57 protein-coding genes, 1 tRNA gene and 1 riboswitch (1 of these 59 only partly in view) are annotated in these 57671 nt (G+C 30.4%); of the genes, 14 read left to right on the plus strand and 44 right to left on the minus strand.

The window, feature by feature from the left end; all coding sequences use genetic code 11:
- Together OCU55_RS11715 and OCU55_RS11720 are read right to left on the minus strand one after the other, a co-directional pair.
- On the minus strand, positions 1–289 hold a 289-nt coding region (locus OCU55_RS11715; RefSeq protein WP_261852495.1), incomplete at its 3' end, for a hypothetical protein.
- 256 nt (positions 290–545) lie between these two features.
- A complete protein-coding gene (locus OCU55_RS11720; protein ID WP_261852496.1) occupies positions 546–938 on the minus strand; it encodes an Hsp20 family protein in 393 nt (130 codons plus the stop codon).
- Between the two features lie 721 nt (positions 939–1659).
- Between OCU55_RS11720 and OCU55_RS11725 the strand changes: the two genes are divergently transcribed.
- Positions 1660–4803: an Ig-like domain-containing protein gene (locus OCU55_RS11725; protein ID WP_261852497.1), complete on the plus strand. Its 3144-nt coding sequence runs from the start codon at positions 1660–1662 to the stop codon at positions 4801–4803.
- 192 nt (positions 4804–4995) lie between these two features.
- Here the strand turns inward: OCU55_RS11725 and OCU55_RS11730 are convergent, their stop codons facing one another.
- The 3 genes from OCU55_RS11730 to OCU55_RS11740 form a co-directional block, all read right to left on the minus strand.
- Positions 4996–5685, minus strand: coding sequence for an ABC transporter ATP-binding protein (locus OCU55_RS11730; protein WP_261852498.1), 690 nt, complete (start codon positions 5683–5685; stop codon positions 4996–4998).
- 21 nt (positions 5686–5706) lie between these two features.
- Entirely contained in the window at positions 5707–8190 is a 2484-nt protein-coding gene (locus tag OCU55_RS11735) for an ABC transporter permease (protein ID WP_261852499.1), read from the minus strand.
- Between the two features lie 454 nt (positions 8191–8644).
- On the minus strand, positions 8645–9448 hold the full coding sequence (locus OCU55_RS11740; protein WP_261852500.1) for a hypothetical protein: 804 nt from the start codon (positions 9446–9448) through the stop codon (positions 8645–8647).
- Between the two features lie 259 nt (positions 9449–9707).
- Between OCU55_RS11740 and OCU55_RS11745 the strand changes: the two genes are divergently transcribed.
- A complete protein-coding gene (locus tag OCU55_RS11745) occupies positions 9708–10373 on the plus strand; it encodes a DUF3794 domain-containing protein (RefSeq protein ID WP_261852501.1) in 666 nt (221 codons plus the stop codon).
- A gap of 118 nt (positions 10374–10491) precedes the next feature.
- Here OCU55_RS11745 and OCU55_RS11750 read toward each other — a convergent pair whose 3' ends face one another.
- Positions 10492–11067 (minus strand): hypothetical protein, encoded by a 576-nt coding sequence (locus tag OCU55_RS11750; RefSeq protein WP_261852502.1) that lies wholly within the window; start codon positions 11065–11067, stop codon positions 10492–10494.
- 508 nt (positions 11068–11575) lie between these two features.
- On the opposite strand from OCU55_RS11750, the gene OCU55_RS11755 reads away from it, so the two are divergent.
- The 5 genes from OCU55_RS11755 to OCU55_RS11775 all read left to right on the plus strand — a co-directional run bounded on the left by OCU55_RS11755 (position 11576) and on the right by OCU55_RS11775 (position 16814).
- Complete coding sequence (locus tag OCU55_RS11755) at positions 11576–12151, plus strand: GNAT family N-acetyltransferase (protein WP_261852503.1); 576 nt, start codon at positions 11576–11578, stop codon at positions 12149–12151.
- A gap of 172 nt (positions 12152–12323) precedes the next feature.
- Positions 12324–12950, plus strand: coding sequence for a flavodoxin family protein (locus OCU55_RS11760; protein ID WP_261852504.1), 627 nt, complete (start codon positions 12324–12326; stop codon positions 12948–12950).
- Between the two features lie 145 nt (positions 12951–13095).
- Positions 13096–13395 (plus strand): 2'-5' RNA ligase family protein, encoded by a 300-nt coding sequence (locus OCU55_RS11765; protein WP_261852505.1) that lies wholly within the window; start codon positions 13096–13098, stop codon positions 13393–13395.
- 229 nt (positions 13396–13624) lie between these two features.
- On the plus strand, positions 13625–15001 hold the full coding sequence (locus OCU55_RS11770; RefSeq protein ID WP_261852506.1) for a DUF2334 domain-containing protein: 1377 nt from the start codon (positions 13625–13627) through the stop codon (positions 14999–15001).
- A 130-nt stretch (positions 15002–15131) separates the two neighbouring features.
- Positions 15132–16814 (plus strand): GH3 auxin-responsive promoter family protein, encoded by a 1683-nt coding sequence (locus OCU55_RS11775; RefSeq protein WP_261852507.1) that lies wholly within the window; start codon positions 15132–15134, stop codon positions 16812–16814.
- Between the two features lie 241 nt (positions 16815–17055).
- On the opposite strand, the gene OCU55_RS11780 is transcribed toward OCU55_RS11775, so the two are convergent.
- Complete coding sequence (locus tag OCU55_RS11780) at positions 17056–18057, minus strand: GGGtGRT protein (protein WP_261852508.1); 1002 nt, start codon at positions 18055–18057, stop codon at positions 17056–17058.
- A 26-nt stretch (positions 18058–18083) separates the two neighbouring features.
- Positions 18084–18776: an iron-sulfur cluster assembly scaffold protein gene (locus OCU55_RS11785; protein WP_200265721.1), complete on the minus strand. Its 693-nt coding sequence runs from the start codon at positions 18774–18776 to the stop codon at positions 18084–18086.
- 841 nt (positions 18777–19617) lie between these two features.
- On the opposite strand from OCU55_RS11785, the gene OCU55_RS11790 reads away from it, so the two are divergent.
- Positions 19618–19699, plus strand: a tRNA-Leu gene (locus tag OCU55_RS11790).
- Positions 19700–19782: 83 nt separating this feature from the next.
- Here the strand turns inward: OCU55_RS11790 and OCU55_RS11795 are convergent.
- The 5 genes from OCU55_RS11795 to OCU55_RS11815 all read right to left on the minus strand — a co-directional run bounded on the left by OCU55_RS11795 (position 19783) and on the right by OCU55_RS11815 (position 25302).
- Entirely contained in the window at positions 19783–21570 is a 1788-nt protein-coding gene (locus OCU55_RS11795) for a GGDEF domain-containing protein (protein ID WP_261852754.1), read from the minus strand.
- Positions 21571–21824: 254 nt separating this feature from the next.
- Positions 21825–22196, minus strand: coding sequence for a hypothetical protein (locus OCU55_RS11800; protein ID WP_261852509.1), 372 nt, complete (start codon positions 22194–22196; stop codon positions 21825–21827).
- Positions 22197–22460: 264 nt separating this feature from the next.
- Positions 22461–23711, minus strand: a complete 1251-nt coding sequence (locus tag OCU55_RS11805; protein ID WP_261852510.1) for a DUF445 domain-containing protein — start codon at positions 23709–23711, stop codon at positions 22461–22463.
- Between the two features lie 232 nt (positions 23712–23943).
- A complete protein-coding gene (locus OCU55_RS11810) occupies positions 23944–24120 on the minus strand; it encodes a hypothetical protein (protein WP_261852511.1) in 177 nt (58 codons plus the stop codon).
- A 144-nt stretch (positions 24121–24264) separates the two neighbouring features.
- Complete coding sequence (locus OCU55_RS11815) at positions 24265–25302, minus strand: pyruvate kinase (protein WP_261852512.1); 1038 nt, start codon at positions 25300–25302, stop codon at positions 24265–24267.
- Between the two features lie 120 nt (positions 25303–25422).
- On the opposite strand from OCU55_RS11815, the gene OCU55_RS11820 reads away from it, so the two are divergent.
- Entirely contained in the window at positions 25423–25872 is a 450-nt protein-coding gene (locus tag OCU55_RS11820) for a hypothetical protein (RefSeq protein ID WP_261852513.1), read from the plus strand.
- A 214-nt stretch (positions 25873–26086) separates the two neighbouring features.
- Here OCU55_RS11820 and OCU55_RS11825 read toward each other — a convergent pair whose 3' ends face one another.
- Positions 26087–26530 carry a hypothetical protein gene (locus OCU55_RS11825; protein ID WP_261852514.1) on the minus strand — a complete coding sequence of 148 codons (444 nt, stop codon included), beginning with the start codon at positions 26528–26530 and terminating at the stop codon, positions 26087–26089.
- 144 nt (positions 26531–26674) lie between these two features.
- Between OCU55_RS11825 and OCU55_RS11830 the strand changes: the two genes are divergently transcribed.
- Entirely contained in the window at positions 26675–27139 is a 465-nt protein-coding gene (locus OCU55_RS11830) for a DUF4883 family protein (protein WP_261852515.1), read from the plus strand.
- A 196-nt stretch (positions 27140–27335) separates the two neighbouring features.
- Here OCU55_RS11830 and folK read toward each other — a convergent pair whose 3' ends face one another.
- The 4 genes from folK to folE are packed head-to-tail and all read right to left on the minus strand — an operon-like array spanning position 27336 to position 30089.
- Positions 27336–28160: a 2-amino-4-hydroxy-6-hydroxymethyldihydropteridine diphosphokinase gene (gene folK, locus OCU55_RS11835; RefSeq protein WP_261852516.1), complete on the minus strand. Its 825-nt coding sequence runs from the start codon at positions 28158–28160 to the stop codon at positions 27336–27338.
- A gap of 19 nt (positions 28161–28179) precedes the next feature.
- Complete coding sequence (gene folP, locus OCU55_RS11840; protein WP_261852517.1) at positions 28180–28989, minus strand: dihydropteroate synthase; 810 nt, start codon at positions 28987–28989, stop codon at positions 28180–28182.
- Between the two features lie 22 nt (positions 28990–29011).
- Positions 29012–29485, minus strand: coding sequence for an HD domain-containing protein (locus tag OCU55_RS11845; protein ID WP_261852518.1), 474 nt, complete (start codon positions 29483–29485; stop codon positions 29012–29014).
- Positions 29486–29531: 46 nt separating this feature from the next.
- On the minus strand, positions 29532–30089 hold the full coding sequence (folE, locus tag OCU55_RS11850; protein ID WP_261852519.1) for a GTP cyclohydrolase I FolE: 558 nt from the start codon (positions 30087–30089) through the stop codon (positions 29532–29534).
- Between the two features lie 271 nt (positions 30090–30360).
- On the opposite strand from folE, the gene OCU55_RS11855 reads away from it, so the two are divergent.
- Positions 30361–31200 carry a PHP domain-containing protein gene (locus tag OCU55_RS11855; protein ID WP_261852520.1) on the plus strand — a complete coding sequence of 280 codons (840 nt, stop codon included), beginning with the start codon at positions 30361–30363 and terminating at the stop codon, positions 31198–31200.
- Between the two features lie 132 nt (positions 31201–31332).
- On the opposite strand, the gene OCU55_RS11860 is transcribed toward OCU55_RS11855, so the two are convergent.
- The 5 genes from OCU55_RS11860 to OCU55_RS11880 all read right to left on the minus strand — a co-directional run bounded on the left by OCU55_RS11860 (position 31333) and on the right by OCU55_RS11880 (position 35437).
- Positions 31333–31617, minus strand: a complete 285-nt coding sequence (locus OCU55_RS11860) for a phage holin (RefSeq protein ID WP_261852521.1) — start codon at positions 31615–31617, stop codon at positions 31333–31335.
- 231 nt (positions 31618–31848) lie between these two features.
- Entirely contained in the window at positions 31849–33252 is a 1404-nt protein-coding gene (locus OCU55_RS11865; RefSeq protein WP_261852522.1) for an aminopeptidase, read from the minus strand.
- Positions 33253–33338: 86 nt separating this feature from the next.
- Positions 33339–34268 carry a magnesium transporter CorA family protein gene (locus tag OCU55_RS11870; protein ID WP_261852523.1) on the minus strand — a complete coding sequence of 310 codons (930 nt, stop codon included), beginning with the start codon at positions 34266–34268 and terminating at the stop codon, positions 33339–33341.
- Between the two features lie 61 nt (positions 34269–34329).
- Positions 34330–35241 carry an HPr(Ser) kinase/phosphatase gene (gene hprK / locus OCU55_RS11875; protein WP_261852524.1) on the minus strand — a complete coding sequence of 304 codons (912 nt, stop codon included), beginning with the start codon at positions 35239–35241 and terminating at the stop codon, positions 34330–34332.
- A 16-nt stretch (positions 35242–35257) separates the two neighbouring features.
- The gene (locus OCU55_RS11880) at positions 35258–35437 is read right to left on the minus strand and encodes a DUF896 domain-containing protein (RefSeq protein WP_206870060.1); all 180 of its coding nucleotides are present in this window, start codon (positions 35435–35437) and stop codon (positions 35258–35260) included.
- A 386-nt stretch (positions 35438–35823) separates the two neighbouring features.
- Here OCU55_RS11880 and OCU55_RS11885 point away from each other — a divergent pair, with 386 nt between their 5' ends.
- Positions 35824–36042: a hypothetical protein gene (locus OCU55_RS11885; RefSeq protein WP_261852525.1), complete on the plus strand. Its 219-nt coding sequence runs from the start codon at positions 35824–35826 to the stop codon at positions 36040–36042.
- 107 nt (positions 36043–36149) lie between these two features.
- Here OCU55_RS11885 and OCU55_RS11890 read toward each other — a convergent pair whose 3' ends face one another.
- The 4 genes from OCU55_RS11890 to helD all read right to left on the minus strand — a co-directional run bounded on the left by OCU55_RS11890 (position 36150) and on the right by helD (position 40972).
- Positions 36150–36545 (minus strand): hypothetical protein, encoded by a 396-nt coding sequence (locus OCU55_RS11890; RefSeq protein ID WP_261852526.1) that lies wholly within the window; start codon positions 36543–36545, stop codon positions 36150–36152.
- A 17-nt stretch (positions 36546–36562) separates the two neighbouring features.
- On the minus strand, positions 36563–36820 hold the full coding sequence (locus tag OCU55_RS11895) for a DUF1292 domain-containing protein (RefSeq protein WP_261852527.1): 258 nt from the start codon (positions 36818–36820) through the stop codon (positions 36563–36565).
- Between the two features lie 359 nt (positions 36821–37179).
- Entirely contained in the window at positions 37180–38346 is a 1167-nt protein-coding gene (locus OCU55_RS11900; protein WP_261852528.1) for an FprA family A-type flavoprotein, read from the minus strand.
- A 328-nt stretch (positions 38347–38674) separates the two neighbouring features.
- A complete protein-coding gene (gene helD / locus OCU55_RS11905; RefSeq protein WP_261852529.1) occupies positions 38675–40972 on the minus strand; it encodes an RNA polymerase recycling motor HelD in 2298 nt (765 codons plus the stop codon).
- Between the two features lie 464 nt (positions 40973–41436).
- On the opposite strand from helD, the gene OCU55_RS11910 reads away from it, so the two are divergent.
- On the plus strand, positions 41437–42279 hold the full coding sequence (locus OCU55_RS11910; RefSeq protein WP_261852530.1) for an SDR family oxidoreductase: 843 nt from the start codon (positions 41437–41439) through the stop codon (positions 42277–42279).
- A gap of 128 nt (positions 42280–42407) precedes the next feature.
- On the opposite strand, the gene OCU55_RS11915 is transcribed toward OCU55_RS11910, so the two are convergent.
- Positions 42408–42926, minus strand: coding sequence for an ECF transporter S component (locus OCU55_RS11915; RefSeq protein WP_261852531.1), 519 nt, complete (start codon positions 42924–42926; stop codon positions 42408–42410).
- A gap of 219 nt (positions 42927–43145) precedes the next feature.
- Here OCU55_RS11915 and OCU55_RS11920 point away from each other — a divergent pair, with 219 nt between their 5' ends.
- Complete coding sequence (locus tag OCU55_RS11920; protein WP_261852532.1) at positions 43146–43607, plus strand: DUF2383 domain-containing protein; 462 nt, start codon at positions 43146–43148, stop codon at positions 43605–43607.
- A 108-nt stretch (positions 43608–43715) separates the two neighbouring features.
- Here the strand turns inward: OCU55_RS11920 and def are convergent, their stop codons facing one another.
- The 16 genes from def to OCU55_RS12000 form a co-directional block, all read right to left on the minus strand.
- Entirely contained in the window at positions 43716–44189 is a 474-nt protein-coding gene (gene def, locus OCU55_RS11925; protein WP_261852533.1) for a peptide deformylase, read from the minus strand.
- Positions 44190–44295: 106 nt separating this feature from the next.
- Positions 44296–45564 (minus strand): DUF4097 domain-containing protein, encoded by a 1269-nt coding sequence (locus OCU55_RS11930; RefSeq protein WP_261852534.1) that lies wholly within the window; start codon positions 45562–45564, stop codon positions 44296–44298.
- A gap of 2 nt (positions 45565–45566) precedes the next feature.
- Complete coding sequence (locus OCU55_RS11935; RefSeq protein WP_261852535.1) at positions 45567–46307, minus strand: hypothetical protein; 741 nt, start codon at positions 46305–46307, stop codon at positions 45567–45569.
- A 244-nt stretch (positions 46308–46551) separates the two neighbouring features.
- Positions 46552–46701, minus strand: a complete 150-nt coding sequence (locus OCU55_RS11940; RefSeq protein ID WP_261852536.1) for a hypothetical protein — start codon at positions 46699–46701, stop codon at positions 46552–46554.
- A gap of 308 nt (positions 46702–47009) precedes the next feature.
- The gene (metF, locus tag OCU55_RS11945; RefSeq protein ID WP_261852537.1) at positions 47010–47894 is read right to left on the minus strand and encodes a methylenetetrahydrofolate reductase [NAD(P)H]; all 885 of its coding nucleotides are present in this window, start codon (positions 47892–47894) and stop codon (positions 47010–47012) included.
- Positions 47895–47997: 103 nt separating this feature from the next.
- Positions 47998–48176, minus strand: a riboswitch (SAM riboswitch).
- Between the two features lie 208 nt (positions 48177–48384).
- Positions 48385–49338 carry an MraY family glycosyltransferase gene (locus OCU55_RS11950; RefSeq protein WP_261852538.1) on the minus strand — a complete coding sequence of 318 codons (954 nt, stop codon included), beginning with the start codon at positions 49336–49338 and terminating at the stop codon, positions 48385–48387.
- Positions 49339–49678: 340 nt separating this feature from the next.
- The gene (locus OCU55_RS11955; protein WP_261852539.1) at positions 49679–49888 is read right to left on the minus strand and encodes a hypothetical protein; all 210 of its coding nucleotides are present in this window, start codon (positions 49886–49888) and stop codon (positions 49679–49681) included.
- Between the two features lie 82 nt (positions 49889–49970).
- A complete protein-coding gene (locus OCU55_RS11960; protein ID WP_261852540.1) occupies positions 49971–50540 on the minus strand; it encodes an ArsR/SmtB family transcription factor in 570 nt (189 codons plus the stop codon).
- Positions 50541–50558: 18 nt separating this feature from the next.
- A complete protein-coding gene (locus OCU55_RS11965; protein ID WP_261852541.1) occupies positions 50559–51161 on the minus strand; it encodes a hypothetical protein in 603 nt (200 codons plus the stop codon).
- A gap of 332 nt (positions 51162–51493) precedes the next feature.
- Positions 51494–52135: a V-type ATP synthase subunit D gene (locus tag OCU55_RS11970; protein ID WP_261852542.1), complete on the minus strand. Its 642-nt coding sequence runs from the start codon at positions 52133–52135 to the stop codon at positions 51494–51496.
- A 3-nt stretch (positions 52136–52138) separates the two neighbouring features.
- Entirely contained in the window at positions 52139–53521 is a 1383-nt protein-coding gene (locus OCU55_RS11975; protein WP_261852543.1) for a V-type ATP synthase subunit B, read from the minus strand.
- Positions 53514–55289, minus strand: coding sequence for a V-type ATP synthase subunit A (locus OCU55_RS11980; protein WP_261852544.1), 1776 nt, complete (start codon positions 55287–55289; stop codon positions 53514–53516). The genes OCU55_RS11975 and OCU55_RS11980 overlap by 8 nt, the downstream gene beginning before the upstream one ends.
- A gap of 17 nt (positions 55290–55306) precedes the next feature.
- The gene (locus OCU55_RS11985) at positions 55307–55618 is read right to left on the minus strand and encodes a V-type ATP synthase subunit F (protein WP_261852755.1); all 312 of its coding nucleotides are present in this window, start codon (positions 55616–55618) and stop codon (positions 55307–55309) included.
- Entirely contained in the window at positions 55611–56612 is a 1002-nt protein-coding gene (locus tag OCU55_RS11990; RefSeq protein WP_261852545.1) for a V-type ATP synthase subunit C, read from the minus strand. Before OCU55_RS11990 ends, OCU55_RS11985 begins: the two co-directional genes overlap by 8 nt.
- 13 nt (positions 56613–56625) lie before the next feature.
- A complete protein-coding gene (locus tag OCU55_RS11995; protein ID WP_261852546.1) occupies positions 56626–57225 on the minus strand; it encodes a V-type ATP synthase subunit E in 600 nt (199 codons plus the stop codon).
- Positions 57226–57259: 34 nt separating this feature from the next.
- Positions 57260–57671, minus strand: the 3' portion of a protein-coding gene (locus OCU55_RS12000) for a V-type ATP synthase subunit K (RefSeq protein WP_183276544.1). It continues 83 nt past the right edge of the window; the window shows 412 of its 495 coding nt (coding positions 84–495); its start codon lies beyond the right edge, outside the window; it ends in the stop codon at positions 57260–57262.

The following is a 57671-nucleotide window of genomic DNA, read 5'->3' on the forward strand; positions in this document are numbered from 1 at the left end:
AATACTTTATTTTAGGCCTATTATTTTGTTCTTTCCTTATTTGTCTTTCAGCCGCTCTTCTCTTACTACTCCAATTACATACTGCGAATATATAAGATAATAAGCTAAACAGACCTATTTCCACTAATTGTGAAAAATGAATTGTAGTTAAACTTAGTTTTCCAGATAAGAAAGAAAAAATATCCTTGCCAAAAACAATAAAATTAGTCAATATCATCGATATAACAATATATGTGCCTTTACCTAATCTTTCAAAGCTTTCCCATTGAGTTTTATTATCAACTCTCATTTTTTCCACCTCTGCAACATTCAGATTATAACTTTTAAAAGCATACCATATAATCCAAGTACTTCCAGTTTACAAGAACAATGTTATATCATCTGAATATAAAAGTAAACATAATTAGTAGTTGTATGTAATTACCAATTTATATTTTTAAAACAATAAGTTATGTATATTGAAAAATTATTATAATAACTGATTCTCGAACATACATAACTTAGTAGTAAATGTCTTAGTTTATTAAATAGTTGCAACTTAAAGGTTACTCTAGTTTTTCTTGCTCGTCATAATCTTCCACATCAACTATAACTTTATTTTTGATACTGAGGATATTTTTAGGTAAACTAATGACTAAATTTCCATTTTCAAACTTACCTGTTATATTTTTAGAATCCACATTAGGTACATAAAAGTTCTTTCGAACATCATTTACTGTTTGAACCATAAAAAAGCTCCCATATCCCCTGCTGCTATTAACTTTATTAACTCTTACTGTTATAGTTAAATAGTCTTTTTCATAGTTTAAGTTTATATTATTCCTCTGCACCCCTAAAATTTTCCCAACTACTACATATTTGTCATCTAGGTCTAGCATTTTTAGCTCAACCTTATTTTCATTTATATTATTCATCATACTAAGTAATCCAAAAAACATTCAATCTACCTCAATAAAATCACTTACATTTTATTGTATTTTTAAATTTTCTATTTGTTCATACATTGTAATTATTTTTGTTGTTCATACTTAATTTTAAAAAAGTTTATGTACATATATTATATAACCTAGAAGAGTTTTAAAAATAGATTTCTGTTCGAAGTGGTACATCTATAGATATACCAGTTCCAAATAAAATTTATTTATTAAGTAAAATACCATTAATAGCTAAAATGATTTTTGGTATGTTTTTCAATCATGGAAATGGAATATCTATTCAGCTGAACTGATAAACTACTTCAGTCATTAAACTCCAAATAAAGATTTCGATGGTTCTACGAATCTTTATTTGGATAAATTCTAATATGAAGTAGTTTATCTATATATATACATAAAACCAAAATTTACGAACATTTCTTATATAATTCAACAAATTATTCAACATATCTTATTATCATTTTAAATTTCTTAATATAAGTCAGCTTTCAAAAGTATTGATTTTACTATATTTTTAACTTTTATTTACATAATTTAAATTTACATTAATTAATATTTATTAAGCTTAACATTCATTGATTATTCGTGTTTATAATGCTATAATTTCTTTGGATTGATTTACCATATTATACTTATATACCAACAAATACATTTTATTTCATTTAAATGAACGACAGAATAGATAAATCAATCTACTAATAAAATTTAAGGGGGATTACACTTAATGTCACTGAAAAAAATGATGTCACGAAAATCATTGATGGCTATTTCACTTTCTATAGCTTTAACGATTGAATTAACCGGCTTCTCTGCACCATTTGTAAGCGGTACCCTAAAAGTTGCTAAAGCGGCTGAAACTACTCCTTATACATGGAATAATACAATTCCTGTAAAGACACCACTTGCTGGTGCTAAAAATAATGGAAAAGTAGTTTTATTTGACAATGCTCATGATAACGCTGCAGGTCAAGCAGACTGGGTAATAGATGGAGGTTTTTCAGATTTCGCTGATGCCTTAGTAAATCAAGGTTACACTGTGAAAGAATATAGAGGTGTGGACAAAAATAACGATGGTGCTATAAGATTTTATGACGACAGAAATTTAACTTCTGATCAAGAAGGAACTTCTGCAGATAAAAATGAATCAATAATAACCTATGATGCAATTAAAGACGCCGACGTTTTTGTAACCGCAGAAGCAAACAGACCTTTTAGAAAATCCGAATACGATGCATTAAAGAAATTTGTTGATTCTGGAAAAGGTGTTTACTTTATTGGCGATCACTATAATGGAGACAGAAATGTAAATACGTGGGATTCCACAGAAGTTTATGACGGTTATAACAGATGTGACAGTATAAATTATAATATGGGGGGAGTTTACGGAGACCTACGAAACACAAAAGATGCTTCCAAAGGTTGGCTTGCAGAAAACTTCGGACTAAGATTTAGATTTAACGCTGGCGACTCTAACCCTTTAAATTCTGGACAAACTGGTCCTACGGATATAAGACCTGCTTCAGAAGCTGAAGGTTTAACAGAAGGTGTTGTAGGCGAAAAAATGCTTATGGCAGCTGGAGCAACTATTGCTATTACAGATTCTAGCAAAGCAAAAGGAATTATTTACTTTAAAGATTCTGATGATTTAGTACCTTGGAGCAGTGGTGTGGAAAATTCTCATGGTGGAAAAAGCATATACTTTGGAGGTCAAAAAGAAGGTGCTTTCGTTGCTATCTCTAAACCAAGCAAAGGAAGGGCTGCCTTTATTGGAGACTCATCACCTATTGAAGATAAAACACCAAAATATAAAAACGCTACAAGTGGTAGTTCAAAATCAACCTATAACGGTTGGAATGATATCGGAAATGCAGCTAAATTATCCGTTAATATCGTTAACTGGCTAGCAGATTCTTCTCAAGACTATGTGGGCTTTGGTACCTCTTCACATCCTTCTGATATATATGGTTCTACTTATACTCCAATGGCTGATGTGGAAAAATCAGATCCAGATAACGGACAACCATGGTCAACTCCTACAAATGGCTTTGATCCATGGAACACTGATACTTGGAAACCAGGTTCCTATGGCTCTCCATATTTAACTACTCCTGTTACTGATCCTACTCAATCTACTTTTAATTTATCACTTTATCCAACGTATATATACAAAAACGAACCTTTTTCAATAACCATAGGCGGAGTTGGAGCAAATCCTAGTTTAGGTATTTACTTAACTGGAGGTACCCAAGTTGGCCAAGTCTATGACAAAGCTTCAAATGCTTGGTCTGTTTCAGGCTATACTACATTAAACGGTAATGCCCCAGTTACAGTGACTACAAGAGCGGTTAACACTGGTTCTGATAATGTCATTAACATAAGAGTTAAAAACGGAAAAACTACCACTGATACTAAAACTGCTACAAGCTTAACTAGTGGCTATGGATACATCGAAGGTACCGTTGATGGAACTCCTGGAAGCATAGTTACTGCAAATCTAAACGGCACAATTCTTGGAACAGCTCAATTAGATGATTCAAATCACGTTAAAATAGCAGTCAAATCAGGTACAGGAATAACTTTAAGCGTTTATGATTCAAACGGAACTAAAAAAGTTGACTTACCAAATCAATATACAGTTGAAGATGGAAAAACTTCTCCTTTAATTACAGTTATGCCTAAGTCAAGTAATGCAAATTTAAGTTCCTTAGCTGTTAATATAAACGATAGTTCAACCACAGCTATATCACCTGATTTTTCATCTACAATATTAAACTATAATGCAACTGTGGACTACTCAGTAACTTCCGTATCTATAACTCCAGTTACTGCAGACCAAAAGGCATCAATTACTGTAAACGGGTCTTCACTTGAAGCCGGCAAAGCAATTCTTTCCGATCTTGCTGTTGGCGATAATTTAAATACCATCTCTGTAACCGCTGAAGATGGAACTACTAAGGGATATACTTTAAATATAAAAAGAGATTTCTGTCATCCTTCTAATGTCGAGCTTAGTACTACAAATCTACAACTTAAGCAAGGTGAAGCTTCAAGTATTTCAGCTAAGGTTACTCCAGATGAAGCACAAAATAAAGCTATAAAATGGACTTCAAGTGATACATCAATAGCGTCAGTAGATGAAAATGGAAAAATAACAGCAGTAAATGCAGGTGAAGCAACAATTACAGCTACTACTATTGATAATAATATCTCAGCTACTTGCGCTGTTACGGTTATACCTAAATCAAGCAATTCTAACCTTAGATCTTTATCTTTGCAAGCCAGTGATTCTAGTACTATAACTTTATCACCGTCCTTCGAAACAGATAAATTAAATTATACTGCATCAGTAAGTTATTCTGTATCATCAATTGTATTGGCACCAGTTGTAGCAGATGAAACAGCTAGAGTTTCTATAAACGGGGCTGCTTTGCTTACTGATAAATTAACTATACCTAACCTTATAGTTGGAGATAATTTAATCAGTATATCTGTTACTGCGGAAGATGGAACCAAAAAAGAATATATTGTAAATGTAAAAAGAGATGTTTGTCACCCTACTAAAGTTCAACTTAACAGTACAAGTGCCCTATTAAGAAAAAAGGACACCTTAACTCTTGTTGCTACTGTAACACCTGTTGAAGCTGTAAATAAAGCTGTAACATGGTCTTCCAGCAACCCTGCAGTTGCAACTGTAGACCAAAATGGAAAGGTAACCGCACTAAGTAAAGGCGACACAACTATAACTGTTACTACAGTTGATGGCGGATACACTGCAACTTGTGAAGTGAAAGTTTCGCAAAAATCTATTACTATAAAAGATATAATTACATGCATATTCGACTTTCTTAAAGATATATTTTGTTTTTAAAGATTAACTTTTGTTAATTTCAAACATTATTCAAATATAATCAGCAACCAAAATAAGCACTATGAATTTTTAATTCACAGTGCTTATTCCTTATATATCCTATAAACATAATAAAATTTAAAGAAAATTATTTTATAGGATTTAAAGAACATTTTGCTAGATTCAAATAATTTTCCAAAGACTTTCTACTTTCTAAGAAGCAACTCCTTCCTTAGTCTGAATCTCCCCATCTTTTAACCTTAGTATAGAGGTTCCATAGTAAGCAGCCTCTTCTGAATGAGTAACTTGGATTATAGTTTTACTTAGGTTTTTATTGATATTTTGGAACAGCTTCATTATGTCTGTTCCAGTCTTGGAATCTAGGTTACCAATAGGCTCATCTGCTAAGATTATATCTGGTCCAAACACCAGAGCTCTTGCTATAGCTACTCTTTGCTGCTGCCCTCCTGAAAGTTCTCTTGGGGTAACCTTCCTTTTATGGCTCATTTCTATTGTATCTAGAATTTCTTTAAGTTTTTCCTCATACTTCTTCAAAGGCTTTCCGTCAAGTATTATAGGCAATAAGATATTATCCTCTACAGTTAGGTTAGGAACAAGATTATAAAACTGGAACACAAAACCTATTTCTCTTCTTTTCATAATACTCTTTTGCTTTTCACTTAAAGAACTTAAATCTCTTCCATTTATGCTTACCACTCCACTAGTAGGTTTATCTAATCCTCCAAGTAGATATAATAAAGTTGATTTTCCACATCCTGAAGGCCCCATTATAGATAAAAACTCACCTTTTTCTACAGAAAAGTTAATATCTTTTAGTACCTCTATCTCTTCTTTTCCAACTTTAAAACTCTTATTTAAATCAAAAACCTCAATTGATCTCATTTAATTCCTCCTACAAATACTTTATTCATATTTTAATTCATCTATAATAGACAGTTTTCTGCTCTTAAACAGTACTGGTAATGTTGCTAAAAACACTAAAATCAAAGAAACACTAAGTACTACAGACATATAAGAAATATTAAACTTTATATCTAGAGGTAGACCTATTTTATCAGTTATCTTGGACATCAAAGATGAAGTAAGATATGCAAGCGGAGTTACAATTACCACCGCCCATATAACTGAAAGTATTGATTCTACTATAATCATTACACCTCTTTGCCCCTTAGTCATGCCAACAGAACTTAAAACTGCCATATCCTTCTTTCTTTGAATAAAACTAATTCCTATATTGTTAAGTATTCCAAAACACCCTATAACAACTGCCATATAGGAGAATATACTTAATATGGTCATAACCTGATCATTTTGTTCTATATTTCTATCTCTAGTTTCTTCAAAAGTCCTTACTTGACCACCTAACCCCTTGACTTCTTTATTTATACTTTCCTTTATATCCTTAGAGCTCTTTGATGTATTAAAATAAATTGAGTATGACGCTGAATCATAATATTCTTTTGGGAGTCCTTTATAATTCATTAATATGAATATACCGTTATTCAGCATTTTTCCATCAACTATTCCTACAATCTTATAAGCTTTATTTGTATTTCTAAGCTTCATATCAAAGGTATCCCCTACAGATAGTTTAGTTTTTTCTGCAACTTTCCTTGTTAGTATTACTTCATCACTAACTCCAGATTTGAATTTATCATAAATATATTTATTATCCTTTTCTTCCCAATTAATATAATGATCATAATCGGTATATTTATCAGGTTCAACAGCCATTACTGTAAATGCACTTTCATTTATATTTCCATTAGCATAGTACATAAATTGGATTGAATCCTTATTAACTCCTTCAGTTTTAAGTACTATTTCTTTTATTTTATCTAAATTACCGACAACCCCAGTACCTGACCCATTTATTTCTATACTATAATTTAATTTTTCATAGATTCCACTAACTAAGACTTTAACATTTACACTTAATGAATTTATAGTAATTATGGATATAATAGCCAATATCATAAGATTAACATTTCCAAGCAGCACCTTAGAGGTTCTCATATTATTAAAAGAAAGGGCCATAGAACCATTGATTTTTCTTAGAACTATATAGATAACCCTAGATAGAAGATCTACAAGCTTTGGAAATACAAGCATTGCCGCTGCAACTGCAGTAATCATTAGAATAGGACTAATATTTATAACGAATTTGTTATTAATGAAATTTAATATTATAACTACAATAAGCATCACAATCCCAGATATAAACTTTCCATATCCAATTTCATTTACTGTACTTGGATTATTCAAAATAACATTCTTAACTTCTATTTTTCTTGTTTTAATTACTGGTAATGCAGCGGATAATACTGACAGCAGTATTGAAAACATCATACCAAATACTAAATATTTAACATCAATATTCGGCTTATCAATTATTCCATACTCTCTAAGTGGAGAAATAAAGTAATTAATAATATATAAAATACCCACACCTGCAGCGTTTCCTATAATGCCGCCAAGGATACCATATACAAAACTTTCCAGATAAAGAATTCTTCTTATTGTGCCTCTCGTAGCACCTTGGCTTAAGAATGTACCTATTATAGGCATTCTTTCAGTTACTGTAAGCTTAAAAGAACTATATATTATGATGGCGCTCATGAAAACCACTATTGCAAGCATCATATAAAACATACTAGTCATTTGAGACAACTGAGATTTTACTTGTTCTTCATCAAAAAGTTCCTTTGCAGAAAAGCTTGTATTAGAATCATTAAACTCTTTCACAGATTCTTTTATTGAATCTTTTGATTTATTCGCTATTATAGAATTGTATTTTCCTTCTATATCAAGCTTTTTAGATATGAATTTATAAGGAACAATAATTTGAAACGAATCCTTACTATCCATGTAAAAAGCACCTTCATTACTTGCTATTGCAGATACTTTCAAGGATATCTTTTCACCATTTAAAATTATCTTTAGATTATCTCCAACATTAAGTTTAAATTTATCACTAATTCTTTTTGAGATTATGCACTTTTCTCCATCAAAATCCTTGAGTTCCTTATTCATAAGCAATATACTTTTATCAATATATTTTTCTTCTCTTCCACTAAGCTTAAGTGATTGTAAATCATCGCTATCATACACCACAGATACGTTCAGTTCTGGCACTAAATTCTTAACACCTTTTTCATTTATGTTCTCCAGAGAAAAAGTACTTTCTCCAGTTTTAGAAGATATATATAAATCTTTATTTTCTAATTGTTCTAGTTGAGGCTTTACAAAACTTTCAATTGCAGATTCCACTGCCCCCATGCTTCCTACAAAAAGTGCAGTACTTAAAATTATTGCTAATAGTAATAATGAAAACCTTGCTTTCTTTTCTATCATGATTTTTACAACATACTTTAAAAATATCTTCATATCTTACCCCCATTCAAAAAATCCCTACCGGCATATATTATCATACATTTTTTGGATTTTGTGTAATATTAAGTTTTATTCATTAAATCTTAAGCTTTTATTAAGATTTGGAATACTATTCCATAGGCTAAACATTTATATTCTAACCCTGTTGATATGTACTGATACAAACTCTTCATATACTTAATTATTATTACAATACTTTTTTTGCTTATATTAAAACTAAAAATGAAACTATGTTTAATCACTGAGTTAAAATAATAGCGAATGAAAAAGCAAAAAACACATTATAGAGCACCCCTTAAGTTTCTCCATAATGTGTTTTTCACACCAGAATGTATAATTTTTATTATTTTATACATTTAAATAATTAATTATTAGATATCTATTGTTTTTATTATATTAACTATTTTAACAGTATACCTTTTATTCAATTCCTTGCCATAACTCTATATTATAGTTTTCTTACTACAAGCAACCCTAAGCTTATAATATAAGTTATTGAGGAAAGTATTAATGCTACGATAAGCATTCCTGTTATTAAGATATTATATTTCAATATAGCTTTATCCATAAGTTCTATTGATAATCCAAAAGCATTTAATACCAGTAGTAAAAGAAAAAGAACAATTAAACCCATTGATGCTCCTTTAATATCAGCCATACTTAAAGATATATGTGAAGATATACATATTGCTAGAAATAAGAATATATAAAAATACGGATTTCTAAAATTTTCTCCTGAGAAAATAGTTTTCACTAAATGTCCATATGAAGTGAGCAAGCCTTCTATAGTAACCTTTCCAATTCTAGTTATATGAAGAGAATTGAATAATATATCTATAAATTTGTTATATGTATCTGGTATTGCAAAATACATAAGAATTATTATAGTTATAACTCCTCCAAAAATAGGTGCTACCCCTATAAAGAAATTTCCAACTTGTTGATATATACTATTAGGATTATAGCTGTGATCGACATACCCCATTACCCCATTATTATCCGGCTTTTGAAATAACTTTATTTTCCTTATATCATGCCCAAATACTAGAGCTAAGATAGCATGACTCAACTCATGAATAGGAACTCCTATAAACCCAGTCATCATGACAGCATTAAAGCCTAAGCTCTTATAAATATTCTTAATGGAGTTATTTCTAAGTACTCCCAAAATCAATCCAAAAAATATTATCATTCCTGTTAAATATAAAGTTTCAACCAAAGATCTAATTGATAAATTAATAATAAATTCCATATTATTTCCTCACCTTTCAAATTTAAAAGTATTTTCTACGCCGCATCTTTTTCTTAAATTTAAAACACTAATACAAACTATGTATTATAAATTTTTCTAAACTACTCATTACTAATTAAAAAAACAAGTAACATTTTCATCATAACGACAATATAATATATTATAAAACAAATGAAAAAGATTAACGACATACCTCATAAAAAATTTATATTTTCTTTACAGGTCGTTAATCAATAAAATATTTAAGGAGTAATAAACTATGAACAATAGATTTTTAGCATATAAACAAATGCCAACCTACGGCAAACCACCTTATCAACAATATGAAGAAAAAGAGCAGTATTATCCAATGGAATACAAAAAACTCCTTCAAGTTCCAGTAATTGTTGGCTTTGGTGATACTCAAGAATTAGTTGTTAAAGAAAGTATTATATCTCCTCCAAGTCCTCCAGTTTTCCGTATAGTAAAAGTTGATACAGAAGTAATTATAACAAATACTCAATTAGTACCAAGAATAATGCACCAAGAAAAGAAATGTGATGGAAAATGGTGGGCAAAGGTAATCATAGATGGTTTTATAGATAAAAATGTTCTTTATAAAACTATAGAAGATTTTACTTGCGACTCTGTTAACGGCCCAGTATTCCAATTTACAACAAGATTCCCATTTGCTACTTTCGTAGAAGTAGAAGCTAAAGAACCTATAAAAGAAACAGATAGTGTTGAAATATTAAAGGCATTTGTAGAAGGTTCAAAGGAAGAGTTATTAGACCCTAATCCAGTACCAATGGGAGCTCCTGAATGGGCAGTAACCTATAATAGACTTCTTGAAAAGCTTATTGTTAGAATAGATCTTAAGGTTACAAGAATGGAGCATGTTCCTGTAACTATAGAAGAACACAAAAAGGAATGTAAACCATACTAAATTTTTGATAATATCCGTTTATTAATAGCAAGTGCAGTTGGATTTCATCCAATTGCACTTTTATAATTATTAGATATATAAATTAAAAATATTAGTTTCAAAAGTTCTAGAATAACATTTATATATTATTTCTTTTAAATCTTTCTTTAAAAGATTTTTCATCCATTTCCATTATTTCAAGCACAGAGTAATTTTTATCTAACCTGCGATGCCAAACTTCAGGTTTCGTTAATTTTAATGTTGAAGTTTCACTTTCATTTGTTCTTTTTTTATCTACTTCAGTTTCTTTACTTAATAAATATGAAATATCAAGTTTTCCAAAGATAGTTATTTCATAAATTAACCCATTTTCTTCTCTCATATTTTTTAGAGTATCACACTGAAAATATACTCTACAGCTTAAGGATTCAGAATCAATAGCTCCATTACTTCTGCGCTCTACTACCTCAGAAAAAGTTCTCTCAATTCTTTTAATTTTATATCTATTTTTATTTATATCTAAATTCTGCATATAAAAAATATATACATTGTAATCTCCAAATACACCTATCTCCTTTTCTGATAATACCTTCATAAATATGTTAGATGACTTCGCTCTGCAATCTAGTATTATGTCATCTTTTGTAAAGCTTATCTTACAAATCTCATTAAACTCTTTATTAATGTTAATAACCTTAGAATCAGCTCTAATCATAAGCCCCATTCCCCTCAACATACAATATCTTGTTATATATTATCTATATTGGAGTTGTTTGGTTCCTCATTTCATTAGTTCTTTTAAAAACAATTGAAACCTATATATAAATTTTGTATAATTGTATGAATAAACAAGAAAATACAATAACATATCGAGGTTATTAAAGATGAACATTAAGGAAATAATAACAGCTTCAGCATTTTTATTAATAGCAGTATTAATTCTCAAAAATTATATTTCCATAAAAAGACCTTACAATTATTTAGTAGTTTCTTTTATAATCCCTGCAGTGCTAATTCAAACACCTCTGACTAATCAGATAACTACAAACATAGAATCAATATTAGCAGGAATATATCTTATTTGTTCTTTTGTCCTTTTAGTCAGTTATAATCACTCACTCAGCAAAGAGAAGAAATAGCAATACTCATTTTTTCCTATTACGATTATACATGGTATAATTCACATATGATTTCCTAGGAAATATTGTCGAAGGAGTGAAATAATGAATTTGAACAGAAATAGCAATAACATATTTACTAATATATATTCTAATGATTGCTTAATAGAGAAAGCAACAATAAACGATATTAATGAACTTGAAGAATTGTACGACAATCTTAATGATTATTTGGAAACCACAATCAATTATCCTGGTTGGAAAAAGGGCATATACCCCGTTAGAGAAACAGCAGAAAATGGAATTAGAGAGAATAGTTTATTTGTCTTAAAAATAGATGATAAAATAGCAGGTTCTGTTATACTTAATCACTTGCAAGAAGATGCATACCGAGGAGTCAACTGGGGAATTGACTTAAAAGATGAGGAAGTTATCGTTATACATACTTTTGTGGTTAATCCGATATATATGAAAAATGGAGTTGGTCAAAAACTAATGGATTTTTCTAAGGAATATTGCTTAAAGAACGGATTTAAAACTCTTCGTCTTGATGTTTCTATAAAAAACACTCCTGCAATATCTCTATATGAAAAAAGTGATTTCAAATATGTCGATACTGTTGACCTTGGACTCAATATCCCTGACTTAATATGGTTTAAACTATATGAAATAATTTTTTAGTATGTAGCTTTAAAGTAATTTATTTATTTTATACTTTTCTTATTGTATATTATTAATAGAATAAAGTAGATACTCCTTTAGATTTAAAAATTTTATCCATCTATTCATAGATAATAGTTACTATCTAATGTGAACATCTACAAGTCATTTATAATATTAAAGAGGTGTAAAAATGAAAGTATTACTTATTAACGGAAGTCCTAAAGCCCAAGGATGTACTTTTACTGCGTTAAGCGAAGTTGCAAAAGAGTTAAACAAAGCAAATATTGAAACAGAAATTTTCCACGTAGGAAATAAACCTATTCGTGGATGTATGGCATGCGGTGGCTGCTATAAAACTGATGGAAAATGCGTATTTGATGATGATACTGTAAATATTGCACTAGAAAAAGCTAAAGATGCTGATGGCTTCATATTTGGTTCTCCAGTTCATTATGCCGCTGCGTCAGGTCAAATAACAGCATTCCTAGATAGATTCTTCTACGCTGGCGACGGCTTCCAATACAAACCAGGTGCTGCAGTAGTTAGCTGCAGACGTGGAGGTTCAACAGCTGCTTTTGAACAATTAAATAAATACTTTACTATTGCTAATATGCCTGTTGTTTCCTCTCAATATTGGAACATGGTTCACGGCAACACTCCTGAAGAAGTAAAGCAAGATTTAGAAGGAATGCAAACAATGAGAACCTTAGGCAAAAACATGGCTTGGCTTCTAAAATGTATACAAGCTGGTAAAGATGCTGGCATCAATATTCCTGAAAAAGAAGAGCAAAGAGCAGTTACTAATTTTATACGTTAATATGAAAAAGAGCTTAAACTTTATTGCTTAAGCTCTTTTATTATATACTCTGCAAAACTCATAAGCTTATATAAATAATTGGTTTATTATTTATTTAGGAGGATAAACTTATTTCCTCTTATTTAAGAAAGGTGGAGTAATGATATTGAAAAGATGTATTATGATTTTTCCAGAGTTTGAAAATTCTAAGATTATAGATAATATCAGAGACAAATATGATCCTTTAGCAAATCATGTAAGACCTCATATAACACTTGTCTTTCCTTTTGAAAGTGATATTAAGACCGATGATTTAAGAACACATATTTCATCAGTTCTATCTGAAATCAGACCATTTGAAATTATTCTTAATAAAATCACCCCAACAAATTCCTTTGAAGTAGAAAGTGTAAGCAGTAGAAAGTATAACTACTTACTACTTTTTATTAAATTTATTTTTGCGTAATTCTATATTATTATTCTGAATTTGTAACACAAATTTAACTTTTCTTTAAGTTATTCTATTCAAAATAATGGTACAATCCTCTTAACATACTTATGGATGTCCCACTTTTAAACCTTATTATTTTTAAATTCTCCCACCAGAAGCCGTGAGAGTTTTAAAAATATATTTTGGTTCGAAGTGATACATCTATATAAATGATTTATACATATAACAAAGGAGCGAAAGACAAATGCCATGGAATTCGAAAACGCTGATTTTTTCTTTTATCTCATTAGTTTTAATACTATTAATCTCATATAATGTTCTTTCTTATTTTAATTTCTTTAGATCTAACACCAACAAGACTGATTATTCAATTTTACTTACAAAAAACAATTTCAAGAGTTCTTATACTCCAAAAATCAAATTTTCTGACAGACCTATATCAGAAATCAATGATGTAAGTTTAAGCATTTTAGATGGGACTAGCCTCCCTAATGTACCTATGATACTTAAATCCCAAAGATATTATATCCCACTTAATTTTATTTCAGAAAAATTGAATTACACTGTAGATAATTCAAGCGGATTACCTTTTTTATCTAATAATACGAATAAAATTCTTTTGACAGAAGACTCTTATGAAAAGAACTCTAAAAGAGGATCTCTTAGAGGCAACTTACTTAATTACAATAATACCTTCTATATATCAATATCAGATATAGAAGAGCTTTTTGATTTGATTGCTATATTCAATTTTGAAAACAAAAAAATTAGTCTTATTCAAGATGACGTTAAAGCTCCTAAAAATTTTTCAATACCTTATAATAAAAAAATTGCCATGATCAGATTTGAAGATTTCGGTTGTGGATATTCAAATATTGTAGATAAAAATCAAACAAAAATAAAAATCATGTCAAATTTACTTTATTTCAATGGAATGAAGTTTCATGTCTCATGGATGCCTAGATTCATAGTTCCCTCAGCCAACTTTGATAATGATCTACTCACAAAAGACAACATAATAAATGTAGGTTTTGTGGATGTACTAGATTATATGCTTAATAAAGGTGGTGAAATTGGTCTGCACGGTTATTCACACCAATCTGGTAACGTTGCAAGTGGAACCGGCGAAGATATGTCAAAAGACGTAAATAGTACTGAAGCTGAAACCCGGGCAGTTATCGAAAAAGGAATAGACACCGCAAGTGCTTTAAATATTCCTATTTCATATTATGAAAGTCCTCATTATAGGGCCACTATGTATCAAAAGAAAATAATTAGCGACTATTTTCAGTTTCTATACGAACACTATGATTATTCAAAAAAAGATAACATATATAAGACTGATGACCACCATTTATTTGTTCCAACTCCATTAGGCCGTATATCAAATCCTGCTACTGATACTCAGCGAATTATTGATAAATTTAACGAGGGCAACCCTGATGTACTTAAAAGCTTTTATTACCACCCATCTACAGAAATAGAATATATTGATTTTGAAACAAATGATAATAAACTAAACATAAATTACAATCCAGATTCCCCTTTGCAAAGAATTGTAAAAACTATTAAAAAGGACAAGTATACCCCTGTTCATATTGATGAGCTTATGGATAAATAACTAGTAATTACAAAAGAGAAATAAATTGTTAGATACTGTAAGATCTAAGCAATATATTTCTCTTTCTTTATATCAACAACTATACTTTTTCATATACTAATTATGAAAAATACTTCGGGAGCGTGTCATCTTGAGCATAATAAGTACCACGTTATATAAAATCACTATAGAAGGAGGCTCTGTTCTAAAAAGAAAATTTGATAAGGATACTAAAGCTTGTAAAGCTGTAAATGAAAAAGTACTTTTTAAAATCTTAAGAAAAAATCACAAAAGCGAAATAGGCACAAAGTTCAAATTTAAAGAAATTAAATCTATAGAAGATTTTAAGACTCAAGTTCCACTAACAGAATATAGTTATTATGAAAATTATATAAATCGGATGTCCAAGGGTGAATCAAATGTTTTAACTTGCGAAAACGTAGAGTACTTTGGTCATACCTCTGGAACCACAGGAAAGCAAAAACTTATCCCTTCTACTAAAAGCAGCAGGAAATCAGCTTCTAAGTACATGGCCCTACTTACAAACAAAATTTGTTATGATAACTTCAAAAACAGCTGGAGTTACGGTAAAGGACTAATGATAGCGGACATTGTTATGACTACTTACACTGAAGCAGGTATTCCAATCTGTTCTGCAACATCCGGTGGTATGAACAGTATAAAACTAATATTACCTTACTTATATACTTCACCAATAGAAGTGATGAAAATAAAAGATAAAGAAACTGCCTTATATCTTCACCTGCTTTTTGCATTATATGAAGTTAATCTTATGTATATTAGCGGGGTTTTTATATCCAATGTGCTTGATCTATTTAGAGTTTTAGAAAGTAACTGGCAAACCCTAGCGAGTGATATAAGAAAAGGACGTATAAGTGCAAATCTTAGAATAGATGAAAATACTAGAACATATTTAAATAAATTAATTAAGCCTAATTCTGTAAGAGCAGATAAGCTAGAACTAGAGTTTAAAAAAGGTTTTGGAGGAATAGTTAGAAGGATATGGCCTAGCTTAATCTATATTATTACAGTAACTGGCGCAAACTTCTCGATATATGATGACAAGGTAAATTATTATACCGATTCACTTCCTACTTACTCTCCAGCCTATGCTGCTACAGAAGCCATGATTGGTATTAATCCTTATGTAGGTAAAGTTAGATATGTAATTATCCCTGATACAGTATTTTACGAGTTTATCCCTATTAAAGAGGACAAAGAAAATGATACCAACACACTTTGTATCGATGAAATATTAATAGGTAAAAAGTATGAAGTAGTAGTCACTAATTACGAAGGACTTTATAGATATAGAATTGGTGATGTAATTAAGGTAGTAGGCTTTTATAACAACTGCCCTGAGATAGAATTTTTGTATAGAAAAAATCAAATTCTCAACATGGTAGCTGAAAAGACCAATGAAGAGCATTTAACTAGTGCCATCAATGCTACAGTAAAAAAACTACAGTTGAATCTAGTTGATTATACAACCCTGCCTGACAATTCAATTACTCCTGGAAGATATATCTTTTATTTTGAATTTAAAAACAATTTATCTGAACATAATATCAAAGTGATAGAACAAACCTTAGACTCACAGCTTAGGAAATCAAACTTAGCCTATGATAGAGCTAGAGTTTCTCATAAGTTAGGTATGATAAAAGTAGTTCTTGTATCTTCTAATACTTTTAATTCAATAAAGGAAGCTCTATTTAATAAAGGTATATCAAAAAATCAAATTAAGGTACCAAGAGTTCTGACAAATAACCCAAATATACTAAGTATTATAAACAAGCGAAAATTGATAAGCTAAATTTAGTTATGCATTATACCATTATAAGAAAACCGTACTTAATAAAAAGGTGCGGTTTATTTTCAATTCTTCAATTACTTTTTTAATCATGTTCCTTACTTATACAATAAAAAACTATTCTAAACACTTAAAATCACTAGGTTTAGCTAGTAAAAATTTTATACTGGTCTATACAGTAAAAAAAGCCCCGCGACAAACCCCTTACGTAAGCCGCGAGACCTTATATACTAATTAAAATTGATTACTTAGTTAAAGCTTCTTCAATAGCAACTGCTACTGCAACTGTTGCTCCAACCATTGGGTTGTTACCCATTCCGATAAGACCCATCATTTCAACGTGAGCTGGAACTGATGATGAACCTGCGAATTGTGCATCTGAATGCATTCTTCCCATAGTATCTGTCATACCGTATGAAGCTGGACCTGCTGCCATGTTGTCTGGGTGAAGAGTTCTTCCAGTACCACCACCTGATGCAACTGAGAAGTATTTCTTTCCTAGATCAATCATTTCTTTCTTGTATGTTCCAGCAACTGGATGTTGGAATCTTGTAGGGTTAGTTGAGTTACCAGTTATTGATACATCAACGCCCTCACTGTGCATTATAGCAACACCTTCTCTAACGTCATCTGCTCCGTAGCATCTAACCTTAGCTCTTGGTCCCTTTGAATAAGCAACTTCTTTAACTATTGCTAATTCTCCAGTGTAGTAGTCAAACTTAGTTTGAACATATGTGAACCCATTGATTCTTGATATTATTTGAGCTGCATCTTTTCCAAGACCGTTAAGTATAACTCTTAATGGCTCTTTTCTTACTTTGTTAGCTTTTTCAGCTATCTTTATAGCACCTTCTGCAGCAGCAAATGATTCATGTCCTGCAAGGAATGCAAAACATTTAGTTCCTTCGCTTAAAAGCATTGATCCTAGGTTACCATGTCCTAGACCAACTTTTCTGTCGTCAGCAACTGATCCTGGGATACAGAATGCTTGTAAACCTTCACCGATTGCTTTTGAAGCATCAGCAGCTTTTGTGCAGTTTGATTTGATTGCTATAGCAGCACCTAATACATATGCCCATCCAGCGTTTTCAAATGCTATTGGTTGAGTTTCTCTTACTATTGTATATGGATCGAATCCTAAATCAACACAAAGTTGTCTAGCTTCTTCCAATGATTTTATACCGTACTTTTCTAATACAGGTGTTATCTGTCCTATTCTTCTTTCATAACTTTCAAATAATGCCATTTCTTTATCCTCCTTCATCCACTTAATTATGCATGTCTTGGGTCAATTACTTTAGCAGCTTCATCGAATCTTCCGTATTGTCCTGTTGCACCTTCTAAAGCTTCTTGAGCATCTTTACCCTTAGCTATAGCTTCCATCATTTTTCCAAGGTTAACAAATTTGTATCCGATTATTTCTCCAGCTTCATCTAAAGCTACATTAGTAACATAACCTTCAGCCATTTCAAGGTATCTTGGACCCTTAGCTAATGTTCCGTACATAGTACCAACTTGGCTTCTAAGTCCCTTTCCAAGGTCTTCAAGACCTGCACCTATTGGAAGTCCGCCTTCTGAGAAAGCACTTTGTGATCTTCCGTAAACTATTTGAAGGAATAATTCTCTCATAGCTGTATTTATAGCATCACAAACTAAATCTGTGTTTAATGCTTCTAATATAGTCTTTCCAGGTAATATTTCAGATGCCATAGCAGCTGAGTGAGTCATACCTGAACATCCTATTGTTTCAACTAAAGCTTCTTGGATTATACCATCCTTAACATTTAAAGTTAATTTACAAGCTCCTTGTTGAGGTGCACACCAGCCTACTCCATGAGTTAACGCTGATATATCTGTAACTTCTTTTGCTTGTACCCATCTTCCTTCTACAGGAATTGGAGCTGCTCCATGATTAGGGCCTTTTGCAACTACACACATTTCTTCAACTTCTTTTGAATACATCATTTTGTTTTCTCCTCCTTAATATTAATAAAGATTTTCAAACGCTTGTTGTAGCCTGTATCTAGATAAACGTATGGATTTTAAGACACTGTTTTAAAATTAATCCAACTCCATATTGACTCAGAAATTAAATTAACTCTTAGTAATACCTAACTCCATAGCTCGTCCACATTAAAAAACAATTAATAAGCTACTTCAAAATCTAAGCCTATGTAATGGTCTTTTCAAACTGGGCATTAATATAAAAGACCTAGGCGTTTCACTAGCGGGTTAAAATCAATCCCACTGGGATAAATTTTGCTACCCACATATATTCTAGCAAAAGTCCTCCTCAGTAACAATATATTTCTAAAAATTTTTCCACAAATTTCGATTATTAGTGTCTTTCACCTAAGCAAACTAAGTATTTACAACCATCTTATCTTTGATTTATAAATATATAACTATCCTATTTTATCAATATCCTTATCCATTAAATTCAAAAATAGTAAATCTAAGATTCTTATTCTAAAGATATACCAGTTATCTATTTTTAAATATTCTTCAAATTAATTGATTATGCAGTAGATGCTCTATGAGCGAGCTATTAGAATTAAATGTTTTTTTCAGATGGAATGGCGTTAATAAACTGTACTGCTCGAACGTAGTGAGTTTACAGTTTTAGCCATGTAATATGAAAAAATCATATTAATTCTTTGCGTATGCTCATTAAAGCATCGGATACATAACCAATTAATTTCAATACATTGCAAATTTGATAACTTACACCTTCCAACTTTTATTCATAGTACAAAAAAAAGTATTGCATTATGCTATTTTTTATGATAATATAATCATGTTGCTTGCCGATGTGGCGGAACGGCAGACGCACTCGACTCAAAATCGAGCGGGAAACCATGAGGGTTCGAATCCCTCCATCGGCACCAAAAAATCACACTTTATATAAGTGTGATTTTTTTGTTATAATAACAAAATATACTTATCAGCAGATTTATTCCAAGCAATATTATTAGTTAATTTCTTTTATTAGATAGCAGCTACCATGAATCTTCTTAGCTTCTTTCTTAATCGCAGCAACATAAAGAGCAACATCTTCAGGATTAGAATAGCTATCGAATTTACCATATACGCCTGCGATTGAAAGAGATGTAATAGGAAGTTTTTCTTTGTTGCCTTTTCTATCTACAGCTTCAATATATTTATTATTCCTATCATTTTCATTAAAAAAATTTAAGATACCCTGATTAAATTGTTCTACTATTTTGCTGCATAGATTTTTGCATTCTTCAATTGGGTTCTCCAATATACTAACAAAATCATCTCCTCCGATATGTCCAACAAATCCGTTGTAAGGAAAAAGCGACTTTACTTCAGTATTTATTAATTGAGCTGTATATTTGATAATTCTATCTCCATTTTCAAACCCATATGTATCATTGTAAACTTTAAAATTATCTAGATCAAAATAAAATATACAATATGTACGCTCTGTTTTAAGAATATTGTTTATAGTATTTTGTATAACCATATTACCAGGAAGCTCTGTCAGCGGATTAAGTTGTCTAGCATAATTACATTCTAACATCGTATTATAATTAAGTAAGTTTTTTATAGAAACTACCCCGCAATATTTATCATTATTAGTTACAATAATATAATCATAGATATTTTTTGCTTTTCTAGACATAGCCATTCTTGATACTTCATTAACCGGTGTATGATAATCTACTACTAATGGATTTTCATCCATCACTAAGGATATAGGTCGTTTTGTAAAAACTGCTACACCAAATTGGGTAGCAAGGGCAGAGTCCAAAGTATGTTTCATTATCAATCCAACAGGCTTTTCATTTTCTATAATACAAGCTCCTGCAATATCATTAAAATCAAAATACTCTTTAATCTCTTTACATTGAGTTGTAGCACTAAAAGTTCTATCATTAACTACAATTTCACCTATATTATTGGAAGTATAATTATTATACATATTTTCTTTTAATTTATTAAATCTTATAATTAATTCTTTTATCGGACCAGGAATATCTAAAAATGTACCTGCTGGTCTACTAATAAAGTATCCTTGTCCTGCATATACACCTAAACTTATTAGAGTCTTTAATTCCTCTTCTGTCTCTATTCCTTCAGCTATAAGTTTCATATTAGTAGCTTCTGAAAGTTTCACAAAACACTCCAATAAAGATTGCTTAAAAGAATCTTTATTTATATCTCTTATTAAGTCCATATCGATTTTAACATAATGAGGCTTTGTTTCATTTAACATTTTAAGACCTGAATAGCCTGAACCTGTATCATCTATTGCAATTTTATATCCTTGATCCACATAATTATCAAGAGCTTGCCTAAACCCCTTATAATCTTCTATACATGTCTTCTCTGTTATTTCAAATACTATACAATCAGGTGAGATATTATGCTCTGCTAGGAATTCCTTTGTAAAACCTCTTTTAAATTTTTCATCCTTAAAAATATGAGGATCTACGTTTATAAAAAGATATTTATCCTTTTCAAGATTTGTTGCTCTTTCTATAGCCTTTATTCTACATAGTTGCTCTAATTCCCAGGTCTTATTGTAAGTTTGAGCAGACTTAAATAGTTCATCTGGATTTTGTAGTGGCGAACTTACAGGTCCCCTACTCAACGCTTCGTAGCCTATAATTGTAGCATCTAAAAGTGAAACGATAGGTTGATAAACTGTAGAAATATTTTTACTATCAAGTATACCTTTCAATTCAGCCACCTCACTATAATTTGAAATATCAATTAATCCATTTATCATCATTTAATCTCCTCTTGTGTTTAATAACTAATCATATATGGAGTACCTTATACATTTAGTTAAAATATATCACAGGATTATTAATAATATTGCTACTTAAGTTAACTCTATGTAAAATATATTCGATTCTCTATTAGAATTGCAGTATATCCCTTTGAACTTTTTCATATTTAGAGTATATGCCTGTCTACTCTAACCTAAAAAAATAAACTATCCAATATAAAACTTAATTTATTTTGGATAGTCTCATAAACTTATATTTCTTTTAAAAAATCTTTCAAAGCTCCAATAAATTTACCTTCATAATAAGTTTCCAATTTGTGATCTTTTATTTTCACTCTTGTTTTTGGATCAACTCCATTATCTATACAATGAGCTGCAAATATACTGATCTGCTTCTTGCCAACAGTGTGAGGATCAAGCGCTGGCTCACCTTCTAAGGTATAAAACTCCTCACCATCGAGCTTAACAAACCTCAAAGCACTATCATAATCAAGTTCATTTTTATCTTTTGAAGACATTATAAAAGTATGATGAAAATCGTTTTTTACAGCTGTCATATAATCATAACTTTCTACATGACCATCTTTCAATACAACTCCAATAACCGGCAAATCATTACTCACTGTATCTCCCCTTTCATTTGTAACTCAATTTTTAATTCTAGGCTATAATTAAGTATAGTATTTATCATATCTCATTGTATGTTTTATCGGTAGTATCCTGTAATTCTTTATACTTATACATTAACCTATGTTCAAAAATATTATTGAAATTAATTAGCTATGCAGGAGATGGAATATGACAAAATCATATTAATTCTTTGCAAAGTTCATTAAGGCATTGGATGGATGACCAATTAATTTCAACACAGTTCTTTAGCAGATTCTTCACCTAACCATCAATTTAATACCACCTAATACTAACCCGATTAAAAATCCACAAACTGCTCCATTTATTCTTATCCATTGTAGATCATCGCCAACCTTATCTTCTATCAAATCAATAAGAGCTTCAGTGTCAAGTTTCTCTATATTTTCTTTAACTAGAACACCTATCTTTTCATGATTCTTATTAATATAATTAGATATTTGCGAACGTATATATTGATCAATATTTTCCACAAGTTCATCTTCTTTTGACATATCATTAATTAGCTTTTCTAAAACTGGCAATATTTTTTCCTCTACAATTTTATCATCATTGATAAAATCTAATATTTGGGCTTCTAAGCTTTGTAATATCTTTAACAAGAAATCATTAATTTTATCGTTATTGCTTATATCCACCTTATATTGGTTTAACTTTTCTATAACACTCTTATCTTCACTAATTTTTATAATATTATCACGAATAGACTTCATCACCATTATCCTACTCGGATTATCTTTGTATTTTAACTCCTTCAGCATGAGAAGTATGAACTCTTGAACTTTACTACCAACTTTATCCTCACCAATAATATCAGTAACTTTACTAAGCGTAAATTGAATCATACCCTTTTTAGGCATTTTCTTTGCTGTATTAACAGAGGTAATAGCAATTTCTTTTTTTACATCTTCTCTCTTAATTACATCTTCAACATTATCAATTAAAACATCAAAAATCTTATCATCATAATTATTATTAAAAATTTGATTTATTAGATCCTCTAACACCTTTTTTGTATCTATAGAATTTATGTACTCACTTATTGTGGTGTTAAAATATATTGCCATTTCCGTTATGGATATAGAATTCTTTATCCTATTAGCAATATTGACTACCGCTAACTTCACTTGGCTTGAATATACGTGATTCCTAGACATTTCTAATACTTTCTTTGTAAAACTGATTTTGCTAATTCTATTAATTACACTTTCTTTATTTAACAAATCATTTTCAACTATTGAAACAAGGGAGGTTGTTATTCTTTCTCTGTTTCTTGGCAAAAGAGCTGTATGCGGGATTGGTATCCCCATCGGATGACGAAAAAGTGCTGATACTGCAAACCAATCTGCCAGGCCTCCAACTAGTCCTGCCTCAAATCCATTTTGCAACAATATCATTATGGAGCTATTATTTGAAAATAACGTAATTATAAAACCTATAAGCATAATAACTAATGATGCTAGGGCTTTTTCACCTGTTCTTACCTTCATTTTTATCCTTTCTAAAGAGTTCCTATGTCGAAACTTAATTTATACTTGTTTGAAAATCCTGGCTTCTGGGGATTTTTAGGCATGTATAAATTAATAGTTGAGCTAGGAACTCTAAAAACGCCAATACATTTTTCCACCTTAGCCTTTCCAAAAATACATTTAGAAAACCTGGCAGGCAATAAATTCATTATAATTTTATTTTTAGCTTCTGAGCAATTTATCATTCGATTTCTTATATTATACTACTCAAATCCTTATTGTACAAAAAACTTGCAATAGGTAAAACAGTTCCAAATATGAAGAAGTTATCTATTCCTCTAAACTGACATACTTCTTCAATCATTAGACTCAAAACAATGCTTTCGATGGTCTTACGAAGTAGTACATCCATATATAATAAAAAGACCAAAATGAATTAATGCTCTTCATCTTGGTTCCTCTTACTCCATATTTTAATTTCTATGCAATTTTCATAACTAAAGATGGATAATAATAAAAATACGAATCCAATTGTAAAGTTAATACTCTATAAAGTGATATCCAGAATATCCGATTAATTCTTTTTGAATACTTTTGTATAAAAATCTATTGCCTTTTTTAATACTATAACGGCATTCACAGGGTTTCTCCCTATGGAAGTTTCACCTGTAAGCATGAAACCACTTACCCCACCGCCTATGCAATAGAATATATCATTCATCTCATTTACTGTTGGTTTATAATTTTCTTTTAATGAATCTAACACATGAGTTGCAATTATAACATCTTTATTACTGTTTTTCATAGCTCTTATAAAATTATGTTGGTATAAGGCCATCTTATATATATTGGTTTCTGGCAGCAAATCTCCTCTCCCTAGTACCACTCCATCTACCTTTTCTGATATAGATTTTATATTATTTATAGCTTTTTCAGTTTCAATCTTTGCCCACAACTTAGGTTCATAACTCTTTTCAATGTTTACCCTAATTACGGCACTTTTGAATTTTACTATATCCTTATCATCATAAACATATGAATACAATATAGTATCAACTTTATTCTCAATGCAAAATTTAATATCTTTCAAGTCCTTGTCGCTGATATCCCTAGTTTGCCTATTGAGTCCTGGAAGATTACAGCCCTTTTCTGCTCGAACTACACCACCGCAAACAACTCTGCACTGTAACATTGAATTTTTTTTACTTATCACTGTATATTCCATACTTCCATCTTTCATATATACAGTTTTCATTGGAGAATCTAATAAATCCTGTTCCCTAATAGTTAGAGGAATCAACACTTCTTTTCGTCCATCCCAAACCTTAAGTATTTCTTCATACCTATCTTCTGAACAAAAATATACTATTTCACCTTTTGCAGTTTTTCTTACTTCTCTAAAACATCGTCCTACTCTTATTTTATGTCCTTGTATATCTCCTATAATATTAATTGTTTGAAAGTTATCTTTTATGTATCTAATGGTTTCCTTAACACTCTCATAATCACAATGTGAAAAATTGATTCTTATTCCATTTGCTCCTTCCTCAATCAATCTTTTTATCTCTTGCTGAGTTTTAGCTTTAGGTCCTAATGTTGCAATAGTAAGCATATTACCCCTTCTAGAATAAATTAATTCAATCTATAATATTAAAAAAAAGATATATTTATGTCTAATATTAAGTAACAATTTATTATTAATTATCATATTATATCTAAGAGGGTGATGCCTATGTTCAAGAAAATAAAGAAGTTGAAGAAGATTTGGGAGACTCAATGTCTCGCAATGAGATTCTTAACAATTCTAGGATTCATAGCTTTTGTTCACACATGCATCACAATATTTATAAATGGTGGATTCTCTTCGTCCTCAAACGAAACCATAAGATCAGTGATGTCATCTATATTCGGGTATATATTTGGTGATCAGATTATACCAAATGATAATCTTAGAGATAAAAAGTTTCAAGTTCTAATTGCTGGATTTATGTCACTGTTATCTTTGGCTGTTATTATGTTGTCTTATTGGACAAGCATTGATCAAACCAACTCTACTATCGGAGAAATAAGAAATATTCTATTTTCTACTGTTGGGTTTCTAATTAGTAGAGTTAAGCTTGGAAATGCTTCAAATGAGAATGATAAAAATAAAAATGAAAAAGATAAGTTTAAGTGCGATTAATCCATGAATAAGAACTTTACTGATTAAATATAAATTTAAGTTAAAGACTTAGTAAGTCTTTAACTTTTTGTATAAACTGTAGCTCAGATTCCTTTAGTTTTAATTTAAGTGACAATTTATATATGTCCTTACTAAACAGTTAATGATTTTGACAATTAAAAATACACTTAAACTATTCTATAAGTAATCTGAGCTATTTTTAACATTAAAACTTTTAACTAAATATGTTAATTAGCCAATCAGCAAGTTCTTTTTCGAATTCTTTAGCACCTATATCTATAGTACTTGATTTAATTCTAATGATTAATGAGGGTGCTTTTATCTTTTTACATAGATATAAACTTGCCCCATCCTTAATATTAACTTCATCAAAACCAATACTTTTCATTTTTTCTCTGAGCTCTAATAAAAAACTTAATATCCATTCACCTTTACTTACATATATATCTACTAAATCAACTTCAGTTTGTTGGTTTTCAATATTTATATACAGATCTACTCTAGTTTGATTTGCTAATAAAGCTTTTCTAAACAGAACTTCTCCAAATAACTTATTATTATCTTCCTGAAAGTTTACAACTGAATGTCCATTTCTTATCAATCTTTTATTCACATATGAAGAAACAACTTTGTTCTCTATATCCAGCCCATACTTCAATATGCTTTCCTCCTTATCTAGTACTATGTAAAAAACTATACTAAAAATTTGTATCTATATATATTATTCAAATTTCAGTAAAATGTTCTATCGATGTAGCCAATTACATATTATTTAAAGTAATAATATGTTTACGGAGGTCTCATGAAAAAACTTCTTTCATTAATTCTTATTTTAATTATTTCATTAACCTTTATAGGATGTTCTGACTCACAGTACATAAACTTAAAAAAGAAACCATCCAATCATTATTATACGGAAGAATTGTACAAGCTTATAAGTAATAATAAGTTTCAGATTTCTGCCTTTGACACAGATGTTTACAAGGAATTACCAGCAAAAGAGGAAGACGACAAAATCCTAATAGATTTCATTAAATCCTTAAAAAATGATAACTTTATAAAAAAACCTGCTAATCTTCCAGAAAAGCCAAAATACAAACTTTTCATAAAGATATCAGATGATAAATATGTTATTAATGTATATGACGAAAATGTGGTTTCTATTTTCCCTTGGGATGGTGTTTTTGAGGAGGATTATCTTAGTATGGATAATATTCCATTGGCTTATAGATTAGATTCTTTCTGCAAATACGTTTTTAACAAATAAGCCTATATATAGATTGATTCAAAAGAAAAAGTGTATCCAAAACAATTAACTTTTGGATACACTATTATTTATTAATACTTTTATAGCTTATGTACTAACATACTGAATTGTATAATCAGTCCACAAGTTTTACTTTGAAATAAGTATATTTCAAAACATCACTTTACCGTAGTTTAAATTTAAGAATAGAACTTTTTTATTTCAGATTACTAAGCAATTGTTCTTTTATTTCAAATATTCTTTTTCTAAGTATTGGATGAAATTCATAAGGAGCAATTTCTGCCAGTGGTTCTATTACAAATAACCTTTCATGCATTCTTGGGTGTGGAATTACAATATGCTCATCTGATGAGATTACATCCTCATAAATTAAGACATCTAAATCAATGGTTCTAGGTCCCCATTTTATAATTCTTTCTCTCTTTAGTTCGCTTTCTACTTGTAACAAATAATCAATTAGTTCTCTTGGTGAGAGTATAGTTGATATCTCAGCTGCACCATTTAGGAATTTTTCTTGATTTTCATATCCCCAAGGTTCTGTTGTAATAAAATTTGATACTTTATTTACTTTAGTGTGTCCAGATTCACTTATAATGTCTAAAGCAGTCAATAGATTATAGTTTTTATCTCCCTTATTAGAACCTAATGCTATAAATGCCTTGTTCCATTTTCTATATATTTCAATAGCTGCGTAGTCTAGGTGTTTTCCTATAGGCGCCCATGGTTTCTTTATTGTAACTTTAACAGCTTCTAATATTGTATATTCCCTTAAAATAAATTCTGCAGTTTTTTCTGCAGCCGTTTCTATTAAATCATAGCTTTCCTTTTGAAATTCTTTTTCAAGCTTATGACATAGTTCTCCGTAGTGAACTGATTTAGTTAAATCTCCTGTAATTGCAGCTTCTCTTGAATTGAAGAAAAGTTCCAGTGATATTATAAATTTTTGACCTAATGATTTTTCTTCGCCAAATACACCATGATTCGCAAATAACTCTAGATTTTCTATATAAAGCTTATCCAATCTATTTATCCTCCTAAGTTTATCTATTTCTTACAATTGCATCAGTCATCACTGCTGCTCTTTTATTTTCTTTCACATCATGAACTCTTACAAAATCATATCCTTTCATTATACCAATTACAGTTGTTGCCACAGTCCCCTCAACCCTTTCATCTACTTGCAAATTTAGGGTGTTTCCTATAAATGATTTTCTAGAAGTTCCTAAAAGTAAAGGATATCCTAAACAATTAAATTTTTCTAAATTATTCATTACATATAAATTTTGCTCGTAGCTTTTAGCAAAGCCTATTCCTGGATCAAGTATTATATTTTCTTTTTTTACACCAGCAGCTATGGCTATAGATATAGATTCTTTAAAATCACTTATCATATCCTCTATTATATCACCATATTCAGTATTATCTCTGTTATGCATAAGGCAACAAGGCACATCATATTTTGCAGCTACTTCTGCAATATACTTATCCTTTTTAAATCCCCAAACATCATTTATTAAATTAGCACCAGCCTTTATAGCTTCTTCAGCAACTTTCCCTTTATATGTATCTATTGATATAGGTATATCCAGTTTTTCTCTAATAGCTTTAATAATTGGAATGACTCTTTGTAACTCTTCCTTTTCATCAACAGGTTCGTGGTTAGGTCTTGTTGATTCTCCTCCTATATCAATGATATCTACACCTTCAGCTATCATAACTTCAGCATGATCAATTGCATTTTTTGAACAGTTAAATTTTCCTCCATCTGAAAATGAATCTGGGGTCAAATTAAGGATTCCCATTATATAAGTTTTGTCACCAAAAATAAATTTTTTATTTCCTATGTACATTATTATCACCTCAAATTAAAAACTAATATGTTATATTGTAATTTCTTTTTTCTTCTTCCCAATTACAAGTAAGAGTTGCCTTGCATGTATAGCAGTCTCTTGACAATTTATCACTTTTATAAAATATATAATCGAATCCATTCTCTTTATCATTTCTATGATTTAATATAGCTTTAAGTACTTTATCACTTTCTTCCTCATTAAAACTTGCCTCTTTTAATAAGATCTTAGCAATTTCATAAGATGCCTCATGATGAGGTGTTCCATCCTTATATTGTTTAAATCTTCCTATATCATGTAATATAGCTGTAGCGTATACTACTTCCCTTGAAATTTGCATATTCTGCTCTAGCACCATGATATAAGCTATCCTTGCAACATCTAAAAAGTGCTTTAAATCATGTCTACAATATATTCTATCAATCTCACAAGCTTCAATTTGTGAGAGATAAAACTTATACTTTGGACTGTTTAATATATAATTAACTCTCTCCATTTTATCACCACAATTTCTTAATAATATATAAATATCTTTTACTAGATTATAATTTTATGAGACTGAACACTTCATTTTTAAGATTATTATCATTTAAGAAGTCACCTCTACAGGTGGTGGTAACAGTAATACTGCCTTGCTTTTTTATCCCCCTCATAGCCATACACATATGTTCAGCCTCTATAATAACCATTACGCCTTTAGCATTTAAGTATTTCATAATAGCATCTGCTATTTCTTCTGTAAGTCTCTCCTGCAATTGAGGTTTCTTAGAGTATACTTCAACAGTTCTAGCCAGCTTAGATAAGCCAGTAACTTTACCATTTGGTATATATGCTATGTGTGCTTTGCCGTAAAAAGGTAAAAAGTGATGTTCGCACATAGAGTAAAAACTTATATCTTTTTCTAATACTAAGTTGTCGCTTTCTATAGTAAATTGCTTAGAAAGATATTTTTCTGCATCTTCCCCGATACCTGAAAAGATTTCGTCGTACATCCTAGCAATCCTATCTGGAGTTTCTATCAAACCTTCTCTATTTACATCTTCACCTATAGCTTCAATTATTAGTTTTGCTGCTTGCCTTATTTTATCATGATTAACCATGTATTGCCTCCTGTATTCTATCCGTATGTATTATATTTCATAAATCTATATGCTTATAATTATATTCCTACTAGTATTTTATATAATAAATTAAGTTTCAAGTAAATTTTATTGAAATTTACTTTACACTTATTCAATAATCACGTCTAATTGTGATTATATGGCATGAACAAATTAAAAGTTAAACTAGGAACTCTTTAGTAATGTATGTTAAAATCATTATATCAAAAAATACAGGAAAATATATAGTATTGAAAGGAATGATACTCATTTGAATATAAAAGCAGAATTTCATTGTCATACAACTTCTTCTGACGGCAAAATGTCTCCAACTGAAGTAGTAAGGCGAGCGAAGTCAAAAGGAATTGAATATTTAGCCATAACCGACCACGATAATACAGAAGGAATTGAAGAAGCTCAAAAAGCAGCAAAACTTTATGGCATTAATCTAATTCCCGGTATTGAACTTTCTTGTAATAATAAAGAAAGTGTTCATGTATTAGGTTACTTTAGAGATGATTCTTATAAAGATAAAGGCTTACAAAATTTTTTGAGAGACCTTAAAACCTCAAGAGTAACTAGAGCTAAAAGCATAGTAGATAAATTAAAAATTCATTTTAATATAGGACTTGATTATGAAAAAGTATTAGAAAAAGGTGAAGGTGTAGTAGCACGTCCTCATATTGCTCAGAGCATAATTGAAGCCGGATATAACTATAGCTGGGATTATATATTTGATAATATTATAGGAAACAATTGTCCTGCCTATGTACCAAATAAAATCATTACTGTAGAAGAGGGGATTGCATTATTAAAAAAATATAACGCAGTAGTAATACTTGCTCACCCAATACTTCTTAAGAAAAATTCTCCAGAAGACTTATTAAAACTTGGATTTGATGGTTTGGAAGCAGTATATTTTATGAACTTTAAAAAAGATCAAAATTATTTGGTAAGTCTTTGTAGAAATAACAATCTGGTTTTCACTTGTGGTTCTGATTTTCATGGAATAACTGAAGGTGATACTAAACATGGTGATATAGGTGATATGTCTATAGATGAAGAAGATTTTAATAAGTTTATGGCTCTTTATAAAAATTTTGAAAACTAAACGGAACATCTAAACTAAAATAGTTTGAAAATTTTATATTTACTTATTCAATAGAAAATCTTATATTTACTTATACGTTAAGAAAGAGATTCTTTTTTTAAAGAATCTCTTTTTATTTATACCAATAAGACTTTACTTCACTTCATTGTTTTCTCTGGATATTGTTGCCTCAGTAACTTTATCATATTTTTCTTCTGCTATAGGCTCTTCTGTCTTAGCTTTATCATCAAAAAACCATTTTGCAGTTGTAGTTGGGTCGTTTAATATTCCAGCCATTACAAGTATTGTTAGAAGTGCATTTATAATATCCTTATAATTTGAAGGAAGTATATCTAATCCAAATCCCTGCAAAACCATAGGGATTAATGCTGCTATTGAAACCCATAGCCCATAATTTCTAAATCTCGACTTGTCCATAATTACTCCTCCCTCATTAGTATATTTTATTATATTCGTAAAAAACGTTTTTGTTCATAAATATATTACATTAATGATATTATCCCTCTACTTTATTACTTAGCCTATAATAATATTTATATAATAATTGTATTGTTAATTATTCCATTAATGTAATGCTAAAAAAGCTAAAATAGAGGATTAAGCCTCAGCTTAACCCTCTATTTTTTATAATAATTCCAAATTCATTAACTACGCTTCAATTAAGAAAGCTTCATAACCTCTAACAGCTTCATATATATCAGCCTTAGAAGCAACTTCCCATGGAGCGTGCATATTTTGAAGTGCGATACCACAATCAATTACTTCCATATTATACTCTGCAAGTATATACGCAATGGTACCACCACCACCTTGATCTACCTTTCCTAGTTCAGCAGTTTGCCAAGCAACATTATGCTTATCCATTATAGCTCTTATTTGCGCTATAAATTCTGGATTAGCATCATTACAACCACCTTTACCTCTTGATCCTGTGTACTTATTAAATACTATTCCCTTTCCAAAGAAAGCTGCATTTTTCTTTTCCATAACAGATGGATAGTTTGGATCAAAAGCTGCACTTACATCAGAAGAGAGCATCTTTGAATTAGTTAAACATCTTCTAAGCTTAAGTTCACTATATTCACCTACTCTATCCATAACTTCAGCAACTATATTTTCAAAAAACTTAGAATGCATTCCAGTAGCACCTACACTACCTATTTCTTCTTTATCTACAAACAATGCAACACAGGTCTTCTCTGTTTCATCTATCTTTGCTATTGCTTCAAAAGAAGTAAATGCGCATATTCTATCATCATGTCCATACGCCATAACCATACTTCTATCAAGTCCATAGTCTCTTGCCTTACCTGCCGGTACTATTTCTAGTTCTGCTGAAACAAAATCTTCTTCTGTGATATCATACTTTTCATTTAATATGACAAGTATATTTTCCTTTACTTTTTCTTTAACATCTTTATCTTTTATCGGTCTACTTCCAACTAAAAGATTTAAATCTTCTCCTTCTACAACCTTGTCCCCCTTCTTACCTAATTGATCAGCTGACAAGTGTATGAGCAAATCCGATACTCCAACTACAGGGTCATTATCATCTTCACCTATTACTACATTTACAACAGTATTGTCTTTTTTCACAACTACACCATGTATAGCTAGCGGAATAGCAACCCACTGGTATTTCTTTACTCCACCATAATAGTGTGTTTCTAAAAGGGCTAACTCAGAATCCTCATATAGAGGGTTTTGCTTTATATCAAGTCTTGGTGAATCTACATGAGCCCCTAGAATTGTAAGACCTTTTTCAAAAGATTGTTTTCCTATAACAAACATAGCTAGAGTTTTGCCCATATTATTAGCGTAAACCTTATCTCCAGCTTTTAGAGTATCTCCATTTTTTATGATTTCCTTTAAATCTTTATAGCCTTTTTCCTCAGCCATTTTTACAAATTCATCTACGCACTCTCTTTCAGTTTTGCAAGCTGACATAAACTGTTTGTATCTATCGCTTACATCAAAAACCTTTTTAATATCCTCATCGGAATACTTATCCCAAGCATTAGGGATTTCCCTGGTCAATGTCTTCTTAGTCATATTTGTCCTCCTTTTATACCTCTATAATTATATGTTTAATCTTATAAACAATCATATTTTAAAAATTTAACTTGAATTATAAAACACTAAAGTATTTTTTTCCCTTTGAATATAGCCATTAAGATTACTACTAAAAACGCCATGGTTCCTATCAATCCTTCAAAAGCAAATCTATCATTCTTAAAAGGAATGTGTTCAAAACTCATTCCAAAGATGGCGGTTATAAGTTGTAAAGGGAGAAATACAGCAGTTATTATTGTAAAAGCCTTCATGAGTTCATTTGTTCTGATACCTATTTCAGCTTCGTATGCTTCTCTTACCATAGCGAGGTCCTGAGCTAGACTCTCCATAGAAGCTAATAACTTTTCTATTTTATCGTTTAGATTCCTAAATAGATACATCTGATCATGCTCTATTACATTATTCTCATTGAGCAGCAGAGCATCCCCTATATATCTAAGCGGGTTAAGAAGCTTTCTTAATTTATAGCTTTCTCTTCTTAACGATACAAGTTTATTTATATGTTTTGATTTAGGAGATTTTAATATATCCAGTTCTATCCTATCAGCTTCTGTCTCTAAATCTGCAATAATATTATAATTATTTATTATAAGTCTATCTAGAATATAATATAAGATTATGTAAGGTTTACAATTTTTTTTTAATATAAAACAATTTTTATCCTTCTCAATATCTTCCATTAGATTAGATATAAGTTTCACTTCATTTTTGTAAACAGTAACAATAAAACTTTTACCTAGGTATATATCAATCTCTCTAGGAATTATCTCTAAGTCCTCATTGTCAAGTGCATTAAACACCATAAAAGAATAGTTTTTATAGTAATCTATTCTCGGATATTGTCTAAAATTTTGGCACTCTTCAATAGTTTCAGCAGAGAATATAACTCCAAGTTTATGAACTTCCTTTTGATCACAACAGATCCAATAATAAGATCTTTCTAGTTCCCATTGGTCTACCACTGTTAAATTATCACAAATATCATATACAATCATAAATATCACCTTTTTTAAATGCTCTATCTATTATGTACATGAATTAAAAAACTTATGTGAATTATTCTTCTGTTTTATTCATTCTGCTTTCAATTATGTCAACTGGAGTTGTATCGGACATAAGATTATATCTATAATTAGCTGCTGCAGCCTCGATTATTACAGCAATATTTCTACCAGGTCTTATAGGCACTCTCATTCTTCGTATGTTAACTCCTAAGATATCAACAAATTCAGCATTAATTCCTAATCTATCATAATCTCCGTCATCTCTCCAATGCTCTAAATGAATAGCAAGCTTTATCTCCTTTGATGCTAGTACAGAACTTAATCCATACAGTGCAGATACATCGATTATTCCCATACCTCTAACTTCTAACATTCCAAAAGTAATATGCGGTGATGTTCCTATTAAATCTTCATCAATTTCTTTAATATCAACTGCATCGTCAGTAACAAGTCTATGTCCTCTTTTTATAAGTTCAAGCGCAGTTTCACTTTTTCCTATTCCACTTTCACCAGTAATTAAAATACCTATACCATACACATCAACTAACACACCATGAAGTCTAGTTTCAGGTGCCATTTTATCTGCTAGATATATCGTAGTTTTACTCATAAACTTTGTAGTCATCATTTCAGTTCTCAGAACCCATGTTTTGTTTTTCTGAGCGGCCTTTATAAGTTCCTCATGAGGATCTAAATTTCTTGTGATTACAAGACAACTTACATTAAAACTAAAAAACTTATTAACTCTTTTTTTTCTAAGGTCCACTCCCATATCATCTAAAAAGCTCCATTCGGCTTTCCCAATAACTTGTATTCTTTCTGGGGCGAAATAATTATAAAACCCTGCAAGTTGTAACCCCGGCCTATTTATGTCGCTTACTGTTATAGGAATATTCTTTTCACCTTCTACTAGTACTTCGAAATCAAAATCTTTAACTAATTTTTCAACGGTTACAATACCCATAAAATATCATCCTTTATTATTTCTTTAAATTTTTAGGTTCAATTGTATTTAATTGCGCTCTAAAATTACCTTTTACTCTTTCTATATAATCTTTTCTTAATTCTTGCTGTTCTTCTTTCTCTTGTTCATTTAGCCCCTCTTCCTTGCTCTTCTTATATAAAAAATTAATTCTTTCAATTAGTTCTTCAATATTCATTAAAATTCTCCTTCTTAAGTACAATAATTCATAATCAAAAAATTTAACAGGTATTTTATATTATAAAACTTCGATTAACCATGATAAAAAATTAATTATGTGTCTAGTTTTTATTTTACCTTTCTATAAACCATTTATCAACAACAAATCTTTAGACGAAATTCTACAATCTCATTTTATTACATTTATGTAAAATTCTACATTTGCAGACTTTTACATAAATTTCCACTTGTTGCTTTATGCGTTTTGCGGTATTTTGTTAAGATTTTATAGCGTTAATTGTAACAATTTGACTTATGAATCTTTTTTACAAAAATACAAAATTTGTTATAATAATATTACGCTACTAATAAGTTAATAATTTAATTAGATTGGAGGATAAACTTATGTATTCTTACAAATTGGAAAAAAAGATTATCAGGAGAAAATTTTTATTAAACTTTGTTCTTAATTTTCTATCACCTACTAATATTCTGGTAATAAAGCTAAGCGAAAATTTGGACAAGCTTATAGTTAAACAGCAAAAATATTTACTAAAAAAGCACTTAGGTAAGAGCAACTTAGGAAAGAAAAGACTGAGAGGTCTTTATAAAAATATAGCTTGATATTGTCGGGGTTTAAAATATGTACTATAGATTTTTAGGACACTAAAAAGCCTCTTTAGAAATTAACTAAAGAGGCTATGATATGAACTTTATTTATATATAATTTTCTACAGACCTAATTCATCCATAATATCATCAATATCCAAATCTTTATCTTCTTCGAAGAACACAGCTATAAACTCATTATAATTGTAATTTGACGGATCAATATCATATGAAACAAACTGAGCTTGAACATCGAATTGTTCATTTGTCTCATCAACTATATCATTTACGTTATCTAAGGCTATATCACTTAAATAAGGCAGGAAGTATTCAGAATACCATTCTTTACTTTCCTCTTCATGATCACTCTCTTCGTTTGAATACGCCTTAGCTGCACTCAATTCATCACTATCGAAATCATAGAAGAATCTTAATACAAGACCTTCCTTATACTCGATTTCTTGAATATCTACTAATTCGTTTTCACTTAAAAATTTAATAATTTCTGATTTTTTCATTATTTTCCCTCCATTAATTAATACAATAATTTCTTATATTCTTTTTTTACAGCTTCAAACTCTTTATCGTCCTCTACAAGGTTATATTCTTCTTTACCTTCTATTTCATCTACTCTAAATATAAATGCATCTTCTTCATCAGCATCTTCATCAAGTGGTGAAAGTATCAAGTACTCCTGTTCCTCTAAATATATTCTAGCAACAGCTTCAAAATCCACCTTATTTCCATCCTCATCTCTAAATGACATTATTTCCTTATCTTCTAAATTGCTCATAAAAAAATCTCCTCATAATTTTAAATTAATTTTAAATAAAGTTTTCTTTTAACTTTATATTATTTTCCAATGAAAAATCAGTGTATCTTTAGATAACTAATTCGTACAATGATCTATAAACATAAAGATTCATATATAAACTTAAGCGTTTATATGTATTATAATTCCATTAATTAAAACATCTATTCTAAACATAAATTACTTTTCAACACAGTAAAAGAACACTATAGATTTGATAGTGTTCTTTCTCAAGACATACTGCTTAGAACCGAAATATATTTTTAAAACTCTCACTGCTTCTGATCAGAGAATTTAAAAATAATAAATTTCATTACGAAGTGGTACATCCATATGTTTTCTTAAACTAAGCTCATGAAGTTTTCAACGAACTCATCTGCATTCTTAAAGTCTGCTTCGGATGGTACAAAATTCACCTTAAGTCCGTCTATAGTCTTTAATTTTAAGCTTTTAAGTCTTTCAGTCAGCATTGGCACACCCTCTCCACTCCATCCAAAGGAACCAAATGCTGCTGCTGGTTTTGATCTGTTTATTATAGGGTTAACCAATGATAATAAGTCCCATGATGGCTTAACAGCATCTTGGTTTATTGTAGGCGATCCTATAAGAAAAGCAGAGCTATTATCTATAAGTTCAGCAGCTTTTTCTATAGGCATTGAAGTTATTTCATGAACCTCAACCTTTATACCCTTTTCACCTATCTTTTCTGAAACATACTTAGCTATAGCTTCCGTATTTCCATAGGCTGATATGTAAAACACTTGAATATTCTTTTCAACTGCATCTACTGTAGCCCATTTATCGTAAAGATCCAAGTATCTTTTTGCATCAGCTACATGTAATGGTCCATGGCTAGGCGCAATTATTTCTATGTTAAGACCATCTATTTTTGTTAGTGCTTGTTTTACAAATTTCTTAAATGGCCCCATTATTACTTCAAAATAGTATTTCATTTCTTCAAAGTAATCATCTGAAAAACTATCAGTTACTGCTCCTTCAGGGCAATAATGACAACCTGTGAAATCACAAGTGAATAAAAGAGCCTTATCTTCTACATAAGTAAATATTGTATCTGGCCAGTGAAGATTAGGAGCTGATATAAATTTTAAAGTAGTGCTACCCAAACTTAAATCTTCCTTAGCTTCAATAGCTTCAAAAGGCTTATTAACGATATTTTTAAGATAATTTATTGCAGCTCTTGAACCAACTATTTTAGCATTTGGATAATCTTCCATCAATCTAACGATTGATCCACTATGATCTAATTCTGTATGCTGAACTATTATATAGTCTACAGCTTTTTCACCTATTATATGAGTTATATTTTCTTTAAATTCATCATAAAATCCGTTCTTAACACTATCAACTACAGCTATCTTATCATCATTTATAAGATATGAGTTATAGGTTGTACCTTTTTTTGTTTCCATTATAATATCGAATACTCTTAATGCAGCGTCTTTAACACCAATCCAATATATATTATCTCTAATCTTTTCTACGCTCATTGTACTACCTCCATAACTGTAATAAAATAAAATCACATAAATTGTACCATAGAAGCTTGTATTTTACAATCTTATCCACATTCATCCAAATGATATACAGCTATATTCTTGTTATTTAAAACTCGTATTACATTAACACACTTAGTTATATAATCTATAATTATGCTATTAAAGCTCCCCTATTAAAGATGTACCAATTCCAAGCCATTTTAATACGAATTGAACATATAAACCCTAGGGGAGTTTTGAAAAATATTTAATTTATTAAAGCTATTTATAAACTTACGTTTATTTTTCTTTTTTTCTATAACTTGCAACTGAAGATGTATTAATCGTCACTGAGCAGACTACTAATAGTGCCATTGTAAAAAACAAACTGATAGTGCAGTGCTCTTGTCAAAACAACATATAGCAGCTTCTTATCAAGCTCGTTATCTCTATATATTTTATCATTACAATTAAACACTATAGAACAGTCAAATTCCAGTCCTTTAGTTAAATATGATGGTATTATTATTTTATCTAGCTTTATATTTTTATCTGCTTCTTTTATGAGTGTCCAATCATACATGGAGTTTTTCTTCATAATATCTCTTATTTTCTTGCACTCTTCAAAGGTTCTTCCTATTATAGCCACACTATTCTTTCCACTATTTATAACTCTATTTACAATTGCATCTGTTTCTTTTGCAAAATCATTATTATTTTCATATTGTATGACTTCAGGTTCTTCTCCATGTCTTAGCACAGGGGTTGCAGGCTTAAGATTATTTTTTTGTTTCTTTAACACCTTATTTGCAAACTCTATTATTTCTATGGTTGATCTATAGCTCTGACTTAAAGGTATGTAGGTACATCCACCTTTAAACACATCATCAATAAGCTTCTCCCATTGATCAATTCCTTTATAATAATATATTCCCTGTCCTAAATCTCCTACTATTGTCATAGAATTACCTAATGCTAACATAGATGCTACACACATCTGCAATGGTGAGTAATCTTGAGCTTCATCTATAACTATATGTTTATATTTCTTGTCGTCAGAAACACCTTCCACCATAAGCTTTAGGTATAACAACGGAGCGATATCATCACTATCAATTACTCCTTGTTCATCATCATTTTCTAATACTTCAACTATATAATTCCAAAGTTTTTTAGGTATAACTCCATCTACTAATTCATCAAAAAGCTCTTCTTTAAATAATCTCTTGTATAAATCCTTAGTATCTATACCCTTCCAGTTATCAAAGTAAGCATCAAACTCGTTCTTACCTTCCGTTCTTATCTTATTTTTAAATGAATCCCTTTCATCATATATCTCTATTAGCTTTTGTCGTCTCTCTTGACAATCATCCATTTGTTTTTTTATTCTCGAGATTTGATACTCATACTGAAAGTCTATTTTTTCAATTACCTTCATTAGTTTTTCATTCAACTTTAAGGAAAAATATCTCTTTATCTCATCTTTTCTTTTATTAATTGGCATATGTTTCATATCCTGAACATATAGCCTCTTTATTTCTGTTTTCTCAAAGATTGTAAACCCTTGAATCGTTATATTTTCCATGTTGGAAGACTCTCTTTCTAATATAAGAAGAAATCTATCCATAATAGACTTGAACACCATTGATCCCTTTATTTTACTAGAATTAGTTATATATTTAACCTCTTCAGAATCTTCATTCTCCAACACATTCTGGAGCTTTTTATCCTTTGAATATAATTTTCCTTTTAATTTCAAGTAATCTATAGCAAAATCCTCAAAAGTCTTTTGTTTTACTTCTCCAACTCCTAGAGTTGGCAAAACTTCAGATATATAATCTAAAAAGAGTTTATTAGGAGCTATTACTAAAATGTCCTGTCCATCTAACTTTTCCTTATATCTGTAAAGTAAATAAGCAAGTCTATGGAGGGCCACAGTAGTTTTACCTGATCCTGCTGATCCTTGCACTATTATTGGCGCATTCTTTTCAGCTCTTATAATCTCATTTTGTTCTTTTTGTATTGTTGCAACTACTTCTTTTAGCTTTCTTCCAGTGCTTTGTTCCAGATTTATTTTTAGGAATTCATCAATTAACGCATTTTCACCGCTATCATCTATTGTATTTTTCAATATAATTTCATTAATTCCCTCATCGAAGATATCTTTTATATCCCCTTGATCAAAAAGAAATTTTCGTTTTAAGGAAAGATCACCTTGAACTACTCCGATAGGTGCTCTATAATATGCATCACCTTGTGTCCCACTATAATATAAATCTGCTATAGGGGCTCTCCAATCAATGACCAATTCTTCTCCTTTAGTCATATCTCCTAGTCCAAATTTTCCTATATAAAAAACTTCTTCCTTTTTTCTATACTCTCTAAAATCAATCCTAGCAAAGTATGGTTGTTCAATAGATTCTCTATACCTTTCAAGATTCTTGTGAACTATATTATATATCTTTTCTTCAGTTTCCAGCTCTTCGTTGTACTTTCCTTTGGATGCTTTTTTTAATTTCCCTATTTTATCTAAAAGCTTTTGTTCTTCATTTCCTTGTGTATAAGCAGCATCTTCAAGCCACTGCTTAGTCTCTCTTAAATGGTCCTTTTCATAACCTAATTGTTCTTCTTTTATCATAATCCCACCGCCTTTAGTCTCTATACACAGACCTTTTTGAAACTATAAATACCAATACTGAATTCTTGCAAACTTAATATTAGTCCGAATACAAGACAAGCTTATCATTTTGCTGACATACATAAGCAGCAACTATAATTTTACCAGTAAACAGTATTAAATCAACATGTTTAACTTTTATTAAAGGTTCCTATATCTTTAAATAAAAATTATATTAATTTTATACAATTGTTGTCAATAAACTTATAGTATATTTCATATAATTTAATATAAATTTATATTTTGTACAAGTATGGCTTAAGCAATTATATAGTTGATAATGCTATTACCACTAGTAATTAAGAGAAGTATTGTTTAGTTTTATTAGATAGAACTGGATTATCTATGTAACATATATTTAATTATCCTACAAAGTGAATATATTTACTATTACAATAATTAAACTAATGTAATGAGGTGAGTTTATGAAAATAATGATCTTAGGTTCAAACGGTAATATTGGGAGTTATCTAACCAACTACCTAAAAAATAAACACGAAATCATAGCTTTAGACAAAAATGATTTGGACATAACTGATAAAAATTCTGTTTTGCAGATTATAAAGTCATATTCACCAGATATAGTTATACAAGCTGCCGGATTATCTGATATAGATTTCTGCGAAAGTCACGAAACTGAATCTTATACTGTAAATACACTTGGAACCCTAAATGTGGCCTATGCATGTAATAACTTATCCATTCCTATTGTTTACATTTCATCAGCTTATGTATATGGTGGTGAAAAACATTCTCCATACTTCGAAACTGATAAATGCACTCCAATAAATATATACGGAAAATCTAAACTAGCTGCAGAAAAACTTATTCGTACTATATGTAGTAAATACTTTATAATTAGAACCTCTTGGTGTTTTGGAGGAAACGATTGCTATATAAAAAAAGCCTTATCTCAAGCAAATGCTCCTATATTTCTAATTTCAGACGCTATTATAAATCCAACATATTTAGAGGATTTATGTAACTCAGTATCTCATATTATAACTTCTGATTTTTATGGAGTCTATAATTGCGTAAATGAGGGATATACCTCAAAGCAAGAGGTTATAAAATATGCCTTCGATTATTTTAATATACAGAAGAATGTTCTACCCCTATCTACAGAAGCTATCACTAATGTTGCTCCTAGACCTAAATTTACTGCAATGAACACTTGTCTTTTATATAACTGTTTTAATATAAAAATGCCTTCATGGCAAGATAGTATAACTCATTATTTAGATACCATAGTTAACTCAACTCAATAGCTTTTTAGTATATATAGATTTATTTTTAAACATATAAAAGGTCGCCCATAAAGGCGACCTTTTATATTAAAGCTATTATCTTACTTAAAAATATATTATTTTAAAACTAAAAACAACTTTATATTTTATTATCTAGAAGTTGAAGATAAAACTTTTCTGAAATCTCTTCTAGTAGCCTTAGATATGGCTTCTACTAAAACATATGTTATTGTACCATCTATAAAGTGATGAATTATAGTTCCAACAAGTACAGTTACCAATAAATACTGAAATTTAAACTGTGGGAAAGGCATAATTACTAAAGCCTCTAATATTCCATGTATAGGTGATGTGAATACTACTGTCTTACCATATGAAACACCTTTCTTAATCATATACGCACCTGCAAGTCCTACAAAAACATGCATCAATGCTCTTAATACTACCCATATAGGCTTTCCTGCTATAAAAAATCCTATTGCATTACCTAATCCAACTGCTACCGCAGCAAAAGGTGATACAAACATACTTAAAAACATAGGAACATGTGATGCTATAGTAGCTGTAAAAGGCGGTATATTAATTGTTGCAAATCCAAAAGTAATAGGTATTATGATTGCTAATGCTATAAGTACTGAAATATAAGTTAAATTTTTTGTTTTATTCATTATAAGTCTCCCCTTTTCAAATGTATATACACTAGTATACATTAAGAAGTTACACTAGTAAACAGTTTGTTCATTTTTTAATAAACTTTATCATAGTATCTATTAAACTTATATTATTAACTAGAGTATTCCTTAAAGCCAAGGCATAAATACATTTTTTTTGCTAAAACTAAAATATAAACAAATTCTAAATATCTTACTTTATAGGAGGTGATTTATATGTCAGTTGAAGCTCCATCAAAAGAAATAGTATTAGAATTAAATCGTTTTTTAAAAGGTATTCAAATGGGAATAGAAGCCTTTGAAAACCTACAGCATAAGGCCAATGACAATAGTTTGAAACAATGCTTTTTGCAAGTTCAAGCAACCTATTTAAACCACAGTAATATTTTAAGAGAGAGAATAGAACAACTTGGAGGCGTCCCAAAAGAGGGTGTGGGCATTACTGGTAAGTTTGCTGAGATATATGAAAGACTAAAAAATCTCACTGTAAATTCTGATGAAGAAGTGATTCTAGAAGCTTATAAAGCATGTAAAACAGGATTTACTATGGGTGATAGATTTATTGAAGATACAGATAATCTTGACCCTGCTAGCAAAGGAATAATAGAAACTATAGTTAAAGACAATAAAAACCTTGCACAAATCTTTTTGAACAAAACATCTGAAAATAAATTTTAGACATTGAAAAGGCCGCTAATACTATCTTCTTAGCGACCTCTTTTGAGCATACGTCTTTCCAAATATATTTCCAGAAAACCTGACATACAAATAATATTTATTTTTACTTTATTCTTCTTCGTCAACTAACTCGTACATTTCTATAGCTTGATCAACATACATAATTCCATCTAAGTGATCTATCTCATGGCAAAAACATCTTGCTAAAAGCCCTGTAGCCTCGTACTCCACAGCCACACCTTTTTCATTAAGTGCTTTAACCTTAACTTTTTTAGGTCTTTCAACTAATCCTTCATATCCAACATAACTTAGACATCCTTCATATCCTTCTTCTTTGCCTTCTCTATAGGTTATTTCAGGATTAATTAATACTATTGGTTCTGATCCATCTCTTAGGTCTATAAATACAACTCTTTTATTGACTGCAATTTGAGGTGCAGCAAGTCCAACACCATCTACAGAATACAATGTATCCTTTAAGTCTTTTACTAGCGCTAATGTCTCTGCATTTATTTGTTTAATAGGTGCTGATTTTTTCTTTAAATGTTCATCACCTAACTGAACTATCTTTCTTACTGGCATTAAGGTAACTCCTTTCAAAATCTATCTAAAAATATTATTACATACTAACCCTAATTACTTCAACTAAAATTTATAGATTCCAAGAAATCACCAAGTTTTTTATTTGCTAGTTTATATTTATAGAACCATTTTTTGTTTCCATCATAAAGAGAATTTTACCACCATTTACTTCTCCTTCTAGAGTATTTTTATTATCACTAGATAATCCAAAATTATTAGTTATAGATCCACTTTTTGTAATACACTTAAATTTAGCTGATTGCTCCTTTAAAATTCTAGTATTTATATCTCCAAAAGCACTATATATGGTAACATCACCCTCAATAGGTTTATTGCTTTCTAGTTTTATCGCGCCATTACTAGCCTCTATATTGGCACCTTTCAGTGGATTAATTATATTTACTTCTCCATACTTACTTGATATTTTAGAGAATCCACTAATATTCTTTTCAGTGAACGCTCCATTTGACCCTTTAAATTCTAAATCTTCACTTATATTTTCTATACTTGTTGATCCATAAGCATTTGAACTTATAACTTTTCCTTTTACATTGATTATGTTAAGTGTTCCATTATTACAACCTACAGTCAAATCACCATCTACAGTATCAACTTTAACCGATCCATACTTATTACTTAATTCAAGATTCCCCTTAATATTACTGATGTTAGTGCCTCCATTTGATTGATCTACTTTTCCATCACTAGAAATATTGGCAACTACAACATCTCCATAAGAACTTTTGATATCATATTTTACAGAACTAGGTAATTTTATTGTGTAATCTATTTTCTTAACTGCACCATCTTGTTTGTTTTGATTGTAGTTTGTTTTTACTACAAGATTTTCACCATCTGTAAATTCTATCGCTTGTTTTTGTAATTCACTTATAACAGATTCATTATTATACCCAATAGAAATATTCGCTTCAATCTCTATCTTATCATTATCACTCTTATCAATAGAAATCTTTCCTTGTTTGTTTTCTAATGTCAAAGATTTTTTCGATTGGAACTCCATCTTATTTGATACTATCTTTTCATTACTAAAAGCATTTATAGTTACACCATTTCCATTAAAAATTGAAACTCCATTTTTTGCAGCAAAGCTTATACCGCTGCTTATAAACACAAAAATAACTATAATTACAGCGATGAAAACACTTTTACCATCTACCGTCACGCTAAGCTTAGGATTTCCTGCTAGGAATGCTCCTACTACAAGTTCTATTCCCAAGCATATTATTAAAACCGGCCACCATTTTTCTATAATTTCAAAATAGTATAGATTCTGTATTCTTGCAACTATAAGCAATGTACCAAGTAATATTAGGCCAACTCCTGCAGATAGTCTGCCTATCTTCCACTGTTTCATTACTAGTCCTCCTTATTAATTTCCTTCGGTTTCCCCATAAAAAGCATTTTGATACCAAACCCAATTAGAATCACGGAAGATAATATAACCTTTGTGTAATCTTTAATCATGTAGAATACCCTATTATCTACAAATTCTCCTAAAAATCTGTTTGCTAATGCTATCACACCTGCTGCTATAAACACAACTCCAAGAAGCTTAACCCAGTTATCAAACCACTGCCCTGAAAAGTTTATTTCTGTTGTTTCTCTTATTCCTTTTACATTCATTAAATCTAATATAGAATAAATTATTATTGCTGGCACTCCTAGTCTTAAAATATCTATATTTACCAATGAAGATAATATATAAATAATTAAAAATAGAGATATTAACTTTTGGCCTTTTTCCTTTTCTCCTAAGTAAAGCTGCCCGAGCCCCGGTATAACAGAAAGCATGAATGCAATTAGCTTTCTTTCATCCTGACTACTACTTTCATCAGCTAAATTTATTATTCCCTTGTTTATTTTCTCTGCATTGATTACACAATCTAACACATTAAATATCCATAATGCAGGTATTGCTGCCTCAAATACTCTTGAGTATCCCCCTATAATATCGTAGGAATGATTTAAAAAACCCGCTGTAAATATATAAGATAAGAAACCTCCTAAAAATATCAAACCTCTGTTATTTTCTCCTAAGTATATGTGTCCAAGTCCTGGTATAAAGGAAAGAAAAAATGCTTTTATTTTGCTTTTCATAATATAAATCCTCCTCGTAAATCTTATATTATAATAATAAATGCTAAAACTTAAGATTATAGTTAATAAATTCTTAACTTTTTCTTAAAGTCTTAAAAATCAAAAATATAAATAGAACATCTAATTAATTTATCTTTATATTTTAACACAACCATAAATATTTTCCAAATTCTTACACAAACATACTTTTCAGTAAAAAAAGTAGTTAAATTTAGCTTAAAGCTAAACTTAACTACTTGATGATTTAGAAATGCGGAGTTATTTCTTCTTTTTGGATTCTTTTTAAATCTTTTAATCTAAGCTTTGTTTCTTGCATTATCTTATCCCAGGACTCTCCATCTATAAGCATTTTTTTAGCAACCTCATATGCATGATCCTTTTCACTTATTCCCATAGCTACCTCCTTATTCTTAAGGCTTTATTTAATATTCTATTTAAATTAAAGTGTTCCATGGAAGATACTATATTAAGTAACACCTCAACTTCAACATAATGCTAAACATAGCCATTATTAAATATATAAATATTTTTAAGGATACAACTATAGTGTGTTGAACATTAAGTATTCATATTCATTGAAATTCTTGCTAAACATCATTTCCTTTGCTATGTTTAAAAATATCGTTTAAATAAAGTGGTTATGAAGCAGAGCATCGGATGCGTAATCACTTTATTTAAACACAGTACTTTTACAGTATTCTCTTATATAGCTTCTTCATTTATATGATTGATAAGCGATTCAATGCTATTGGTTATTTTCTTTGCAACATATGGATTATTCATAGTATAAAGATGTATTCCACTTACTCCAGAAGATACTAAATCAACAATTTGCTCTACTGCATAAGCTATACCTGCATCTCTTAAAGCTTCTTTATTATGTTCATATTTATCCATTATCTTTATAAACTTCTGTGGAAGATACGCACCTGAAAGTGATGCTATTCTCTCAATCTGTTTTTTATTTGTAACAGGCATTATACCTGCCTGAATCGGTATGTTTATATTTTTGCTAGCTGCTTTATCAAGAAAGTTATAATACAAATTATTATCAAAAAACAGTTGTGATACTAAAAAATCAGCTCCTGCATCTACCTTGTTTTTCAGATACAATATATCATTATCTAAATTATCGCTTTGTACATGTCCTTCAGGGTAGCAAGCAGCTCCTAGACATAAATTACCTTTGTCTCTTAAATGCTTGATAAGTTCAAAAGCATAATTATATCTATCACTTCCATTTTCTTCTCCATTCACATCTCCTCTCAAAGCTAAAATATTCTTAATGTTATTTTTATTTAAATTTTCAACAATTTTATTTATTTTATCTTCGCTAGAGTTAATACATGTAAGATGAGCTAACGCTTCTATTCCATATTTATTTTTTACTAAAGAACTTAATTCACAAGTTCTGTTGTTATTTACGCTTCCACCAGCACCATAAGTAACACTTATATAGTCTGGGTTTAAAACTGCTAATTCCTCTATTGTTTTATAAACTGTCTCTATTGGTGAAGTAAGCTTTGGAGGAAATATTTCGAAAGAAAAAACCATCCTCTTCTGTTTAAATAAATCCTTAATTAGCATATTAAGTCCTCCTTTAATTTAAAAATAAATTCTTCCTTTTTATAATTTCATATAAAGTAAAAAAACCTAGAGGATATACCTCTAGGTCTGAACCACAAAGCATATCCTATCTTCCAGTAAAAACTGCAGGATTTAGCACCTTTATATGCTTGGTTAATAATAAAATTTAACTTATATCACTAATTTAGATACCATAGTTGCTATAAGTTAAGTCTTATATATAACCTATTATAAGGTTGCCGGGTTTCACAGGGCCAGTCCCTCCACCACTCTTGATAAGATGATTTATTCAATTATTTAAATTGCAATTTATTCAATACTATATGTATATAATATCATATTATACACCATATTATTAATAATTATCAATTAAATTTCAGTAATTATTTTCAAATTATTATTTCGCCCATTATTATAGTATATTGTTTTAATTAAAATCATAACTATATAACCTTAAATCTACTTTAAAACTTGTTTATAAATTCAGTTTTTATAATCTAAGTAATAGTATTAAAATAGATATAAGACTTAAACATGTACTTATTAAACATATATAAGAAACTACCTGTCTTGTATTCATTCCTTTTTGCTCAAGTCTATAATGTATTTGACTTCTGTCTGCTTGATATACAGGTTTACCTTCACTAAATCTCTTAAATATTACAAATAAGTTATCAAATATAGGTACTCCTAATGCTAAAAACGGTATGAATATGGACATAACTGTAGCCTGTTTAAAGGCTCCATCTAAAGCTATTATTGCTAAAGTAAACCCTAAAAAATTGGCACCTGAATCCCCCATAAATATCCTTGCAGGATGCCTGTTATATTTAAGGAATCCTAATATTGCACCTACAAGAATTATGGACATAAGAGCTGAATCAGTTTGCCCTTTGGCAAGTGCTACTACAAATAAAGTTGTAGCTGATATGGTTGATATTCCGCCTGCTAAACCATCCATTCCATCAGACCAATTGATAACTGTAGTAACTCCAAATATCCAAGTAATAGTAAGTATGTATTTGAGTACAACAGGTAACTCTATATAACTACCGTTAAACGGATCTGTAATTCCATTAAATACTATACCTGATTTATATATTAGACTTGCTGCTAATATTTGTACTAATACTCTTGGAAATATCATAAACTCTTTGCCTTTTGTCTTAAAATAATCGTCTAATAACCCTATTAATAAAATCATTATTGATGAAACAAATAAATATAGGCTTTGAGTTCTATCATTTCGTACTAATAAGAAATAACCTATAAAAAAACCAATAAACATAATTATCCCACCAATTATAGGTATTGGTTTATCATGTTTTTTTCTTTCAGTAGGTTTATCAGTAAACTCTATTTTATCAGCTATTTTCATTAGTGATGGAGTTATTAGTATTGCCACTAATGATGATACTACGATACCTAAAATATAATTAAACATTAAAATCTCTCCTTTTATCCTAGGGCACAGCATATATTATATAATATTCTCAAGGACATTCAAAGAAAAATCACATATAAACATATCTTTTTCAATAATATTACAATTATGTACTAAAATAATGTTATCTTCAAGCTTTTTGTTGAAACAAAGATAAATCTCATAAAAATCTTGCATTAATAAAGTACTAGAAAATAACGCCCTTTTCTTTTGTATTAAAACATTAATAAATGACATTTATGTTTAGAATATATCATTAAATTAACAGACAAAGATAACAAAAGAATAACAGAGAATATTGATATACGTAAAATTAAAGGGTCTCATTAGAGCCCCCGTTTTAATTTATTCTTATCCTTGCTTTTACACCGTTTTCTGACAATCCATCTTTTAAAGCTTTAGTCAACTTATTTAATATTTCTTTTCTAATTTCAAGTTCAACCTGTTCCTTAACAAAACTGCTGTTAGCTAGAAGGCTTGCAAAGCCACCTTTATGTTTTTCTAATATCTCTGCATGATTTACTATATCTATATCTATAACAATCCTCATTAAATCTGCCTCCAAAAATATATAGTCTCCCTATATAATATGTTCTGATTTGAATAGTGATTGTTAAGTTTATGTAAATGATTTATTTATCATCTGGATTGTTCTTACATAACACAGAAAAAGCATGACACGGTATAGCATCTTTTTTCTTAACCTCATATTTAGCAAACAACTCTCTAGTCATATTATTTAATTCATCAAACTCCTCATTAGTTAAGTACAATGTCCTTGAAGTCAATGATATATTTCCTTCATTATGATCTTCAATTCTAGAGTTCAAAGCTTCAACAACATCATTTCTTGAATTTTGATAGTAGTCACTAACTAAATTTAGAACCTCTGATTTATAAATTTGTTTTGCTTGCTCACTTATATTCTCCCCAACAATTTCAAATCTATCAGCAGTTAAATAGTAATATTTCGCGATTATACCTTTAACTTCCTTAGTTCTTATAAGTTCAACAATCCCAGCTTTTTCAAGCTTTTTAATATGATAGTGGACTTTTGCTGGTACTTCACCTAATTGATCGGCAATTTCCTTAACAGTAGCTGCATCTCCATTATTTCTTAGTAACGTAAGTATTCTTAATCTATATGGATCTGAGTATGCTTTTATTTGCTCCAAAGTGCTCAACTTTACTTTATCTTTCATTAATATCACCTCAACAGTTTATTGTCCCTCTTCGTCCTTAATTATCAGTTTATCAGTTACATCTTCATCATGCTTTCCATAAAACTTTATACTTCTTAACTTTAACGTATTCATTTCATTGAAATCTAAAACATCTATAAAATAGGCATCTGTGATTTCTCTCTTAAACTCTTTTTCATTTATATCTATAGTATAATATTTTGCTATATCAGAGGAATTAATGCCGAAAACCACATATTTTTGTTTGTTTTTTTCATCAATAATATTAAGAGCACCAAAGAGTGATTTGCTAGATTTGTCTTGCTTTAAATCATTTGAATGAAAAATTGCTCCCGCATCAATAAATCTATTAAAATGCCATTTCTTAAAAGCAAAAATATTTGCACCTTTAGAACCTTTTTTTGTAAACATAATGTATTTATAATTATCCTGTTCCACGGCAGTCAATACATCTATATCATACCCAACTGTCTTTTCAATATATGTCTCAAAATCCTTCTCATTATTTTTCAAACTAGAAGAATAATCAGATATACTTGTCCACAAAAAAACCACAAAAGTGCTAACTATTACTGATACTATAATAAACAATAAAATTCTTCCTACAAATTTTTCTCTCACAGCACTTCTCCTAATACCTTTTTTTGTATTATATCATATTAATTATATATTATAAACAACTAAATTTCGCTATATTTAACAACTGAATTTTAATGATAAATAAAATTTATATTATTTGTGTAATTTTTCATCAAGTCTGTACTTAAAGCATTTATCAACATTCTGATGAAGCTACAATTTAAAATACTATATTTTATTATTTATTCGACAAAACTATGTCTAATGATAAAAATAAAATTAAAGACCATTCATAAACAAGGAATGCCCCCCTAATATGTATGGTCTTTATTGAATGAGATTTCTATATATTAATTTTCTTATAAATTTTCCTTCTAGTTTCTTTCTTGTATAATTGACTTAACTTTCATAAGCCTAGTTAGCGCACTTCTCTCATTTTCTTCAAGCTTCATTCTTATATATTTTATAGTCTCTTGTAGCTGTGGAATAGTCATATATTCAAGTGCATTAACTCTTCTTCTGGTCTTTTCTATTTCATCAGCCATAAGCTGACAGCTCTTCTCAACTTCCGCTAGTTCGAGAAGCTTTGGAAGTATACTATATAACTTTGATATAGAATCATCAAGTTCAGAGGAAGTACTAGCAAATCCATATGGAAATATACTTCCTTCATCACCTTCAAGTTTTCTTTTAAAATTCATTACTGGGACATTAACACTCATTATATTTTTAGTACCTATATCTACAGTTATATTCTCCTTAGGATACGCAACTGCCTCTTCTAAAAACTCAGAACTCATAACTGCTCTAGCCATCACAAAATCCTTTAAAGATCCATGTAATTCTTCTTCTACTTCTTTTCTTAAAACATTATTATACTTTACTAGGTTAATGAATTGCCTCATGAGTTCATCTTGTTTATCCTTTAGTAACTTATGCCCTCTAGTAGCTGTGGCTAATCTCTTTTTAAGCTTCGTGAGCTCCATTCTGGTTGGATTAACATTAAGTTTTGCCATGAGCTATTCATCCTCTCCTGAAGATAAATATTTTTCTAAATACTCGTCTCTTATTCTCTTAAGTTCTGACTTAGGAAGTATTTTCAATAACTTCCAACCAAGATTTAAAGTTTCTTCTATTGTTCTATTTGTAGTAAAACCTTGAGAGACATACTCTTTCTCAAATGCTTCAGCAAACTTAGCAAACTTTTTATCAGCTTCAGATAAAGCCGATTCTCCTAGTATTGTTGCAAGTTCTTTAGCCTGCTTTCCTTGCGCATATGCAGAAAATAACTGATTCAATGTATCCGCATGATCTTCTCTGGTTTTACCTTTACCTATTCCCTTATCTTTAAGTCTTGAAAGTGACGGAAGAACATCTATAGGAGGCATTACTCCCTTTTTATAGAGCTCTCTTGAAAGTATAATTTGTCCTTCAGTTATATACCCCGTAAGATCAGGAATTGGATGAGTTTTATCATCTTCTGGCATTGTAAGTATCGGAATTTGAGTAATTGACCCCTCTTTACCTTTAAGCCTTCCCGCTCTCTCATACAAGGTTGAAAGATCTGTATAAAGATATCCCGGATATCCTCTTCTTCCTGGAACTTCTTTTCTAGCAGCTGAAACCTCTCTAAGAGCTTCACAATAGTTTGTTATATCAGTCATAATTACAAGTACATGCATACCTTTTTCATAAGCTAGATACTCAGCTGTTGTAAGAGCCATTCTTGGAGTTGCAATTCTTTCAATAGCTGGATCAGAAGCGAGGTTGATAAATAATACTGATCTATCTATTGCTCCTGTTTTTGTAAACTCCTCAACAAAAAATTCAGCTTCTTCAAAGGTTATTCCTATTGCTGCAAAAACAACGGCAAATTTAGAATCTGAGTTTAAAACTCTTGCTTGCCTTGCTATCTGAGCTGCCAATTCTGCATGTGGAAGTCCTGAGCCTGAGAAAACTGGAAGCTTTTGACCTCTTACCAAAGTATTAAGTCCATCAATTGCTGATATACCTGTTTGAATGAATTCCGAAGGATAATTTCTAGCTACTGGATTAATAGCCTCTCCTGCTATATCTAATCTTTTTTCTGGAATTATCTTAGGACCATTATCTTTAGGTCTTCCCATTCCATCAAAGACTCTTCCAAGCATATCCTCAGATACCCCTATTTCAAGAGGTCTTCCCAAGAACTTAGCCTTAGTACCCTTTAAGTTGATACCAGAAGAACCTTCAAATAGCTGTACCATAGCCTTATTGCCGTTAACTTCTAGAACCTTTCCTCTTCTTATCTCACCAGTATGTAGTTCTATCTCTACAAGTTCGTCATACTTTACACCTTCTACATTATCTACAATCATCAAAGGTCCAACAACTTCAGTCACCGTCCTATATTCCTTAAGCATCCAGTACACCTCCTTCTTCTATAAGTTTATCTATATCTGACTTAAGGTCATTAAATATATCATCTATCTTTGCCATATCTTTTTCCGATATATATTTACTTCTTGCTATTTTATCTCTTGAAGAAATCTCTAATATTTTTTCTAGATATACACCACTTTCCAATGCTCTCTCAGCTTCGCTTTTAAAACTTAGCACAAGTTTCAGCATCTTGTACTGTTTAACTAATGGAGTATATGCATCTTCATCATGGAAAGCATTTTGTTGAAGATAATCTTCTCTTAAAGATTTAGACACTTCTAACTTTAATCTATCTCCTTCTGACAAAGCATCTATGCCTACAAGTCTAACTATTTCTTCAAGATTTGCTTCTTCTTGCAATAGTGCCATCGCCTCAATTCTCAGAGCTGACCAATCTTTAGAAACATTATCATCTATCCACTGACCTATTCTATCAACATATAATGAATAAGAATTCAGCCAGTTTATAGCCGGAAAATGTCTTCTATAAGCAAGTTGAGCATCTAATCCCCAAAAAACTTTAACTATTCTTAAAGTTGCTTGGGATACTGGTTCTGATATATCTCCTCCTGGAGGTGACACAGCTCCTATAGCAGTTATTGTTCCTTGCCTTCCTTCAGAGCCAAGACATACAACCTTACCAGCTCTTTCATAGTAATCAGCAAGTCTTGAACCTAAATACGCAGGATATCCTTCATCACCAGGCATTTCTTCAAGTCTTCCTGACATTTCTCTAAGTGCTTCTGCCCATCTTGAAGTAGAATCCGCCATTATAGAAACTGAATATCCCATATCTCTAAAATACTCTGCAATTGTTATTCCAGTATAAATTGATGCTTCTCTTGCAGCAACAGGCATGTTCGATGTATTAGCTATAAGTACAGTTCTTTTCATCAAGCTTTCACCTGTTTTAGGGTCTTTTAGCTCTGGGAACTCATTAAGAACATCTGTCATCTCGTTACCACGTTCTCCACATCCAACATAAACAACTATTTCAGCATCTCCCCATTTTGCTATCTGATGCTGGACCACTGTCTTTCCTGCCCCAAATGGCCCTGGAACCGCTGCTGCTCCACCTTTAGCTACTGGAAAGAAAGTATCTATTACTCTTTGTCCTGTAACCATTGGCTCTACAGGATTTAACTTTCTGCTATATGGTCTACCTTTTCTCACCGGCCACTTTTGCATCATTGTAACTTCTTTCAACCCTAAACTTGTATCTATTGTACAGACTACATCTTCTACTGTAAAACTACCTGCTTTTATATCTCTTATAGTTCCTTCAATTCCAAATGGAACTAGTATCTTCTGCTCTATTACAGCAGTTTCTTGGACTATACCAAGAACATCTCCTGCTACAACATTATCTCCAGTTTTAGCCACTGGCTCAAATTCCCATAATCTTTCTCTATCTAAAGATTTTACAGATACTCCTTTTACAAGAAACGAGCTGTTAGCAGCTTTCATAAAGGCTTCTAAAGGCCTTTGTATTCCATCGAACATTGATTCTATAAGCCCTGGTCCAAGTTCTACAGAAAGAGGCTCTCCTGTTGATAATACAGGATCCCCAGGTCCAATACCTGCTGTTTCTTCATATACCTGTATAGAAGCCCTATCGCCTCTCATTTCAATAATTTCACCAATTAAACCTTTGTTTCCAACCTTAACAACATCGTAAAGATTAGCTTCATCCATGCTATCTGCAACTACCAAAGGTCCAGAAACCTTTATTATTCTTCCGGTCTTCAATATCCCAACCTACCTTCCTATAAAATGTTAACACCTACTGCTTTTTCCACATTATCGCTTATTCTTTTAGCTCCAATATTTAAAGTACCTTGGTTGCTTGGAATCAATATTACTGCAGGAAGCGTTTGTCTATTATATCTTTCTATAGTTTCTTGAATATCTTTAGCCACATGCTCTGTGACGAATATTACGCCATATTCTCTCATTGCTAATCTATCTATTGTTTTCCTTGCTTCTTCTGATTCAAATACAGGAAAAACCTCTAACCCTAAAGCCTTAAAAGCAAGTACTGAATCCTTATCTCCTACAACTGCAATCTTTCTATACATACCCTTCACGCAGCCTTTCTCTTATAACCTCTGAAGGTATATTGTTTAATTTACCAACCATTATTATTCTTATATTCTTTATTTCATTTTCTTTTGCGTAAATATAAGCAATAATAGGTTCTGGACCAAAACTAATATACTTTGCGTCTTTCATGAATCTCATTATATAGTTGTCACTAAGTTTTTCTAGCTCACTTGAAGACCCTATTTTCGTATACTGTTCTATGCCATTTTTTAATACACCGCCATAATCTGTATAAGATAACTTTCCATAGACATTTTCAATTGAATCATTTAACAGTACTAAGATTCTATCCTTATCTATTTTCCCACCATCTATCAGTGAACAATTAAGAAACTCTCTTCCTTTTTTCTGCTTTTTGACTCTCAGCAAAGTTCTTATATTACTTAAATCTATCAACTTATCTACATATTTTTCTATAAACGGATCATCTAACCTATTTGCAATCTCATACATGTGATCATATTGAAGATTATCAACTATCAAGTCAATTCTTTGAGGATCCTTTTCCTTAGAGAAATCTTCGAAAGCAGTTTCAATCGCTTTGCCCATTAAGTTAGGAATATCTCTATAATTATTTTCATCAATTGCATTCTTAAGTTTTTTTATCTCTATGGTTCCTACAGGAATAAGAATTTCATCAAAGTTCTTATCTAAAAGCTTAGCTTTAATAAGTACTTTGATATTGTGAAAATCATATTTTATACTCATAATATCAACAACCTCTTTATGAGGTGTTGCATCGTAAATCATATTAAATACTCTTTTAAGCTCGTTACTTAATATAACTTCATATTCTTTAGGATGACTTATCTCCTTTGAGACGTTAATATATTCAGTTTCTTGAAGAATCTTTAAAGCATCCTCTGCTGAAGACGAATCAATCATCCTATCAAATTTCGGTTTATCAAGGAGTCTGTTTTCTAAAACTCTGAGCCTTGGAATCACCTGAGTAAAATCCATAGCATCCACAAATAAAACCTCCTTAGTTAAATAAAATATCAGCTATTTCAAATTCCAATTCGTCTCTATAAGAATTTATTAAAGCTTCAAAAGTATTATTTATTTCTATGCCGTTCTTTTCTAATATGAAACCGCCTTTAAAACCGCCTATTCTTTCACTAATTCTTAAGTTTCCCTGCTTGTTCATAGACATAAATTCATTATTTAACTCAGCTATAACTGTACCATCAACAAATTCTCTGCCTTTTATATTAAGTATAATTTCTTCATCTCCATCAATTTTTAAAGATATTATAGTTGCTTTTAAATAATTCAAAAAACTTTCTTTACTCATAGCACAAAGCTCATCTAAAGCTTCATTAAACACATCACTCATAACTTTTTGCTTAGCAACAAGCTTCTCATTTCTAACTTTTAAAGTAGTATTTGAAATAATTCTCTCTCTATTAAGTCCTGCTTCGATATTAGCTTTTTCTATAATTCTACTTCCAACTTCTTTTGCCTCATCAATTTTATTCTTGATAATGGCATTACTTTCAGCTTCAGCCTTTTTCAAAATAATATCTCTTTCAGCTTCTGCATCTTCTAAAATCTTATTTATCAAACCATCTATCTTTGCCATTACGTTTCACTCCAAACTATATATTGATTCAGCATTATTTTACGAACAATACCATAAATAGCGATGCAACGAAACCTAAAACAGCATAGGTTTCAACCATAACTGCATAGATAACACCCTTCATAACATCATTAGGCCTTTTTGCCAATATTTGAATTCCTGCAGCTGCAACCTTACCTTGCCAGATAGCTGATCTCCAACCTGCTATAGCAACTGGAAGACATGCCATAAAATATTTTAAACCTAATGATAGATCCGGTGCATTCCCACCAAAAATCCCAATTTTAGTGAAAAGTAATAACGCTATAACAAAGCCATAAAGACCTTGAGTACCAGGAAGTGCTACAAGTATAAATGTCTTACCAAACTTATCTGGTTCTTCAGTCATAAGCCCTGCAGCTGCTTGACCAACTGTTCCTATACCCTGAGCTGAACCTATGCCAGAT

This window comes from Clostridium folliculivorans, from assembly GCF_024341905.1.
GTDB classification, from domain to species: domain Bacteria; phylum Bacillota; class Clostridia; order Clostridiales; family Clostridiaceae; genus Clostridium_AR; species Clostridium_AR folliculivorans.

Bases quoted from the DNA above. Each gene is read 5' to 3' on its own strand.
- OCU55_RS11720 (WP_261852496.1), bottom strand. From the start codon at position 938: ATGTTTTTTGGATTACTTAGTATGATGAATAATATAAATGAAAATAAG.
- OCU55_RS11725 (WP_261852497.1), top strand. From the start codon at position 1,660: ATGTCACTGAAAAAAATGATGTCACGAAAATCATTGATGGCTATTTCA.
- OCU55_RS11730 (WP_261852498.1), bottom strand. From the start codon at position 5,685: ATGAGATCAATTGAGGTTTTTGATTTAAATAAGAGTTTTAAAGTTGGA.
- OCU55_RS11735 (WP_261852499.1), bottom strand. From the start codon at position 8,190: ATGAAGATATTTTTAAAGTATGTTGTAAAAATCATGATAGAAAAGAAA.
- OCU55_RS11740 (WP_261852500.1), bottom strand. From the start codon at position 9,448: ATGGAATTTATTATTAATTTATCAATTAGATCTTTGGTTGAAACTTTA.
- OCU55_RS11745 (WP_261852501.1), top strand. From the start codon at position 9,708: ATGAACAATAGATTTTTAGCATATAAACAAATGCCAACCTACGGCAAA.
- OCU55_RS11750 (WP_261852502.1), bottom strand. From the start codon at position 11,067: ATGATTAGAGCTGATTCTAAGGTTATTAACATTAATAAAGAGTTTAAT.
- OCU55_RS11755 (WP_261852503.1), top strand. From the start codon at position 11,576: ATGAATTTGAACAGAAATAGCAATAACATATTTACTAATATATATTCT.
- OCU55_RS11760 (WP_261852504.1), top strand. From the start codon at position 12,324: ATGAAAGTATTACTTATTAACGGAAGTCCTAAAGCCCAAGGATGTACT.
- OCU55_RS11770 (WP_261852506.1), top strand. From the start codon at position 13,625: ATGCCATGGAATTCGAAAACGCTGATTTTTTCTTTTATCTCATTAGTT.
- OCU55_RS11780 (WP_261852508.1), bottom strand. From the start codon at position 18,057: ATGGCATTATTTGAAAGTTATGAAAGAAGAATAGGACAGATAACACCT.
- OCU55_RS11785 (WP_200265721.1), bottom strand. From the start codon at position 18,776: ATGATGTATTCAAAAGAAGTTGAAGAAATGTGTGTAGTTGCAAAAGGC.
- OCU55_RS11795 (WP_261852754.1), bottom strand. From the start codon at position 21,570: ATGATAAATGGATTAATTGATATTTCAAATTATAGTGAGGTGGCTGAA.
- OCU55_RS11805 (WP_261852510.1), bottom strand. From the start codon at position 23,711: ATGAAGGTAAGAACAGGTGAAAAAGCCCTAGCATCATTAGTTATTATG.
- OCU55_RS11815 (WP_261852512.1), bottom strand. From the start codon at position 25,302: ATGCTTACTATTGCAACATTAGGACCTAAAGCTAAAACTCAGCAAGAG.
- OCU55_RS11820 (WP_261852513.1), top strand. From the start codon at position 25,423: ATGTTCAAGAAAATAAAGAAGTTGAAGAAGATTTGGGAGACTCAATGT.
- OCU55_RS11830 (WP_261852515.1), top strand. From the start codon at position 26,675: ATGAAAAAACTTCTTTCATTAATTCTTATTTTAATTATTTCATTAACC.
- folP (WP_261852517.1), bottom strand. From the start codon at position 28,989: ATGTACATAGGAAATAAAAAATTTATTTTTGGTGACAAAACTTATATA.
- OCU55_RS11845 (WP_261852518.1), bottom strand. From the start codon at position 29,485: ATGGAGAGAGTTAATTATATATTAAACAGTCCAAAGTATAAGTTTTAT.
- folE (WP_261852519.1), bottom strand. From the start codon at position 30,089: ATGGTTAATCATGATAAAATAAGGCAAGCAGCAAAACTAATAATTGAA.
- OCU55_RS11860 (WP_261852521.1), bottom strand. From the start codon at position 31,617: ATGGACAAGTCGAGATTTAGAAATTATGGGCTATGGGTTTCAATAGCA.
- OCU55_RS11865 (WP_261852522.1), bottom strand. From the start codon at position 33,252: ATGACTAAGAAGACATTGACCAGGGAAATCCCTAATGCTTGGGATAAG.
- OCU55_RS11870 (WP_261852523.1), bottom strand. From the start codon at position 34,268: ATGATTGTATATGATATTTGTGATAATTTAACAGTGGTAGACCAATGG.
- hprK (WP_261852524.1), bottom strand. From the start codon at position 35,241: ATGGGTATTGTAACCGTTGAAAAATTAGTTAAAGATTTTGATTTCGAA.
- OCU55_RS11880 (WP_206870060.1), bottom strand. From the start codon at position 35,437: ATGAATATTGAAGAACTAATTGAAAGAATTAATTTTTTATATAAGAAG.
- OCU55_RS11885 (WP_261852525.1), top strand. From the start codon at position 35,824: ATGTATTCTTACAAATTGGAAAAAAAGATTATCAGGAGAAAATTTTTA.
- OCU55_RS11890 (WP_261852526.1), bottom strand. From the start codon at position 36,545: ATGAAAAAATCAGAAATTATTAAATTTTTAAGTGAAAACGAATTAGTA.
- OCU55_RS11895 (WP_261852527.1), bottom strand. From the start codon at position 36,820: ATGAGCAATTTAGAAGATAAGGAAATAATGTCATTTAGAGATGAGGAT.
- OCU55_RS11900 (WP_261852528.1), bottom strand. From the start codon at position 38,346: ATGAGCGTAGAAAAGATTAGAGATAATATATATTGGATTGGTGTTAAA.
- helD (WP_261852529.1), bottom strand. From the start codon at position 40,972: ATGATAAAAGAAGAACAATTAGGTTATGAAAAGGACCATTTAAGAGAG.
- OCU55_RS11910 (WP_261852530.1), top strand. From the start codon at position 41,437: ATGAAAATAATGATCTTAGGTTCAAACGGTAATATTGGGAGTTATCTA.
- OCU55_RS11915 (WP_261852531.1), bottom strand. From the start codon at position 42,926: ATGAATAAAACAAAAAATTTAACTTATATTTCAGTACTTATAGCATTA.
- OCU55_RS11920 (WP_261852532.1), top strand. From the start codon at position 43,146: ATGTCAGTTGAAGCTCCATCAAAAGAAATAGTATTAGAATTAAATCGT.
- def (WP_261852533.1), bottom strand. From the start codon at position 44,189: ATGCCAGTAAGAAAGATAGTTCAGTTAGGTGATGAACATTTAAAGAAA.
- OCU55_RS11930 (WP_261852534.1), bottom strand. From the start codon at position 45,564: ATGAAACAGTGGAAGATAGGCAGACTATCTGCAGGAGTTGGCCTAATA.
- OCU55_RS11935 (WP_261852535.1), bottom strand. From the start codon at position 46,307: ATGAAAAGCAAAATAAAAGCATTTTTTCTTTCCTTTATACCAGGACTT.
- OCU55_RS11940 (WP_261852536.1), bottom strand. From the start codon at position 46,701: ATGGGAATAAGTGAAAAGGATCATGCATATGAGGTTGCTAAAAAAATG.
- metF (WP_261852537.1), bottom strand. From the start codon at position 47,894: ATGCTAATTAAGGATTTATTTAAACAGAAGAGGATGGTTTTTTCTTTC.
- OCU55_RS11950 (WP_261852538.1), bottom strand. From the start codon at position 49,338: ATGTTTAATTATATTTTAGGTATCGTAGTATCATCATTAGTGGCAATA.
- OCU55_RS11955 (WP_261852539.1), bottom strand. From the start codon at position 49,888: ATGAGGATTGTTATAGATATAGATATAGTAAATCATGCAGAGATATTA.
- OCU55_RS11960 (WP_261852540.1), bottom strand. From the start codon at position 50,540: ATGAAAGATAAAGTAAAGTTGAGCACTTTGGAGCAAATAAAAGCATAC.
- OCU55_RS11970 (WP_261852542.1), bottom strand. From the start codon at position 52,135: ATGGCAAAACTTAATGTTAATCCAACCAGAATGGAGCTCACGAAGCTT.
- OCU55_RS11975 (WP_261852543.1), bottom strand. From the start codon at position 53,521: ATGCTTAAGGAATATAGGACGGTGACTGAAGTTGTTGGACCTTTGATG.
- OCU55_RS11985 (WP_261852755.1), bottom strand. From the start codon at position 55,618: ATGTATAGAAAGATTGCAGTTGTAGGAGATAAGGATTCAGTACTTGCT.
- OCU55_RS11995 (WP_261852546.1), bottom strand. From the start codon at position 57,225: ATGGCAAAGATAGATGGTTTGATAAATAAGATTTTAGAAGATGCAGAA.